This window comes from Microbacterium sp. STRO-2N (assembly GCF_057747775.1).
In genome coordinates, this window is the sequence record NZ_CM173223.1 from 287,403 (window position 1) to 345,073 (window position 57,671).

At 64.8% G+C, this 57,671-nt stretch carries 43 protein-coding genes; 27 read left to right on the top strand and 16 right to left on the bottom strand.

Annotated features, from left to right (window positions below; all coding sequences use genetic code 11):
- Nucleotides 1-114 precede the first annotated feature (114 nt).
- Together AC3ANN_RS01175 and AC3ANN_RS01180 are read left to right on the top strand one after the other, a co-directional pair.
- A complete protein-coding gene (locus AC3ANN_RS01175; RefSeq protein ID WP_488339186.1) occupies nt 115-1,608 on the top strand; it encodes an APC family permease in 1,494 nt (497 codons plus the stop codon).
- 37 nt (nt 1,609-1,645) lie between these two features.
- A complete protein-coding gene (locus AC3ANN_RS01180) occupies nt 1,646-3,100 on the top strand; it encodes an aldehyde dehydrogenase family protein (RefSeq protein ID WP_488339187.1) in 1,455 nt (484 codons plus the stop codon).
- Nucleotides 3,101-3,282: 182 nt separating this feature from the next.
- Here the strand turns inward: AC3ANN_RS01180 and AC3ANN_RS01185 are convergent, their stop codons facing one another.
- Entirely contained in the window at nt 3,283-3,642 is a 360-nt protein-coding gene (locus AC3ANN_RS01185) for a winged helix-turn-helix transcriptional regulator (protein ID WP_488340886.1), read from the bottom strand.
- A 113-nt stretch (nt 3,643-3,755) separates the two neighbouring features.
- Between AC3ANN_RS01185 and AC3ANN_RS01190 the strand changes: the two genes are divergently transcribed.
- Nucleotides 3,756-4,511: a nuclear transport factor 2 family protein gene (locus AC3ANN_RS01190; RefSeq protein ID WP_488339188.1), complete on the top strand. Its 756-nt coding sequence runs from the start codon at nt 3,756-3,758 to the stop codon at nt 4,509-4,511.
- A gap of 295 nt (nt 4,512-4,806) precedes the next feature.
- Here AC3ANN_RS01190 and AC3ANN_RS01195 read toward each other — a convergent pair whose 3' ends face one another.
- Complete coding sequence (locus tag AC3ANN_RS01195; protein WP_488339189.1) at nt 4,807-5,286, bottom strand: Lrp/AsnC family transcriptional regulator; 480 nt, start codon at nt 5,284-5,286, stop codon at nt 4,807-4,809.
- Between the two features lie 103 nt (nt 5,287-5,389).
- Here AC3ANN_RS01195 and AC3ANN_RS01200 point away from each other — a divergent pair, with 103 nt between their 5' ends.
- The 3 genes from AC3ANN_RS01200 (at nt 5,390) to AC3ANN_RS01210 (ending at nt 8,413) form a co-directional block, all read left to right on the top strand.
- Nucleotides 5,390-6,421: a 1-aminocyclopropane-1-carboxylate deaminase/D-cysteine desulfhydrase gene (locus AC3ANN_RS01200; protein ID WP_488339190.1), complete on the top strand. Its 1,032-nt coding sequence runs from the start codon at nt 5,390-5,392 to the stop codon at nt 6,419-6,421.
- Between the two features lie 133 nt (nt 6,422-6,554).
- Nucleotides 6,555-8,018 carry an amino acid permease gene (locus AC3ANN_RS01205; RefSeq protein ID WP_488339191.1) on the top strand — a complete coding sequence of 488 codons (1,464 nt, stop codon included), beginning with the start codon at nt 6,555-6,557 and terminating at the stop codon, nt 8,016-8,018.
- Nucleotides 8,019-8,071: 53 nt separating this feature from the next.
- Entirely contained in the window at nt 8,072-8,413 is a 342-nt protein-coding gene (locus AC3ANN_RS01210) for an ArsR/SmtB family transcription factor (RefSeq protein WP_488340887.1), read from the top strand.
- Nucleotides 8,414-8,476: 63 nt separating this feature from the next.
- Here AC3ANN_RS01210 and AC3ANN_RS01215 read toward each other — a convergent pair whose 3' ends face one another.
- The 6 genes from AC3ANN_RS01215 to AC3ANN_RS01240 form a co-directional block, all read right to left on the bottom strand.
- Nucleotides 8,477-9,151 carry a TetR/AcrR family transcriptional regulator gene (locus tag AC3ANN_RS01215; protein ID WP_488339192.1) on the bottom strand — a complete coding sequence of 225 codons (675 nt, stop codon included), beginning with the start codon at nt 9,149-9,151 and terminating at the stop codon, nt 8,477-8,479.
- An 88-nt stretch (nt 9,152-9,239) separates the two neighbouring features.
- A complete protein-coding gene (locus AC3ANN_RS01220) occupies nt 9,240-9,929 on the bottom strand; it encodes an ABC transporter ATP-binding protein (RefSeq protein WP_488339193.1) in 690 nt (229 codons plus the stop codon).
- Complete coding sequence (locus AC3ANN_RS01225) at nt 9,926-11,620, bottom strand: branched-chain amino acid ABC transporter ATP-binding protein/permease (RefSeq protein ID WP_488339194.1); 1,695 nt, start codon at nt 11,618-11,620, stop codon at nt 9,926-9,928. The genes AC3ANN_RS01220 and AC3ANN_RS01225 overlap by 4 nt, the downstream gene beginning before the upstream one ends.
- A complete protein-coding gene (locus AC3ANN_RS01230) occupies nt 11,617-12,825 on the bottom strand; it encodes an ABC transporter substrate-binding protein (RefSeq protein ID WP_488339195.1) in 1,209 nt (402 codons plus the stop codon). Before AC3ANN_RS01230 ends, AC3ANN_RS01225 begins: the two co-directional genes overlap by 4 nt.
- Entirely contained in the window at nt 12,795-13,655 is an 861-nt protein-coding gene (locus tag AC3ANN_RS01235; protein ID WP_488339196.1) for a branched-chain amino acid ABC transporter permease, read from the bottom strand. The genes AC3ANN_RS01230 and AC3ANN_RS01235 overlap by 31 nt, the downstream gene beginning before the upstream one ends.
- 64 nt (nt 13,656-13,719) lie before the next feature.
- The gene (locus tag AC3ANN_RS01240) at nt 13,720-15,183 is read right to left on the bottom strand and encodes an amidase (protein WP_488339197.1); all 1,464 of its coding nucleotides are present in this window, start codon (nt 15,181-15,183) and stop codon (nt 13,720-13,722) included.
- 395 nt (nt 15,184-15,578) lie between these two features.
- Here AC3ANN_RS01240 and AC3ANN_RS01245 point away from each other — a divergent pair, with 395 nt between their 5' ends.
- Together AC3ANN_RS01245 and AC3ANN_RS01250 are read left to right on the top strand one after the other, a co-directional pair.
- Nucleotides 15,579-16,889: an alpha-galactosidase gene (locus AC3ANN_RS01245; protein WP_488339198.1), complete on the top strand. Its 1,311-nt coding sequence runs from the start codon at nt 15,579-15,581 to the stop codon at nt 16,887-16,889.
- Between the two features lie 118 nt (nt 16,890-17,007).
- A complete protein-coding gene (locus AC3ANN_RS01250; protein WP_488339199.1) occupies nt 17,008-19,401 on the top strand; it encodes a family 43 glycosylhydrolase in 2,394 nt (797 codons plus the stop codon).
- Between the two features lie 251 nt (nt 19,402-19,652).
- On the opposite strand, the gene AC3ANN_RS01255 is transcribed toward AC3ANN_RS01250, so the two are convergent.
- Nucleotides 19,653-20,219 carry a TetR/AcrR family transcriptional regulator gene (locus tag AC3ANN_RS01255; RefSeq protein WP_488339200.1) on the bottom strand — a complete coding sequence of 189 codons (567 nt, stop codon included), beginning with the start codon at nt 20,217-20,219 and terminating at the stop codon, nt 19,653-19,655.
- Nucleotides 20,220-20,347: 128 nt separating this feature from the next.
- On the opposite strand from AC3ANN_RS01255, the gene AC3ANN_RS01260 reads away from it, so the two are divergent.
- The 4 genes from AC3ANN_RS01260 (at nt 20,348) to AC3ANN_RS01275 (ending at nt 25,130) form a co-directional block, all read left to right on the top strand.
- Nucleotides 20,348-21,349 carry an SDR family NAD(P)-dependent oxidoreductase gene (locus tag AC3ANN_RS01260; protein ID WP_488339201.1) on the top strand — a complete coding sequence of 334 codons (1,002 nt, stop codon included), beginning with the start codon at nt 20,348-20,350 and terminating at the stop codon, nt 21,347-21,349.
- A gap of 174 nt (nt 21,350-21,523) precedes the next feature.
- Nucleotides 21,524-23,788, top strand: a complete 2,265-nt coding sequence (locus tag AC3ANN_RS01265; RefSeq protein WP_488339202.1) for a beta-L-arabinofuranosidase domain-containing protein — start codon at nt 21,524-21,526, stop codon at nt 23,786-23,788.
- A 180-nt stretch (nt 23,789-23,968) separates the two neighbouring features.
- Entirely contained in the window at nt 23,969-24,364 is a 396-nt protein-coding gene (locus tag AC3ANN_RS01270) for a hypothetical protein (protein ID WP_488339203.1), read from the top strand.
- A 319-nt stretch (nt 24,365-24,683) separates the two neighbouring features.
- Entirely contained in the window at nt 24,684-25,130 is a 447-nt protein-coding gene (locus AC3ANN_RS01275; protein ID WP_488339204.1) for a hypothetical protein, read from the top strand.
- Nucleotides 25,131-25,253: 123 nt separating this feature from the next.
- Here AC3ANN_RS01275 and AC3ANN_RS01280 read toward each other — a convergent pair whose 3' ends face one another.
- Nucleotides 25,254-26,165: a helix-turn-helix domain-containing protein gene (locus tag AC3ANN_RS01280; protein ID WP_488339205.1), complete on the bottom strand. Its 912-nt coding sequence runs from the start codon at nt 26,163-26,165 to the stop codon at nt 25,254-25,256.
- 96 nt (nt 26,166-26,261) lie between these two features.
- On the opposite strand from AC3ANN_RS01280, the gene AC3ANN_RS01285 reads away from it, so the two are divergent.
- Both AC3ANN_RS01285 and AC3ANN_RS01290 read left to right on the top strand, forming a co-directional pair.
- The gene (locus tag AC3ANN_RS01285; RefSeq protein ID WP_488339206.1) at nt 26,262-29,225 is read left to right on the top strand and encodes a DUF5107 domain-containing protein; all 2,964 of its coding nucleotides are present in this window, start codon (nt 26,262-26,264) and stop codon (nt 29,223-29,225) included.
- Nucleotides 29,222-30,148: an aldose 1-epimerase family protein gene (locus AC3ANN_RS01290; RefSeq protein ID WP_488339207.1), complete on the top strand. Its 927-nt coding sequence runs from the start codon at nt 29,222-29,224 to the stop codon at nt 30,146-30,148. The genes AC3ANN_RS01285 and AC3ANN_RS01290 overlap by 4 nt, the downstream gene beginning before the upstream one ends.
- Before the next feature lie 16 nt (nt 30,149-30,164).
- Here the strand turns inward: AC3ANN_RS01290 and AC3ANN_RS01295 are convergent, their stop codons facing one another.
- The 4 genes from AC3ANN_RS01295 to AC3ANN_RS01310 form a co-directional block, all read right to left on the bottom strand.
- Complete coding sequence (locus AC3ANN_RS01295; protein ID WP_488339208.1) at nt 30,165-31,835, bottom strand: ABC transporter ATP-binding protein; 1,671 nt, start codon at nt 31,833-31,835, stop codon at nt 30,165-30,167.
- A 157-nt stretch (nt 31,836-31,992) separates the two neighbouring features.
- On the bottom strand, nt 31,993-33,009 hold the full coding sequence (locus tag AC3ANN_RS01300; protein ID WP_488339209.1) for a LacI family DNA-binding transcriptional regulator: 1,017 nt from the start codon (nt 33,007-33,009) through the stop codon (nt 31,993-31,995).
- A 92-nt stretch (nt 33,010-33,101) separates the two neighbouring features.
- Nucleotides 33,102-34,652: an alpha-N-arabinofuranosidase gene (locus tag AC3ANN_RS01305; RefSeq protein WP_488340888.1), complete on the bottom strand. Its 1,551-nt coding sequence runs from the start codon at nt 34,650-34,652 to the stop codon at nt 33,102-33,104.
- Nucleotides 34,653-34,672: 20 nt separating this feature from the next.
- Nucleotides 34,673-36,985: a beta-galactosidase gene (locus AC3ANN_RS01310; protein WP_488339210.1), complete on the bottom strand. Its 2,313-nt coding sequence runs from the start codon at nt 36,983-36,985 to the stop codon at nt 34,673-34,675.
- A gap of 190 nt (nt 36,986-37,175) precedes the next feature.
- Between AC3ANN_RS01310 and AC3ANN_RS01315 the strand changes: the two genes are divergently transcribed.
- From AC3ANN_RS01315 to AC3ANN_RS01375, 13 genes are all read left to right on the top strand, one after another.
- Nucleotides 37,176-38,231 (top strand): LacI family DNA-binding transcriptional regulator, encoded by a 1,056-nt coding sequence (locus AC3ANN_RS01315; RefSeq protein ID WP_488339211.1) that lies wholly within the window; start codon nt 37,176-37,178, stop codon nt 38,229-38,231.
- Between the two features lie 55 nt (nt 38,232-38,286).
- Nucleotides 38,287-39,606, top strand: a complete 1,320-nt coding sequence (locus tag AC3ANN_RS01320) for an ABC transporter substrate-binding protein (RefSeq protein WP_488339212.1) — start codon at nt 38,287-38,289, stop codon at nt 39,604-39,606.
- Entirely contained in the window at nt 39,603-40,628 is a 1,026-nt protein-coding gene (locus AC3ANN_RS01325; protein ID WP_488339213.1) for a carbohydrate ABC transporter permease, read from the top strand. Before AC3ANN_RS01320 ends, AC3ANN_RS01325 begins: the two co-directional genes overlap by 4 nt.
- Before the next feature lie 25 nt (nt 40,629-40,653).
- Nucleotides 40,654-41,550 (top strand): carbohydrate ABC transporter permease, encoded by an 897-nt coding sequence (locus AC3ANN_RS01330; RefSeq protein ID WP_488339214.1) that lies wholly within the window; start codon nt 40,654-40,656, stop codon nt 41,548-41,550.
- A gap of 44 nt (nt 41,551-41,594) precedes the next feature.
- Nucleotides 41,595-42,512, top strand: a complete 918-nt coding sequence (locus AC3ANN_RS01335; protein ID WP_488339215.1) for a family 43 glycosylhydrolase — start codon at nt 41,595-41,597, stop codon at nt 42,510-42,512.
- Complete coding sequence (locus AC3ANN_RS01340) at nt 42,506-44,794, top strand: alpha-L-arabinofuranosidase C-terminal domain-containing protein (protein WP_488339216.1); 2,289 nt, start codon at nt 42,506-42,508, stop codon at nt 44,792-44,794. The genes AC3ANN_RS01335 and AC3ANN_RS01340 overlap by 7 nt, the downstream gene beginning before the upstream one ends.
- A gap of 169 nt (nt 44,795-44,963) precedes the next feature.
- Nucleotides 44,964-45,860, top strand: a complete 897-nt coding sequence (locus AC3ANN_RS01345) for an AraC family transcriptional regulator (RefSeq protein WP_488339217.1) — start codon at nt 44,964-44,966, stop codon at nt 45,858-45,860.
- A gap of 389 nt (nt 45,861-46,249) precedes the next feature.
- Nucleotides 46,250-49,645 (top strand): carbohydrate-binding protein, encoded by a 3,396-nt coding sequence (locus AC3ANN_RS01350; RefSeq protein ID WP_488339218.1) that lies wholly within the window; start codon nt 46,250-46,252, stop codon nt 49,643-49,645.
- A gap of 121 nt (nt 49,646-49,766) precedes the next feature.
- A complete protein-coding gene (locus tag AC3ANN_RS01355; RefSeq protein ID WP_488339219.1) occupies nt 49,767-52,046 on the top strand; it encodes an alpha-L-arabinofuranosidase C-terminal domain-containing protein in 2,280 nt (759 codons plus the stop codon).
- 92 nt (nt 52,047-52,138) lie between these two features.
- Nucleotides 52,139-53,254 carry a Gfo/Idh/MocA family protein gene (locus AC3ANN_RS01360; RefSeq protein WP_488339220.1) on the top strand — a complete coding sequence of 372 codons (1,116 nt, stop codon included), beginning with the start codon at nt 52,139-52,141 and terminating at the stop codon, nt 53,252-53,254.
- 41 nt (nt 53,255-53,295) lie between these two features.
- Nucleotides 53,296-54,180, top strand: a complete 885-nt coding sequence (locus AC3ANN_RS01365; RefSeq protein ID WP_488339221.1) for a DUF6807 domain-containing protein — start codon at nt 53,296-53,298, stop codon at nt 54,178-54,180.
- Nucleotides 54,177-54,926, top strand: a complete 750-nt coding sequence (locus tag AC3ANN_RS01370; protein ID WP_488339222.1) for a cupin domain-containing protein — start codon at nt 54,177-54,179, stop codon at nt 54,924-54,926. The genes AC3ANN_RS01365 and AC3ANN_RS01370 overlap by 4 nt, the downstream gene beginning before the upstream one ends.
- Complete coding sequence (locus AC3ANN_RS01375; RefSeq protein ID WP_488339223.1) at nt 54,923-55,858, top strand: aldo/keto reductase; 936 nt, start codon at nt 54,923-54,925, stop codon at nt 55,856-55,858. Before AC3ANN_RS01370 ends, AC3ANN_RS01375 begins: the two co-directional genes overlap by 4 nt.
- Here AC3ANN_RS01375 and AC3ANN_RS01380 read toward each other — a convergent pair.
- Nucleotides 55,770-56,300 (bottom strand): aspartate 1-decarboxylase, encoded by a 531-nt coding sequence (locus tag AC3ANN_RS01380; RefSeq protein ID WP_488339224.1) that lies wholly within the window; start codon nt 56,298-56,300, stop codon nt 55,770-55,772. The two genes, AC3ANN_RS01375 and AC3ANN_RS01380, sit on opposite strands and share 89 nt — an antisense overlap.
- A 244-nt stretch (nt 56,301-56,544) precedes the next feature.
- A complete protein-coding gene (locus AC3ANN_RS01385; protein ID WP_488339225.1) occupies nt 56,545-57,630 on the bottom strand; it encodes an ROK family transcriptional regulator in 1,086 nt (361 codons plus the stop codon).
- Between the last annotated feature and the right edge of the window lie 41 nt (nt 57,631-57,671).

Genomic DNA, 57,671 nt, shown 5'->3' on the forward strand with positions numbered 1-57,671 from the left:
GATCGCGATTCTGGCATTGCCGCCAATTGCCGGTGATCCGACGATAGTACGACGCGCTTGCCCGAGCGCCCAGTGTGCTGGCCGCCGAGGCCGCCTCGATGAAGAGAGCCGATCATGACACACCCCGCTGCTCGAACTCCCGACACCGGAGAGCATCACGCGACAACACTCAAGCGCGGCTCTCTCGGCGTACCAGCGATCGTCTTCTTCGTCGTGGCGACTGCAGCACCGTTGGCCGCCGTGCTCGGTGCCGGCCCAGTCGTCTTCATCTTCTCGGGCGTCGGCGCACCGGCCATGTACGTGATTGCCGCCGTCGTCCTGCTTCTGTTCGGGATCGGCTTCGCGGCCATGAGCCGATTCGCGACGAGCGCGGGCGGCTTCGCCGCGTTCGCGAGCAAGGGGATGGGTCGATACGCGGGCTACCTGATGGCGGGCGTGGCTGTGCTCGCCTATGCGGGGATGCTGATCGGTCTCTTCGGTCAGTTCGCGGTTTTTGCGGCAGATCTGTTCTCCGCCTTCTTCGGGTGGGACGTTCCGTGGCAGGTGATCGCCTTCGCCGGCGTCGTGCTCGTCGGAGTCTTCGGTTACCTCGACATCCAGATCTCCGCCTCCGTGCTGGGAGTACTGATGATCCTCGAGGTACTGGTCCTCGTGATCTTCGACAGCGTGGTGATCGCCACTGGCGGGGCGGACGGCATCAACTTCGACGCATTCAGCCCCGCGAACTCATTCACGCCGGGCATGGGTGTTGGTCTGCTGTTCGCCTTTGCTTGCTTCGTTGGCTTCGAAGCCACGGTCATCTATGGCGAGGAAGCCAAACGGCCCAAGGTCACGATTCCGCGTGCGACGTACGCGTCGATTTTGGTGATCGGCGTGATCTACACCGTGACCATGTGGGCACTCGGCCTCGCATATGGCTCGGGCGAGGTGCAGGCGGCGGCGATGGAGGATCCAGTGGAGTTCGTCTTCGCGGCGAACACGGAGTTCGTCGGCGCGTGGTCGACCACTATCATGCGAATCCTCGTTGTCACGAGTCTCATCGCGGTTCTCCTGGCGTTCCACAACACGCTCAGCCGATACCTCTTCTCGCTCGGCCGGGCTCGGTTCCTTTCCGAGCGGCTGGGGCACACGCATCATCGCTACCACAGCCCGAGCGTTGCGAGCGTCGCTCTGTCGATCATCACGGCACTCGTGCTGCTGACCTTCGTCGTCCTGAACGCAGACCCGTTCACCACCATCTACCTCTGGCTCGTCGGCGTGGGCACGCTCGGCGTCCTGGTCCTGCAAGCCGCCGGCGCGGCCGCAGTCGTCGGCTACTTCGCGCGGAACGCGGGGTCCCGCACTAACGCGTGGACCAACTTCATCGCTCCCGCGCTCGGCGGCCTGGGTCTGCTTATCGCGATCGTGCTCGCAGTTGTTAACTTCCCTCTCCTCACGGGAGTTTCCGAGGGACCCGCGACTCTGCTGCCTTGGCTGCTGGTCATCGCGGCGCTCACCGGCCTCATCATCGGTATCGCGCGGTCGCGGAAGGGGCGGGTCGTCGATCTATCCACTGGTGTGATGACGGTTGTTGACCCGGCAGTTGAAGACAGCATCGCCGAGCGATGATGCCTCGACTCAAAGACCTCGAAAAGAAGGGAAGACGATGACGTTCTTCGAGCCGTCCACGTGGGACGGAAAGTTGTTCAGCGGAGGATGGCGCGGATCTGCGCAGTCCGCCCCCATTCGCGAGCCGGCCACGGGCGGCGAGATCGGACGCTACGGGGTCGCCTCCGTAAAAGATGTGAGTGCCGCCGCCGCGATCGCAGCCGAAGCTCAGCGCACCTGGGAGCTGGTGCCCGCGGACGAGAAGTCCGCGATCATGCGCCGCGCCGGGGACCTCTTCACTGAGCGGGCTTCCGCGCTGCAGGACTGGCTGATGCGCGAGGCGGGCTCAGGAGGCGGGAAGGCAGCCTTCGAAGCTGGGTTGGTCGCGTCCGAATTCTACGTCGCGGCAGCGACCGCGCAAATGCCTTACGGCCAACTTCTGCGAAGCAGCCGTCCACGACTGAGCATGGCACGCCGCCGACCCGTCGGCACCGTCGGCGTTATCTCTCCCTTCAACTTCCCGGGCATTCTTACTGCTCGCTCGGTCGCCCCAGCGCTGGCTCTCGGCAACGCCGTCCTCCTCAAGCCGGATCCGCGCACGAGCATCGCCGGAGGCCTCTTCTTCGCCGCGATCCTTGAAGAAGCAGGGTTGCCCGAAGGGCTGTTCCACGTCCTCCCTGGCGGCGCAGATGTCGGCGGCGCCCTGGTCGATGAGCCGTCGATACGGGTCATTTCGTTCACGGGCTCAACACAGGCCGGGCGGGTCGTCGGCGAGCGTGCTGGGCGCCTCCTAAAGCGCGCCCACCTCGAACTCGGTGGCAATAACGCGCTGGTCGTTCTTGATGATGTGGACGTCAATGCGGCCGCTTCGGCTGGTGCCTGGGGTTCGTTCTTGCACCAGGGACAGATCTGCATGACCACGGGGCGTCACCTTGTGCATGAGCGCGTGTACGACGAGTACGTGGAGCGTCTGGCTGGGAAGGCGAAGAACATCCCTTCCGGCAACCCGCTAGACGGTGCGCCGCTTGGACCGATCATCGACGCCAACCAGCTGGCCAAGGTCGACGGAATCGTACAGGACAGTGTCGCTGCTGGGGCTGTGCTCGTTGCCGGCGGTACCCACCGGGATCTCTTCTACGATGCGACGGTTCTTGCCAATGTGGCGCCTGATCATCGAGCATTCGCCGAAGAGATCTTCGGGCCCGTGGCGCCTGTGACGCGATTCTCGAGCATCGATGAGCTCATCCAGATCGCGACGTCTTCAGACTATGGACTCTCATTGGGAATCCTGTCGAACGATGCATACCGCGCGCTGGAGCTCAGCGAGCGCATTCCGTCGGGCATCGTGCACATCAATGATCAGACGGTGGATGACGAAGCAGTTGCACCGTTCGGCGGCGTGGGCGCTTCAGGTACGGGTGCCCGCTTCGGTGGCCACGAGGCGAACATCGAGGCGTTTACCGAGACCCAGTGGATCACGGTGCAGGCGGATATCGCTCGGTATCCCTTCTGACTAATCACCCTTACCGTGGAGGCCCGTGGCGCATGCCCTACGGGCCTCCACTTCGGTGTGAAAATCGGGAACTGGCCAATGTTGCGAGGGCAACGTTCTCGCCGAACGGCGCACCCTCGCGTCGAAACAGGCGCCACTTGACGACCGTGATCGGCGGAGACTTCCCGGGCTCCCGCGCGCGGCTATTGAGGGCGGTCGTAGTCGTCCCTGGCCCTGAGGATGTCGGTCATGTGCTCTTTCGCCCATGTCTCGAGCGCCTGCAGCGGGTCCTGCAGCGAGCGGCCGGCTTGTGTCAGTTCGTAGTCCACGCGCGGAGGGATCTGTGCCGTCACGGTGCGCGAGACGAGACCGTCGCGTTCGAGTCCGCGCAGAGTCTGGGTCAGCATCTTCTGCGAGATACCGTCGATGCGCTCCCGCAGTTCGCCGTAACGCAGCGGGCCGGCGCTCAGGGAGCCGACGACGAGGACAGTCCACCGATCCCCGATGCGATCGAGCACTCGTCTCGTGGGGCAGTTGCGGTCATATGGGTCCCACTTCGGCATCGACACACCAAACTCCTCGTTACGCACCGGAAAGTGCCTACTTCCCCTACGGAATGTGACTCTCCTATCGTAAGTTAGCCCGACTGTACACCCGACCTGAAGGAGAGAGACTCATGTCCGCGAAAGAAGCCGTCCTGACCGCCGCAACGGCACTGTTCCTCGAGAAGAACGCCAACGCGGTCGACAACTACTTCGGCCCGGCGTACATCCAGCACTCGACCCTCGCGGCCGACGGCCTCGACGGCTTGCGCGCACTCCAAGGCAACCTTCCGCCCGACTTCGGCTACGAGCTCGTCCGCACGATCGCCGAGGGTGACCTTGTTGTGCTCCACGGCATCTACGCCGGCTTCGGTCCGGCTCCGCTCGTGGCGTTCGACGTCTTCCGCGCCGAGGGCGATCGCGTCGTCGAACATTGGGACTCGCTCGTGCCCGTAGTCACCGACACTGTGAGCGGCCGCACCCAGACAGACGGCGAGGACGAGATCGATGACCTCGACAAGACCGCCGCAAACAAGGCGCTCGTAGCCGAGTTCGCCGAGAAGGTGCTCATTGGCGCCGACTACAGCGTGCTGACCGACTACATCTCGACCGAGTCTTACGCCCAGCACAACCCTGAGGCTGCAGATGGCCTCGAGGGCTTCGGCGCGGCGGCTGCCGCGTGGGGTGCGGACGGCAAGCTGCTCGCATACAAGAACCTGCACCAGATCGTGGCCGAGGGCAACTTCGTCTTCACGCGTGCCGAGGGCGACTTCGGCGTGCCGGTGATCTATAACGACCTTTGGCGCGTCCAGGACGGCAAGATCGTCGAGCACTGGGATGTCATTGCGCCGATCCCAGCAGAGCTCCCGCACACCAACGGAGTGTTCTAGAGCAATATGACCGGGCGCCTCTCCTGTGATCTTCGCGACAGGGGAGGCGCCGGCCGGTACCCGGACTCAGGCCGTTCGTTCTAAAGAAGTCGCCGCGATCGGGTGGAAGGTCGTCTTCGCTCTGCGGAGTTCCCTGCAATGTCGAGGAGCGCGCTCGTGTTGTCGTGCGGTGAGGTGCTGAGGGGTGCATATCGGTGTTGTGCGCAGATCGCGTATGCAAAGCCGAGCCGGTTAGGGATCCGTGCGCGGCCCGGTTGTCGCCGTTTGATGGCCCCACGTGGAATGTCAGCAGTCGTCATCGTCGCTCGGCACTTGCCAGCTCGCGCAGAATTGGACCCATTCGATGCGGGATGACTTCTGTGGTCGCAATGGACGTACTGCTACGTTGTACTCCCGGCGCCAACTGAATCCGCTGTGTGATTCGGTGTAGGTCCACTGTGTCGCGCGCGACGACGCGAAGCATGACATCCGCGTCGCCGGTCGTCGTGTGCGCCTCGACAACCTCAGGGATCGCACGAATAGCAGAATAGACCGCGTCGATCTCTTGCTGAGCGACAGCCAGCGTAACGAATGCGAGCAGCGGACGTTCCGCAGCTGCGGGTGCCAGGGTGCCGCTCGGCGGCCCGAGTGCTCCGTTCTCCCTCAGTTTCTTCATGCGTGCGTAGACCGTATTGCGTGACACACCGAGCCGGCCGCTGATCTCGATGAGCGTGGCGTCGGGGTGGTCATCTCGTGCAAGCAGTATCCGCGCGTCGACGGTGTCCAGGCTGTGCATGTGTCTGACTGTACACGGAGCTCATGGGTTGCAAGATGGGCAGATGCCAAGCTTGGGCTATAGAAGTTGTGCAGATTCGGAGCACAACGTAGTGTGCCCTGCCATGAGTACAGCGATTCAGCCAGCGGATCTCCCGCGTCTCGACCTTCGAGGGTTCACCTCACCCGTACAGTTCCTCCCTCGCCTCACGGATGAGCTAGGAGTGGAGATCTGGTGCAAGCGTGATGACATCGGTTCGGTCGGGCTCGCGGGCAACAAGGTGCGCAAGCTCGAGGCTGAACTCGCACAGGCGCGGGCGATGGGCGCCACGCAGATCGTGACCGAAGGTTCGCGGCACTCGAACGCAACCCGGGCCGCTGCCGCGGCTGCGGCAGCACTGGGAATGAAATGCACCCTAGTTCTCTGTCACGACGAGCCGAAAGAGCCGGTCGGGAACCTCCTGCTCGATGCGCTCTTCGGAGCCGACCTCCGCCTCGTCGGCGACATCTCTTGGATTGAGCTCGCCGAGGTCACATCGCGTGTTGTGCAGGAGCTCGAGGACGGCGGCGAACGCGTGTACCGTCTTCCCATTGGCTCGGCGACGGGCCGTGGCGCGGCAAGCTTCGCCTATGCCTTCGCTGAGGCTGAACGGCAAATGGAAGCGCAAGGCGCCACCCTCCGTACGATCGTCCACGCGAGTTCCGCCGGAAGCACGCATGCAGGACTCGCGCTTGGCCGTGCGATCCGCGGGAGCTCCGCGCGAATCGTCGGCGTCGTGGTAGCGGGCGAGGTGTACGACGATGTCCCGGGCAACTACCTGCGGCTCGCCAACGAAGCCGCCGATCTCATCGCGCCCTCGCTGCGCATCACGGGATCGGACCTCGAAATCACTGAGAAGTACCTCGGGGAGGGCTACGGTAAGCCAGCCTCAGGGGTAAGCGAGGCAATTGACCTCATGGCACGCCTTGAAGGCATCGTGGTCGACCCCGTATACACCGCCAAAGCAGTGGCCGCCATCATCGACATGGCCCGAAACGGCGCAGTCGACGGACCGGTGCTGTTCTGGCACACAGGCGGTTACCACGCGATGTTCGATCCGAGCTACGCAGCATCGGTCTGGTCCGACCTCCCGCGTCTGCGGGCTATCAACCTCTAGCTCATCCCCTCAGTCACTGGCAAGAACTGCATCCAGCGCAGAGCGATCCGGTGAGCGACGGTTCGACCACCCGCACGCACCACTGCCGACGCCGTCACCTCGCAGCCGCCCATTCAAAGGAGAATGACCAGAAATGAACACCCACGCATCCGGTCTTCGCCGTGGCCTCAGCGCCCGGCATATCCAGATGATCGCCCTTGGATCCGCAATCGGCACGGGCCTCTTCTATGGTTCCGCCGGGGCGATCCAAGCCGCCGGACCAGCCGTGCTACTCGCCTACATGCTCGGCGGCGCAGTGGTCTTCGTGGTCATGCGGTCGCTGGGGGAGATGGCGGTCCGCCATCCGGTCGCTGGATCCTTCGGGCAGTATGCGTCGCGTTACGTGAGCCCCTTCGCCGGATTCCTTACCGGGTGGACATTCACGTTCGAGATGTTCGTTGTCGCCCTCGCCGACGTCACAGCGTTCAGCATTTACATGGGCTTCTGGTTCCCCGACGTCGAACGCTGGGTATGGATCCTCGCGGTGGTCTTCTTCATCACCGCGGCCAACCTTCTTAGTGTGAAGGTCTTCGGCGAGCTCGAGTTCTGGTTCGCCCTCATCAAGGTGTTGGCGATCATCGCGATGATCGTCGGCGGCATTGCGATCATCCTGTTCGGCCTCGGCAATCAGCACGACAACGCGGCTGGGCTGCAGAACCTTGTCGATCACGGTGGGTTCATGCCCAATGGAGTGTGGGGCGTCCTTCTTTCACTCACCATCGTCATGTTCGCGTTCGGCGGTACGGAGATCATTGGGATCACCGCCGGAGAAGCTCAGAATCCCAAGAAGGTGCTTCCTCGGGCGGTCAACACCGTTCCCGTCCGCATCCTGCTCTTTTACGTGCTCGCGCTGACCGTGATCATGTCAATCCAGCCGTGGGACACCATCGATGGTGAAACCAGCCCATTCGTGTCGATCTTCCAGAACCTGGGACTTGAGGGCGCCGCGCACATCCTGAACGTTGTGGTCATCACCGCAGCACTGTCAGCGATCAATGCTGACTTCTTCGGCGCAGCTCGCATGCTGCATGGTCTGGCAGAGCAGGGGCAGGCCCCTCGCACGTTTCTGAAGTCGACGCGCTCAGGTGTGCCGTTCATGACGGTCGTTGCGATGACATGCTCGTTGCTGGTCGGCGTGCTCCTGAACGTATGGTTCCACGACCAAATCTTCTTCCTCATCGCCGCGCTTGCGACCTTCGCAGTCGTTGTGGTGTGGTTGATGATCCTCATTTCGCACGCCCGCATGAAGCGCGAGATCGTGAAGGACGAGCTCCTCCCGAGCGAATTCCCCGTGCCGTTGTGGCCGACGGCCAACTACATCGCAATGGGCGTGATCGGCTTCGTCATCGTGATGATCGGAATCGTGCCGGAAACGAGACCAGCCCTCATCGTTGGTGCCATCTGGATCCTCGCCGTAGTCGCGTACTACGCGGTCTTCGTCCGTGGCCGGGGGCGAACCCGAATGGAACTGGTGGATGAAACGTCGATGATCGCGACAGTGAAACCGGCCACCGCAAGGTCGATCGAGAACGGCCCGTCGCTTCGAGCGCGCGGCTGAGCGGAGGCCGACAGCGCCCGACGATGCAAGTGGCGCCCGCAATGCGTGACGATATGCCTAGCCGAGATAAATCAAGCGATGCAGAGCTGGCAACAGTGGCCCCAGGCGACACGGACGAGCGTCTTGACGCGCTCGTCCGTGCCATCGCGGACGCGGAACGGCGAGCGCTCCTGGATGTCCTCATTGACGCGGCGCCCCCCGGCCTGTCGATTACGCAGTTGGCAAGCGCGACCGGAGTGTCCCGGTTCTGCGCATCCCGCCACCTGAGAGTTTTGCGCGAAGCGGGTGTCCTGACATTGACCAGGGACGGATACCAGAAGCTGCACTTCATCGACTTCGCGGTGTTCCTAGACCTTGAGGACTGGACGCTAAGATTCTCGAACCGATCAGATTGATCAAGAGGCGGCGCAGGTCATCAGCGCCAGCAGTCAAGGCTCTCGTCGGCGATGTCAGGCAGCCTACGATGTCCCGCCCGGGGAGCGGCTTTGCATCGCGGCGAGGTAGACGTCCAACTGATGCTCAAGCACCTCCCGCAGATCGACCTTGCGGAGCTCATCCTGCAATGCCGCCGCGGAGGGGAAGTTCTCCGGGGTGGCGCCTTCATACTCCTGGATCCACATGGGCATTCGGCCCTCCACGCGCTCTGCGACGTTCCGGCCAGCGTGAGCGGTCGTGACGGCGAGGATGAAATCCGCGAACGCACGGTACTCCAGCACCGCTTCATGGCCGGACCAGCCGCCACGCAGCACAGCTCCGAGTATCGCGTCGACGACCGCCAGTTCGTTGCCGCCGCCGGTGTGCGAGATCATCGTGAGAGCGGTAGCGGCGGGATGGGCGTCACCCATGCTCCACGTTCTCTCGGCGATATCGCGGAGAGTGGCGAGCCAGTCGCCAGAGGGCTTGAATCCTTCAAAGGCCTCACGAATGAGTTCCTCCGTGATGGCCAGAAGAAGTTCTTCGCGATTTCGGAAGTGTCTGAACACCGCCGGCGGAGTAGCCCCGAGTGCGGCGCCGAGTTGAGTGAACGTAAGACCGGCTGATTCATCCCGATCCAGCAGGTCGAGCGCCGTTGCGACAATCAGTGAGCGAGTCAGCGTGTTTCTCGGAAGCCTGCGCTTACGTTGCTCCGGCATCGGCCCCCTCAGTGCGCCACCGCGCACACTTAGTGTATGTGGGTACGCGCGTCACCAGCGGCGTTGTCCGGTCGTTCGCGCGGGGGTCTCACGAGACGATCAACAGATCCTCTAGTAGCGATGGGTCCGCGCGCAGCTGTGAACTGGATCGGTCGAGAACGATTTCGCCCTTGCTCATTCCCAGGATCCGGTCGCAGTAGACCATGGGCAGCTCCGGGCTCTGGTCGACAATCAATGTGCTCACGCCGGCCTCCGCGAGGGTGCGCAACGCTCCCAGGACGTCGCGCACAAGTGATGGCTGCAGCCCCTGAGAGAGCTCATCAACAATGATGAGCCGCGTTCCGAACACGATGGCGCGGGCGATTGCGACCTGCTGCTTCTGGCCGCCGGACAGGTCGCCCGCCTTCACCCTCGAGCGCTCACGTACAACGGGGAATAACTCGGCTACGTCAACGTTGGGCTTGTAGCCTTGACGGCGTGCGAGGCGCAAGTTCTCCTCCACGGTGAGGGACGGCAGGACGCCGCGGTCATCGGGCACGAACGAAAGCCCTGCGCGCGCGGCCTGCTCAGGACGCGATACCGAAGTGCCATCGATCTCCCGCGCCCCTGACAGGAGCGGCAGTTGCCCCGCGATGGTCTTGAGGAGGGTCGACTTTCCCATGCCGTTGCGGCCCAGCAAAGCAACGACGGTGGCCGGCTCGAGCTTCAAGTCGAGGTCGCGGAGCACCCTCGTGCTGCCATAGCCGGAAGACACTTGGTTCAGGTGCAGGCGGTTCATGTTCTCCCCAAGTACGCCGATTGGACATCCTCGTTGGCCGCGACTTCGTCCAGCGAGCCTTCGGTGAGGATGGCGCCGTCAGCCAGCACCACGACTCGGTCCGCAAGCTCTCGCACGATCTCCATGTCGTGCTCGACGACAATGAGAGTGCTGCCACCATGCCTGGCTGACTCACGCAGTAATCCGGCGAGCTTCATGGACTCGTCATGAGATAAACCCGCCGCTGGTTCATCGAGCAAGATGACGCGGGGGCTCCACGCAAGCACCGAGGCCAGTTCGAGCGCCCGCAGGTCCGCGAGAGGCAGGCTCGAGGCCGGTCGACTGTCATCAGCCTCAAATCGCTGAAGCCGAACGGGAAGCGCAGACGGATGGGCTGATTCGGCGCGGGCGAGGGTGATGTTGCTCGCCGGCGACAGCTCCGCGAACACACTCGGGATCTGGAAGACCTTGCCCATGCCTGCCCGGGCTCTCCGGTGAACCGGCCACCTTGTGGCGTCCTCGCCGCCGATATACACCGACCCGGAGTCGGCATCGACATCTCCGGCGACGACGTTGAGGAAGGTGGTCTTGCCGGCGCCGTTAGGGCCGATGATGCACACGCTCTCGCCCGAACGCGCCGCGAAGCTCACGCCCCGCACGATGGGTGTGGCACCAAAGGTCTTGCGTACGTCGTTCGTCTGAACGCTGTGGTCCCCCGTTGCTGTCCCCGTCTCCCTGGGTTCCACGGTGGGTAACCATGCGCCCTGCAGCGCCTGCAGGTGAGAGGGGACGCCGAGGATTCGCTGGGCAAGACCAACGAGTCCGGAGGGCGCGAACCGCACCACCAGCAGGAAGAGCACTCCGAGCGCGAGGAGGTACCCGCTGCCGAGCACGTCGCCGAGGTACTGGGATCCCATCGTGATCAGGATTGCGCCCAAGAACGCTCCGATGATCGTGCCCCGACCGCCGACAGCCAGCCATACGAGCACCTGCGCGGAAAGGGCGATCCCTGTCGTGGCCGGAGTGACGAGGCCCATCACGGGTGCCGCCAGCACGCCGGCGAGTGCTGCGATCGCGGCGCTCAGTGCGAAGGCGAGCATCATGGTTCGGCGCACCGGGACCCCGAGGTGAGCTGCGCGCTGACTGTTGAGAAAGACCGTGAGGAACCGACGGCCCCACTTCCCGCGGAGTACGACCGACCATACGATGGCGACAGTCAGAACAACCATGATCAATGTCACGTAGTAGTCGGCTATCAGGCCACGCGAAGAGACGAAGAGTCCGTTGCTGCCGTTCGTCACGGGGATCCATGATCGGCTGATTTGTTCGAGAAGCAGGGTCAGCGCGAGGGTGAGTATCGCCATCGTGGAAACGGTCGCCCGTGCCTGCAGCCCGACCATGCTCACGGCTAGCGCAAGGAGGATCGCCAGCACAACCGCGATCACGCCCCCGACACCTGCGGGTGCACCGAACCGTTCGGCGATGGCGACACCGTAAGCTCCCAGGCCGAAGAAGGCGGCGTGGCCGATGCTGACTACGCCCGCCCTTCCCCATGCCATGTCCAACCCAAACGCGAATAGCCCGTATGCGAGCCCGAGTGAGAGCAGCGCGAGCGCGAACGGCTGCAGCGCGAACGGGGCGAGACCCAGTCCGGCCGCCGCGACAGCAGCGAAGCCGATGTTGCGCGTTGTCACTCTCGCGGACCGCGTCATCCGCAATCCCTCGGCCGTTCGTCCGCGACAGCGCCGAGATCCTTGACGATGGTGTACTCCCCGTCCGGCCCAACTTCGATGGCCAACATGTTCTGCGACCAGTAATGCGAATCGGGGTTGAAGCTGCCCTCCCCGAGGACGCCCGTGAACTTTAGCTTCCCCATTTCTGCACTGATTGCGTCAGGGTCGTAGGATCCCGCTTCATTCACAGCCTCGGCGATGAACAGGGCGGCTGCATAAGAGCTCGCCGCCACGGCAGGGATCGGCCCTTCGAAGTCGTATGCCTCGCGGTAAGCCTTCACGAACGCGGCGTTCTCCTCGGTGTCGAGCTGGTCCGTGTAGGGCAGGACAGTGAGATCGCCCTCGATGATCCCTCCTATGGACGAGAAGAACTCCTGCTGGTGGGTTGTGCCGGTGAAGCCTCTGTTGTCGAGGGCGCCGAACTGTTCGGCCTGCTGAGCGAAGGCGACAGCATCGCCACCCACCACCGCATCGAGGACCCAGTCAGCGTCTGCGCTCTGGATCTTCGAGATGACCGGCTGCCAATCCGTTGTGCCGAGGGGGGAGTACTCCTCGAGCACGAACTCGCCACCAGCGTCCGCGAGTGCTTCCCGGGCGGCGTCTGCATACTGGTGCGGGAAGGAGTAGTCATTTCCCACAAACGCGACGCGGGGACCCCATGTCGCGACCATCTCGCTCACGAGGTCGTTGAGAAGCATCGGTTCCGTCACGCCAAACGGCCAGTAATGCGCGCTGCAGAACGGAATGGTGCCCATGATCGAGCTTGAGAATGGCACGTTGCCATCTCGGGCCACCGCGGCCACGGCGGCCCCGGAGTCTCCCGCGATCGTTCCGAACAGGTAATCGACCTGATCCTCTCGGATCAATCGCTGCGCCACCTGAGTCGAGGTAGCGGCGCTGCTCATATCGTCGAGCACCTCCCATTCGACGTCCTTGCCGAGGACGCCACCGTTGTCGTTGACATAATTGAGACCCAGCTCGAATCCCTGGACCATCGATTTCCCCTCCAGCGATGTCACGCCAGTCAGGGGCGCGACGACACCGATCGAGAATGCTACGTCGGGACTGTCCGCACTGCTTTGTGTGAACGATCCGCCGCATCCGGCGAGAACGAGCATGCCGGCGGCGGATGCCGTCAGAGCGGCGGATATTCTCATCCGCTCGTGCGTGATGTTGCGTGCCATTTGCGTAACCTCCAACTGATTCCTTGCGGCCGAATTGCGATGAGGACAAGAAGAGCGAGATAGAAGACGATGCCCGCTGCCGTTTCAGGCAGGAACGTCCGAAGGGTGACGTCCAAGATGGCGACCACCAGTGCTCCGGCGATCGGTCCGACCATGGAGCCCGGGCGCCCCAGCATCACAGCGAAGAAGATCGGAGCGAGAAGGCTCACCCCACCGGCCGGAGTGGCTCCGATCATCGGACTGTAGAGTGCGCCCGCCAGGACGGCGAGTGCTGTACCGGCGGCGAATGCTCCGGTGATCATGAGGCGCGGAGGAATACCCATCGATGCCGCCATCGCGCGGTTGTCAATCGACGCGCGCAGCCGAAGCCCGAGCGGCGTCAGGTAGACGACCGCAACGCACACGCCGACCACGGCGAGGCAGGAGAGGGCAGCTACGATGCGATAGGTCGGATACGGCGCCCCGAGAACGGGCACCGTGCCACCGATCGGAGCCTCAACGGACACAGCGCCAGGACCAAAGATGGCCTCGATCACTTGGCGAATCACGATCGCGACCCCCCACATCGCCAGCAGGGTCGCCAACATGCCCCTCTCATAGAGCCGAGAGAGCAACAGACGTTCGCTGAGTGCTCCGAGTATGGTGCCGACGACCACCGCGGCGATCACCGCTACGACGAACGGCACGTGCGGTGTCAGTGCGACCATCACGTACGCACCGACCACTGCGAAATCACCATGAGCGACGTTCACCACTTTGAGCTGCCCGAAGATCAGACCAAGTCCCCAAGCGAGGAGCGCGTAAAGGGCGAAGGTGCTCAGCACGGACATCGCGAACACACCTACGGCGCCCATATGCACCCCCTGCTGAAGAGGCGGGTCAGGACCTGGACCATCATGCGCTCCGCAAGTAGGCCGGGGTCACGGGCGTGAACATTGGCCGATGTGCCTCAAGGACCTCCCCGGCGCTGAACAAGAGGTCCTCCCGAAAGCGCCGAGTGAGCAACTGAACGCCAATGGGCATCCCGTTGACCCATGTGACCGGCACGGAAAGCGCCGGGAACCCGAGGAACGCCGGGGGCATGAGCGGCCATTGAGCTCGCAAGACCTCCTCCGCGCGATCAGTGCCGGCCACGTCGGCATCGATTTCGAACGTCTGCTCCGCCGAGACCGGAAGCAGCAACACGCTGAAGTCGCGGAGGAACGTGTCGAGTTCCCGCATCAGCGTTCCCCGCCGCGCGTACGCGCGCTGGTAAGCGATGAGGCTTCGATCCTTATGGATCGAGTCGATGAACGCGAAGTGGTTGCGGGCTGACTCGCGGATCGCGCCGTCTCCGTACTCCTCGATCAGCGGAACCAGGTCGTAGAAGTCAAGCCCCCACGCGACCAGCCACCAGAGCCGCCATGCCTCCTCGAAGAGGGGGAGTTGCACCTCCTGTACCTGATAGCCGGCGTGACGGAGCGACTGTGCAGCTGCAGTGATGGTTGCATCGACCGCAGGGTCGAGGGGGGAGACTCCGATGTCGCGGACAACGCCCACCCGTCTAAATCCCAGCGAGACTGGAGCCACAGGCTCGGGAACGGATTGCGGATCCCGATAATGCCCCGTTGCCATGGCGGCGAACCCGAGTCGGGCGTCCGCAATGGTGCGCGCGATCGGCCCGTCGACGGACATCAGTTGAGCCCCCAGGGTCATGTCGTTGTCTCCTGGGCCCGCCCACCGGGGGATGCGGCCAGGTGTGGGGCGGAGGCCCACGACTCCGCACGCAGCCGCCGGATAACGGATGGAGCCACCCAAGTCATTGCCTTGGGCGAGTGCCCCCATGCCCGTAGCCACCGCTGCGGCGGCCCCACCACTTGATCCGCCCGGGGTCCTGTCCGCGTTCCACGGGTTCAGCGTGCGGCCGTGGAGATCGTTATCTGTGAACCAGCGGATCGAGAATGCCGGTGTGTTAGTCCGACCCAGAAGGACTGCGCCCGCGGAGCGAAGGTTCTCGATGTGCGGCGCATCGGTTGTAGCTACGCGATTCTGGAACGCCGCGACGCCATCCGTCGTTGGCAGGCCGGCCTGGTCAGTATTGATCTTGGTCGTCACGGGCACGCCGTGAAGCGGACCCAGATCCTCGCCAGCGCGCTGCTGCGCGTCCAGCGCTCTGGCTGTCCGAAGCGCGGCGTCTGCCTGAACGGAAGCGAGAGCGTTTACAGCTTGACCCACCTCGTCGACCCGATGCAACGTTGACTCGACTGCCTCGACAGCGCTGATCAGACCATTCCTGACAGCATCAGCCGTCTCGGACGCGGTCCAACTCCAGATCGGGTCCGCCACCGAATCTCCACTCCGCCAGTGTGGATCGGTCACGGACCGCAACCCCCACAGGCTTTCATCGTCATTGATTTCCGTAGTGTGAGTCGACGGGGTCGCTCACGAAAGCCGATCGTATAGTTAATGCCGTTAACTTCACAACCCTCGTGGCGACCACCAGTGAATCGAGATCGTTGGACCGGAACCGCGCTTCTCGCCACGGGTCGCCCATGCGGTCGATGTAGTGCCGCAGATTGCGCCTATCGGGTGCATTGGATGCGTCGCCGCCCGATCGCAGCGGGCGATAGCAACATCCAACGTCTCGATGCTCCCACCGTGAGCCTGTGGTGGATCTTCGGCGAATCCTCCATAGGTGCCCAACGATTCGACATGGCTTATCACCCTCATCACATCGGAGACTCGGTTCCACAGTCGGGGCGAACGGAGCATCAGTGACTACGACGATTGACGTGCTCGCGGCCACTCCACCGATGGGTTGGAACAGCTGGGATTGCTTCGGAACCACCGTGACCGAGGCGGAAGTACTCGCCAACGCCGAGGTTCTCCGCGACAGGCTGTCCGGCGCCGGCTGGAATACGGTTGTTGTGGACATCGCCTGGTACGACCCGCATGCGAAAGCCCACGGCTACAACGCTGGGTCTCCGATCGAGCTGGACGGGTACGGTCGACAGTTGCCCGCACCTGCCCGTTTCCCGTCAGCCACCGACGGCGCCGGATTCGCGAGACTTGCCGCACGGCTCCACTCGATGGGTCTACGGTTCGGGGTACATATCATGCGAGGCATCCCGCGACGAGCCGTCGATCTGAACCTTCCGATCCTCGGTACCGAGTGGACTGCCCGCGACGTCGCCGACCCCGAGCACGTGTGCGCCTGGAATCCGGACAACCTAGGCCTTAAGCAGGACCATCCGGGCGCGCAGGCGTATTACGACTCTCAGGTGGATCAGTTCGCCGACTGGGGCGTCGACTACATCAAGGCCGACGATATGCTCGCGCCCTACGCTACGCGGGATATTGAGGCATACCAGCGAGCGATCCTGCGGAGTGGTCGCCCGATGATTCTTTCCCTGTCACCCGGGACGCAACTGTCGCCTCGATTGCTGCCTCACCTTCGGGCGAACGCGCAACTGTGGCGCATCTCCGACGATCTCTGGGACCGTTGGGAGGATGTTCACGCCCAGTTCGCCAGGCTCGCGCACTGGGCCCGGCACCAACAGACGGGCGGTTGGGCGGACGCTGACATGCTGCCCGTCGGCCGAATCGGGGTGCGTGCGGAACGCGGCGAGCCTCGCGACTCGCGACTCACGCCCAACGAGCAGCAGACGATGCTCACACTTTGGGCGATGGGACGGTCACCGCTCATGGTCGGAGCAGACCTTCCCCACACCGACGAAGCCACACTGGCTCGTCTAGCCAACCCAACGCTGGGGGCCGTGCTGGCGAGCACCACGTCCAACGCTGAACTCCTGCGCGAACCCGCCGACGGCGGAGAGCTCATCGTGTGGGGATGTGATCAGCAGGCCGGGAACCGTCGCTACGTCGCCGTCTTCTGGACCGGCAACGACCCGTACCAGGTGAGCCTGCCCTTTGACTCACTCGTCGGGCTCGACGAGCGCGGGCCGCGCTGGCGGGTCCGAGACCTGTGGGCTGCCAATCCTGAGAGCTGGGACGCCGAGCACCAACTCGTCGTCACCATACCGCCGCACGGGGTGCGCTGGCTCGAGCTCACCCCGGTGGAGTGAGTGTCAGCATCGCTGATTTGTCTAGGGAGTTCGTCCAATCGAGCATGGCTGGCGGCACCCCCTGGCCCCGATGATGACCGTGTGTCGATATTCACATCGGAGTGAACAGGAGAACCACATGCCTAGCGATACCACCAACCGTCCGCGAACAATCGCCCTACTCAGTATCCTCGCGATCCTTGCTGCGCTGGTCTGCGTGAACGGGGTGGCACCCCGGGCCGCCGCCGCTGATGTCACAGTCACGGTTGATCACAACGCAGTCACCACGACGAGAGGCACACCGGAGCAGACTTACTACTCCGGTGCATGGTCGAGCAACACTCGTATCCACTGGGCGACGACCGGATCGTTCTTCGAGATCCCCTTCACCGGACACACCCTGAATCTGTACGGCAGTACGAGAACGGACCACGGCACAGGTACCGTCTTCGTCGACGACATCCAGGTCGGGCAGGTCACCTACCAAGGGCCGAACAACAACACTGTCCGACTCTTGTTCACCAAGGCCGGTCTCACAGACGGCCCGCACACGGTGCGGGTGGAAGCCAACGGCTGGGTCGACCACGGGTGGGCCACGTTCACCACCGGTACGGCGACCGGTCCCATCGTCGACGACCTGTCCCGGCTTTACAACTCCGTCACCGCGAAAGTCGCTGCGGACTTCACCACCTCATCGTGGCCGGCATTCTCCACCGCCCGGACCGCTGCCGGTACTGCGGTGGTCAGCAACAGCGGAACCCCGGCGAGCCGGGAACAACTTCGCGTCGACCTGCAGACGGCGCTCGCCGCCCTCGTCGAGATCGACGGCCTACGCGACATGATCGCTGACTACCAGACCCGAGCGTCCTCGCAGTACACGTCCGCCAGCTGGAGCCCGTTCCAGACGGCCATCACCCAGGCTCAGGCTGCCATCGGCAACGGTTCCGCCACCAAGGCGAACATCGCCACTGCGAAGAACGCCTTGCAGAACGCCGCCGCGGCACTGGTGACCACGTCCCCCGGCACCTATCAGCCAATTACAAACGACACATGGTGGCACGACACCAACGGCAACCCCATCTACTCGCAGGGTGGCGGCGTATTCAAGTTCGGTGATACGTACTACTGGTATGGAGTCCGGTATTCCGGCGCTGCACTTTACAAAGCGAACCCGACGAAGACCTACGGCAACGACGTCGACTTCGTGTCCATCCCCGTGTACTCGTCAAGAGATCTCGTGAACTGGAAATTCGAGAAGGATGTCGTTACTGGGTCAACCAAGCTCGCGGTGCCCAGCGGCAAGGGCCAGTACTTCGCGATGATGGACGAGATGAGCGATGCCACGTGGGTCGGGCGGCTCGGCGTCGCCTACAACGAGAACACCGGAAAATACGTCATCGTCGTGCAGGCAGTTCAGCCGTTCGACCCGACCGGAACTCAGGCCGGAGCAGTCCTGTTTCTGCAAGGCGACTCGCCGGTCGACGACTTTGAGTACGGCAACCTGCAGGAGCAGATCGTCAACTCGCCCACCAAGGCGACTGGAGACCAGACCGTGTTCACAGACGAGGACGGTGTCGACTACCTGATCTTCTCCAACAGCTCGGGCCGCAACCGTGGGTTCGTGTCCAGGCTCGCGCCGGCCGACTCGCTCTCGGCCGAGCCCGGTGTGCAAATCGGGTATGTTCCCGGGTCCGGACGCGAAGGCAACGCCATGTTCCGGATGGGTAACCGCTACTTCATGGCGGCCTCGGACCTTCACGGGTGGAACACTTCGGTGACCCACATCATCCAGTCGACTAGCTCGGCCATCCAGGGCACGTACTCAGCGGAGTCCGTCATGGTGGGCACCGAGATGGATTACAGCCACGTTACCCAGAGCGGGTTCTTTATCACCGTGAAGGGAACCACGAAGACCACCACAATCTACGCAGGTGATCGGTGGGCGGACTTCGCTTGGAACGGCATCGGCTACAACCAGTGGGTGCCCCTGACGAACAACAACGGAACCCCTGAGTTCAACTCCCTCAGCCAGTGGGAGCTGAATGCGACCACTGGCGAGTGGCGCGTTGGTCCGGCCAACAACTACGCGCTTAACCCCGACTTCGCGGCTGACCGTATTGCGGTGTCCACGCTCACCGGTTGGACGAACCAGCCTGACGCCGGGTCCGCGAGCACCTTCGTGAGCAATGTATCGCCCGGTGCGGACGGTACGCGGTGGGGGCTGAGGCTAAACGCCGCGACCGCATACTCCGGTGCTGTCGAGCAAGTGGTGAACCTCCCAGCCGGGACGTACACGTTCGCGCTAAAAGCGAGCACGACGTTCGGGGTTGAGTACGCACGCGCCGTGATTGTCGAACCCAACGGCGACCGGAACGTGCTCAACCTCAACACCGGTGCAAGCGGCTGGCAGAACCTCTCACTGGCGGGCATCCAGACTGCAGCCGGCAACGCGACCATCCGTATCGAAGCAAAGAGCACGACAGGGAATCAGCCCGTCACGGTCGACCTTCTCTCGCTCGTGAGAACGGGCTGAGATGCCTCTATCTGGAGCATCCCTGCGTCGGTGCGACCTCGCCTCCCCGGGGCGTGATCGACCGACGCAGGGACGTTGCTGATGTCGTTCCGGGAATGGAAGGGAGTTTGGAGTGAACCTCGGATCATCCTCGTGGGGAGGTGCCCGCTGATTCGACGAGGTTCGATGATGGGCGGGTGGCATGGAGCTGGCTCGTCGCACCGGGAGAAATCGCCATCGTCGTGATGATCTATCGGCACTCCTCGCGAACCTCACGGAGTTGTTCTGCGAGCCACCTCAGCAGGGTCCACGGCTATTCCGTGCAGGAGTAGGTCCACGATGTGCTGGGCCCCGGACTCGTCCAGAGGGCGGCCAAGCAGAGCCGCGTACGCTACCGACGCGAGGAGTTGGTCTCCGAGGGCCGCGGCATCCACGTCCGCGCGGACGGAACCGGCGACGCGGGCGTGGTTGATCGTGTCGATGATCCACCGCATGGTTCGACGTGTGAAGCGTTCATTCAGCGCGGCGCCCAGATCGGGATCTGTCGCAGACACGGCGATCAGTGCGCGAACCAGCGCAATGTTCTCGGGACGGGCTAGATGCACTCCGGCGACCGTGAGCCATGCACGCAGATCCGTGCCGAGGTCGCCCGTTCGAACGGGGTCCGACGGTGCGATCGGGAGGTCCCCTTGCAGGAGCGATTCGCCGAGGATCGCTGCCTTAGTCGGCCACCAGCGGTAGATAGTTTGCTTCGATACCGCCGCTTCCGCGGCAAGACCCTCGATCGTGACCGCTTCGTAGCCCCCATTCCAGACCGATCGACGCATCGCAGCGAGCACCGACTGGCGCGCTAGCTCACTTCGAGGGCGGGGCACCATCTGAGAGTAGCGGGGTATAGTGTGACGCATAAGTGGACGCACCGGTGCGAAACCCTCCCGCCGGGATCTGCGACGAACAAGGAGACACCATGGCTCTCACTGCACAATCCTCCATCGGCGACTGGCTGGCCGACCCCGTGGGGGGTGACCTTGTCCGTGCGCTGTTGGCACAATCCGGTGCGTCCCCGGAAGCGCTGGCACCCGTGCTGGGCCTCCCCCTGCAACAGCTCGTCGCGATGAGCCAGGGAGCGATGCCCCAATCCGTGGTGGATGACCTGGTGCGAGCTGCCAACGGCGGAGAGATCCCCGAGGAGACCAGTGCCGCCGGGTGGACCGAGCGGCCTACTCCTGGTCGCTTCGCGGGTGAGACCATCATCGTCACAGGCGCCGCATCCGGCATCGGCAAGGCCACGGCGTCACGCATCGCGCGCGAGGGCGGACGGGTGATCGCCTGTGACGTCGCCGTGGACAAGCTCGAAGCCTTCCGCTCCGAGCTTCCGGAGGCCGATATCGTCACCGTGGCAGGCGACTTGACACAACAAGCGGCTATCGACCGTGTCATTGCGGCCGCGGGGACTCAGATCGACGGCCTCGCGAACGTCGCCGGCATCAACGACGATTTCTCGCCTGCCGGCGAAACCCCCGATGCCGTATGGGACCGTGTCATCGCCGTCAACCTCACTGCGCCTTTCAAGCTCATGCGCGCGGTACTGCCGCGTATGGAAGCAGCCGGATACGGCGCGATCCTCAACGTGTCGAGTGAGGCAGGACTGCGCGGCAACGCATCAGGCAACGCCTACACCGCGAGCAAGCACGGAGTCATCGGCGTCACAAAGTCCGCCGCCTTCATGTACGGGCCGAAGGGCATCCGGGTGAACGCCATCGCCCCTGGCGGAGTCGCGACCGGCATTCCGATGCCTGCGAACACCTCGGAGTATGGCCTGAGCCGTCTGGCCCCGTTCCACCAGACGATCCCGACCGTCGCCACCGCCGAGCACCTCGCGGCGGCAATCTGCTTCCTGCTCTCAGATGACTCCGTCAACATCAACGGAGCGATCCTCACCTCTGACGGGGGATGGTCGGTGCAGTAGGAACTACGTGCGATCCGGCGTGCTGGCGCAGCCATGCCATGGTGCGCGGCTATCGCCATATCAGCGCCGGCGGTCAGAAGCAGACGCGCGCTCCGGGCGTCTAGGCACGTCGAGACATGCGTAGACCCCGGAGGTTGCGTACAGAGAATCCGTATTAGGAGGGGTGATTCAAAGATGCGACAGCCCGAAATCGGTGATGTGCTGCTCCTCGACAGCATCTTCCGCGACGCGCAGTGCGCTGCGCTGAGCTATCTGCTGGCCCTCGACGTAGACCGGCTGCTCACGCCGTACATCCGAGAGGCCGGCCTCGAACCAGCGACGGCGTCGTACCCCGGCTGGGAGCAGGATGGGCTCGATGGACACACAGCGGGACACGCGCTGTCAGGGCTCGCGCGTCTCGGCGCCGCGACCGGCGATCCGCGGATGCGCGAGCGAGCCGCGCACATGGTCACCGTGCTACACCGATGTCAGGACGCTGGCAGCGACGGATACATCGGTGGAACCCCCGGCGGACGTCAGGCATGGACCGACGTATCAGCTGGCAGAATCCAGGCCGGCGCGTTCGAACTGAACGGCAAGTGGGTGCCGCTCTACAACCTCGACAAGCTCCTGACCGGCCTCCTCGACGTCGCCGACCTGATGGGCAACTCCGAGGCGCTGATCGTCGCGGAACGCCTCGCGCGGTGGTGGCTTCGCATAACCGCCGAGCTCACGACCGCACAGTTCGGACTGATTCTGCGGACCGAGTACGGTGCCTTCGCCCGCGGGCTGGTCGAACTCACCGCGCGAACCGGGGATCCGGTCTTCCTCAAGGCAGCGGCCAGGTTCACCGACGATCCTGTCCTGATCGAGTTGGCCGCCGGTAGGGCGAGCGTGTTGGACGGTCTGCACGCGAATACCCAAATACCGAAGATCATCGGCGCGGCGCGGCTGCTATCGGTGAGTCACGACATCGCCATGGACGAGATTGTCGAGACGTTCTGGGCGGATGTCGTGGACAACCGCAGCACCCCCATCGGTGGACACGGAGAGAGCGAACACTTCCATCCGTCATCGGACTTCACCGGCGCGCTCGAGTCACGGCAAGGTCCGGAGACCTGCAACACATACAACATGATCCGGCTGGCCGCGCTTCGAAGCGGCGGCATCGACGACGCCGCGATCGATTTCGTCGAACGAGGCCTGCTGAATCATCTCGTGACGAGCGTGGAGACCACTGTGCCCGGCTTCGCGTACTTCACACCGCTGCGACCGGACCATTATCGGGTCGTCTCCGACGTCGAAACTTCATTCTGGTGCTGTGTAGGAACAGGCTTAGAAGCCCATGCCGAGTACGGGCGATGGATCTGCAGGGTGGATGCCGAAGAACGCCGCATCGAGATCGACATGTATATCGCCTCGAGGATCCTCGCCTGGCCGGGACTCGTGCTCGAGCTGAACACCCAGTGGCCCCGTTCGGATGTCGCGCGCCTCGTGGTTCGAGTCGACTCGCCCCAGATGGCTACGATCTGCCTGCGGCTTCCGCATTGGTCATCGGGTGCCTACGTGGACGCGGGAACGAGGCCTGTGCACGCCGATACGTCGACTCGGCGCGCACGCATCACCGGCATGTGGTCCGACGGTGATGCAATCGTTGTCCGGTTGCCTGCCGATCTGCGGGCGGAGCGATTGGGCGACGGCTCGGACTGGGTGAGCCTCTTCCACGGTGCCGCCGTTCTCGTCGGCATCGGGGAACCCATTCACGCAACCGAGCTGGTTGCCGATTCGAGTCGCATGAGCCACGTTGCTCGCGGAGCACTCACACCCCTCGCAGCGACCCCGATCCTCGACGAGGGCCGACTGGAACCCGAGTTTCACGGCGGAGGTGCCGAGATCGTCGCCGCGGACGGGAGGAATGTACGGCTACTGCCGTTCTATCAGGTCGGCCAGCGGCGATACACGCTGTGCTTCCCGATCACACGTGGCGACGTCGCCGCTCGACGTGCCGAGCTGGCAGAAATCGATGCAATCGCCGCCGGCGACGAGGCCAGAACCATCGACCTGGTGCGTCCTGGTGAGCAGCAGAGCGAAGTCGAACATGACGCGCACATCGCACAATCCGAACTCGGCTACTCGGACGAGCAACGATGGCGTGAAACCGACCGCGAGCTCTCGTACGCCGTGAGTGACTTCGATGGCACTGGTGAGATTCTGAGGATTCGAATCGCGCCGGCCCACGACACCGATCGACACGCTGTGGTCGCGGTCTCGGACATCGTGATCGGAGAGATCCAGAGCCGGCCCGGCGATGCAACGCGTACTTTCGACCTGCCGGTGCGGATGAGCTCGCTAGTGGAGGGAACTGGTTCAACGGCTCGCGTGACCATTCGCTGCCAGGGCGCGGCGTCGTCACCACGCCTAAGTGAGATCCGTCTCCTGCGCGGCGTGAACCCTTCGTAAGTGGACGCACATCGAGATCGAGAGCTCCAAGGAACCCTGCAGCTCAGGAGAACTGGCAAAGCACCTCACCCCTCGACGCGAGCGGCGTCATTGGCCTCCTCAACCCGATGCAGCACGTCGACCTTCTCAACCCGGAGTTGGATCCGGTGACTTTCGTGCGATCGAGCGAATACGAGTACTTTGTCGGCCACCGGACCCGCTGGTACGACGTGCGCCGGCCGGTACACCATCGATCTGACGGAGCGCTTCCTCGACCTCTTGCGTGCGACCAGAGCTGCCGGGCTGGTCGTGCTGTTGTCGAGCTGGGAGTACCAGCAGTGCGCCGCGCTGGCGAGATCATCACGCTGGTTCGACGCCATCGCGTCGGTCCCCATGGCAGAGCGCTACTGGTTCCTTGCTCGTGCGTGGGACCGACTCCTCGAGGAGGTTACGCGACGTGGGCTGCGAGAAGAGATCGCGTTGCTGGAATTGCACAACGAGTTTGATTCCTCGATGCTCCCGCCGATCGAGGCCGCGATGCCCGCGGTCACGTGGCTGAGCCGACGGCATCCCGACGTGCCGATCACGGTGAGTTAGGCTGTCCCGCCACACCTCTCCATGTGGGAACTGCCCGAGGAGCTGGGCGCCCTGCAGATGCACGTCTACTGCTATGGCGTGCTTTCCGCCATGGAGCATGAGTTGCGTCTGCGCGGTGGCAGTGATGACGTCCCCGGGGCCAGAACTGCGAGCTCTGCTGAGGGCTGACGCCCCGGAGTTGGCGTCCGCGCCACGCGCGCAGTGATGTAAGTACCGGGCAACGGTTGTGAGCCAACGGCAGCTCTACACGTACGACTGGGTTGACCCGCGGCGTTGGGATTCGTGGCTCGGTGAGCGGATGGGGGAGTACCGGCTGCTCATGGCGCGCGAGATCGAGTCACGGATCGCCGCCATCGCACGTTGGGCTGCGCATCAAGGTGTACCCGTCATCATCGGTGAAGGGTGGATCGGGTACACGCCGTTGGAAAGCATGTTCGAAGAGGGAGCCGAATCACTTGCCCTGGCCGAACACGCTGTCCGGTTGGCTCTCGAACATCGGGTGACGGAGATGGTGCTCGGCTCGAACTTCGCGCCTCACCACGCGGCGTGGGCGCTGGTGGACTGGCAGCGTCGAATGAACGAACTGATCCGTTCGTTCAATCAACCATTACGGAGTTGTGAAGACGCCGGGCTGTGTCTGCAGTGTCGGGCATGCGGCAATGGCGGCCGCCGTTCGACAGCGCCGGTGGTGCCGAGAACCATGGCGACGCTGTCCATCAAGCCGACGCAACGCGGCATCACAGGGCGAACAAGGCGGCGGATATGACGCCTTGTTGCGCGCTCAGAGTGCCTCCGCCGCTACTGTCTGATGCGTCCCCACCGAATGCCGCTCGCATCGGAAGGCGTCGAGCACGTCGCCTTCGATAACCCCGGCACGTGGCATCCGCGATCAGCCCTTGTGCTGGGCGCGGTAGGCCGTCGGACTCAGACTGTGCACTCTCCGGAAGTGCCGCGAGAAGTAAAGCGGGTCCGAGTAGCCCACCGCGGCCGCGATCTCTGTGACGGTCATGGAGGTCGTGTCGAGGAGCGCGCGTGCGCGGCCCATTCTGAGCGATGTGTGGAACGCGCCGGGGCCGCCGCCCGTGGCGTGGCGGAAAAGTGTGCTGAGGTGCGACGGCGAAAGTCCGACCATACTCGCGAGTTCGGAAACCCGGATGTTCCCGTCGACACGGGCTTCCAGGTAGCGCATGGCCCGTTCGAGCGGGGAACCGTCGGCGGGCAGAATGCTGTCTGCCGCCAATCGCGTCAGGAGAAGCCACGCAATTCCGGATGCTGTCAGCAGGTGTGCGGGCGAAACTCTTCGCTCGAGAAGTCCGACGAGCTCGTCGAAGAGGGCGACGGCGCGCTCGACCGACCGCAGCCTCGTCATCGGCTGCGCGCTGCCGAGGAGCGAACCAGTGAGCTCCGCGGCGTCCGTGCCGCGAACATGCATCCACCAGATCGTCCATGGTTGGTCGGCGGACGCCTGATATTCATGAGGCTGGCCGGCCGGAATCATCATGCAGGAAGACGGCGTCAGTGCGTACGTGGTACCGGCGAGCCGAACGGTTCCGGAACCCGCGACGCACAGAATCACGATAGCTTCACGAGCGCCCTGTGTCCGCACGCGACGGTGGCCGCTCGCAACAGGAAAGTATCCTGCGTCACTGACAACGAGCCGTCTGGTCCCTGGCCGTTCGAGGGCCGCTTCCACTTGCGGTCTCGGGACAACACAGAGGCGCTGATTCTCAAAGCCATCGATGCGATAGCGCGGATCAGATGCAATCCCTGTTTCGTCCATGATGTTCCCTCGTCTGACCATACCGCGAGGCGATGGCGTCCTTTAGCGTCGACGGGTAAAACCTCACCAGAATGCCCGAGGCCTGGATCGGCCGCGCAACCTCAAAGGAGATCGGCGATGAGCGCTGAACGGAGCGGGGCCGGCGCCGATAACGTCGAGCTCGACCTGCATGAGAAGCTGGTCCTGCCCGAGGCGCCGGCGGACCTTCGCGCCCCACTGGCTCGGGGGGCAGCCGTGGCATGGCGTGCGCCTCTCACGATCCGCACGTTTGAAGCGGGGGCGCCCAGCGCTTACCCAATGTTCCTGGATCAGCGGGTCTACCAGGGATCCAGCGGCAAGGTGTATCCGATGCCCTTCACCGAGAACGTCTCGGATGAAGCGACGTTGCGTGATTGGGAGGCCGTCCACCTCGAGAATGAGTATGTCCGGCTCGTCGTGCTTCCTGAGCTGGGTGGCCGCATCCACATCGGCTATGACAAGACCACGGGTTACGACTTCTTCTACCGCAACAACGTGATCAAGCCCGCCTTGGTAGGTCTGGCGGGGCCTTGGATCAGTGGTGGTGTCGAGTTCAATTGGCCTCAGCACCATCGTCCCGCAACGTACCTGCCGGTTGAGACAACCATCGAGCATGGCGTGGATGGCTCGGTGACCGTCTGGTGCCACGACCACGATCCGTTCGCCCGGATGTCGGCCCAGCATGGCGTGCGCCTGCGCGCGGGCAGCTCAGTCGTGGAACTGGCGGTGCGCCTTCACAACCGAACGGACGAGCGGCAGACATTCCTTTGGTGGGCGAATGCGGCTGCGCGGGTGCACGACGACTACCAATCGTTCTTCCCAGAGGACGTTCGATTCGTCGCCGACCATGCCCGCCGCGCATTGACCGCGTTCCCGGCGGCGGACCGCACGTATTACGGCGTCGATTATCCGACGTTGGCCGAGGAGGATCCAGGAGCGGACCGCATCGACTGGTACAAGAACATCCCAGTACCGACCTCGTACATGGTCGTGGATTCGCAGCAGGACTTCTTCGGCGGGTACGACCATTCAGTCGGCGCGGGGTTCGTGCACTGGGCCGAGCGTCGCATCTCCCCAGGCAAGAAGCAATGGACGTGGGGCGACGCGCCGTTCGGCCACGCCTGGGATGCGCAGCTCACCGATAGCGACGGACCGTATGTCGAGCTGATGGCGGGTGTCTTTACAGACAACCAGCCCGACTTCAGCTGGATCCTCCCGGGCGAGACGAAGGTCTTCACACAGTACTGGTACCCGATCCCCGCGATCGGTCCTGCACATCAGGCGACTCCGGATGCCGCGGTCCACGTCGACCGCGACCGCGAACTGGTGGCGACGTTCGCTGTCACTCGCCCACAACTGGGAGCGGTGATGCGGATCTTTAGCGGTGCTGAGCTGATCGCCTCTGTCACGGACGACGTGATGCCCGGCGTCCCCGCCCGGATCGCGGTATCCGTCGCCGTCGACGATCCGGCCGTCGAACTGGTCAGTGCCTCGGGGCAGCGTCTTGTTCGCTGGACCCCCACCGCCCTAAGCGACGACGAACCTTGGGTCGCCGAAGAGCCCGCTGCGCCCGGCGATATGGCCTCGGTCGAAGAGTTGTATCTCACCGGCGTTCATCTGAGCCAGTACCGCCACCCCACCCGCTCGCCGCTCGCGTACTGGGACGAGGCGCTCGAGCGCGACCCGGGCGATGTCCGGACGAACCTCGCGCTCGCGGACCGAGATTACCGCGCGGGTCACTACGCGAAGGCAATCACTCGGATCGAACTCGCCCTACAGCGTCTCACACGGAGGAACGCCAACCCCGTCGACGCCGAAGCTTACTACCTGCTGGGCTTGGTCCAGCGGCGACTCGGTCGCACTACAGACGCCGAGGCCGCGTTCGGCAAGGCGGGATGGGACGGCACGTGGGCGGTCGCAGCCGGATTTGCGCTCGCGCAATCGCTTACGTATCGCGGACGGAACCGGGCTGCCCTGCGTGTACTCGACAGTCTCGACGTCGTCGGTCACGACACACGCCGCATCGCATTGCGCGCCATACTCCTTCGCCGCGTCGACGCTCACGCCGAGGCGGAATCGCTCCTCGCGCGGGCACTCGAGCAAGACCCCCTCGACGCCATGCTGCGCGTGCTCGCCGGGCGGCCCATCGCCCACGACGCCGGCATGCTCATCGACGTCGCACTGGATCTCCGCAACGCCGGCGAATCGGCCGAGGCTTTGCGAACGCTGGCATCTGCTCTGACCGCGCCGGTCTCAGGAAGTGGGAACATGCGCCCAATCGCTCACTACCTCGCCGCCGCGATCCTTACTGGCCTCGGACGACGCCACGAGGCATGCCTGCAGAGGGCCGCGGCGCGGGCCACAGACCTCACCTGGGCGTTCCCGTACGGCTTGGACGCCCTCGACGCGCTCGAATCGGCGATCGCGGAGGATCCGACGGATGCTGTCGCTCATTCACTGCTGGGAATGCTGCTGTACGCGCACGGACGCCGACCCGAGGCGCGAGCACATTGGACGCGCGCAATCGACCTCGGACGAGTGGACACCGTGCTCTTCCGCAACGCGGCGGTCGCCGCGTACAACATCGGTCACGACGATGGGGAAGCGTGGAACCTCTACGAACGGGCCGTCGCAGCGGAGCCGTTCAACGCCCGTGTGCGGTACGAGCAGGACCAGCTTGCCAAGCGCCTCGGACACTCCACCCACGAACGACTTGCCCGGCTACAGTCAGCCGAGGATCTCGTCCTCACCCGTGACGACTTCACGATCGAGTACGTGCGCCTCCTCACGTCGACTGGCGCAACCCGGCGGGCGCATGAGATCTTGACCACCCGTGTCTTCCACCCGTGGGAAGGAGGGGAGGGCCAGGCGATCGCCGCGTGGGACGCGGTCCGGGTGGCGTGTGGACTTCCCATCACGGATCCGCCGTCGACGCTGGGAGAGGCGCGCGCCGAGTACACACCCCCGGTCGCCCGGCACGATGACGGTGTGACCGACTACTTCGCGACCAGCCTCCCCGAGCTCCTGCTGTTCGCGCAGGAGCGCGGCGAACACCGAACGTGACGGGCTGGATCTCCGGAGCGCAGCTCGAGCTGCATAGCGGTGACTACGTCGCCCGGATCTCGAGCGTCGGCGCGTCCTTGCGGCAGCTGCGGTTCCGGGAGCGGGATCTCATCGTCCCGTTCGACCCGGATGAACTGCGGCCAGCGATGCGCGGCGCGGTTCTCGCACCGTGGCCCAATCGCACCGCCGACGGGCGATATGAGTTCGGGGGAACAGTCCACCAGTTGCCGGTGAACGAAGTAGAGTTTGGCAACGCGTCGCATGGGCTCGTGGCTTGGACGGGCTTCGATGTCATTCGCTACGGCGCGACATCGGCGCAGCTCACGGCCACCATCGAGCCGCAGCCAGGGTATCCGTGGCGGCTCCGCGTGGACGTGCACTTCGACGTCAAGAGCGACGGCCTTCATCAGCAGATCATCGCGACCAACTTCACCGGGGAGGCCGCCCCGTTCGGTGCCGGCGGTCACCCGTATCTCGTTGCGGGGCCGCCCGGCGAGCGCGCCGTCGACGAATGGGCGTTGCATTTACCGGCAAGGCGGGTGATGCTCACCTCTTCGGATCGCCTCCTCCCGGCGGCGCTCGCCGACGTCACGGACGAGGGTTGCGACTTCCAAACATCACGGATTCTCGGTCGAACAGTCTTGAACAACGCGTTCACGGGACTGGTGCGCGACGAACATGGCCGAGCCCGTGTGAGACTCGTCGACTCCGCGCGAGTCGGCGCTGAAGTCGAGCTGGACGAGACCTGCCCATGGGTTCAGCTGTACACGGCCGACGCGGCGCGCGGGGCCGCCTATCGCCATGCCCTCGCCGTCGAGCCGATGTCATGCCCGCCCGACGCGCTGAACTCCAAGATCGACCTTCGCGTGATCCCCGCGGGGGGATCGACATGCGTTCGGTGGGTCATCCGGGCCGTCGTCTAACGACGCGACCTGTTCCTCAACGGTACTGAACCGCCCACAGTTGCCGGTATCGACCGCGGCTCTGGAGCAGCTCGTCGTGCGTGCCTGCCTCGACGATGCGTCCGCGGTCGAGCACGATGATTCGGTCGGCGTGCATGATCGTCGAGAGTCGGTGGGCGACCACGAGGGTTGTCCGGCCGTGCATCAGCTGTTCGAGAGCTTCCTGCACCTTCCGCTCGGATTCCGAGTCCAGCGCGCTGGTCGCTTCATCCAGCAGGAGGACGCGAGGGTCGCGGATCAGCGCGCGGGCGATCGAGAGCCGCTGGCGCTGACCTCCCGAGAGCCGGGCGCCGCGCTCGCCCACGACGGTGTCCCAACCCGCGGGCAGGGCTTCGACGATCTCGAGGGCATTCGCACGCACCAGCGCGTCACGCACGACTTCGTCGGGCACACCGCCGAGGCCATACGTGACGTTCTCGCGTATCGTTCCTTCGAACAGGATCGACTCCTGCGGGACGACCGACACGCGCCGCCTGACGGCGCGCAAGTCGAGCGTCTGCATGTCGCGGCCGTCGAGCAGGATCGTGCCCGACGTCGGCCGCACGAATCCAAGGACGGTGTTCATGAGCGTCGACTTGCCCGAGCCCGATGCGCCCACGAATGCTACGGTCTCTCCCGGCGAGACGACGAGGTCAATGGCGTCCAGGGCTGGGGAGTCCGACCCGGGGTAGACGACAGTGACGGCGCGCAGCTCGAAGCGCCCCGAGACGCCGTCAACACCGTGCTTACCCTCGTTGACCTCGAGATCGGGCTCCTGAAGCACTTCCGCAATCGAACGCGACGATTCGCGCCCCTTGGCGATAATGGGCATGAAGCTCAGCACCGTCATGACGGTGCCGGTCAGTGTTGTGAAGTAGGTGCCGAGCAGCACGACCTGTCCGGCAGTAATCGGCACGAGCCCTGAGACCGACAGAGCCCCTGCGCCGAGGAGGCAGCCGATCGCGAGAAGCTGCATCGTGATCCAGCTCAGGGCCCCGAAATGCCCATTCACCATATCGAGGTCGAGACCGCGGTCGCGGACGCCCTCGGCGACACGGGCGACCCGATCGAACGAGACGTCTTCGAGACCATGCGCACGCGTCACAGGCATGAGCGTCGTCATCTCGCCAACGCGTCGTGAAAGCTGCTCCATCTGCCGCCGGAACTGCTCATTGCGGCGGTGCGACCGTCGGCGCGTGAGCAGCCAGACCCCGATGCCGCACGGGATCGCGAGCGCGTAGACGGGTAGGAACTGGGGGACGGTGAGAGCGGTCATGACCACCGCGCCGCAGAGTACCACGATCGCCGACCCCAGCGGGTTACCGATCTGCCCGAACATCAGCTCGATGTTCTCGACGTCGCGCACGATCTTGCTCTGCATGACGGCAGCGCTCGTACGCGCGTAGTAGCCGATAGATATCGTCTGCAGCCGCGCTGTCACCGCATTGCGCAGAGTCACCCCGAGCGCACGAATCATCCCCATGTAGAGCCGCGTGAACAGGACATGCATCGGATAGACCTGCAGCAGCAAAATCGCGCCGATGATCGCGAGCACACAAAGCGATGTGAGCGGGCCTCCGGCGACGACGACGTCGACCGCCATCGAGACGATGACGGGGAGGAGCCAAAGAGGACTGTCCTTGACGATGAAGATCGACGCGATCCCCACCGCTCGCACGCGATACGGCTTCAGCGCGCGCAAGAGAGAACCGAGCGGACGCTGCGGGTCCAAGGCCAGCTCCGACTCTTGCAGCCTTCGTGCGCCGGCAGGTGGATGGGGTTTCACGGTCGCCTCGCGAATGCGTAGCTTGGGTGAAGCTAAGACGTCAAGCCTGCGAGGGCACCGACGCGGTGCTCCCGCGCACGATGAGCGTCGTCGGCATCCGGATGTTCTCGACGCTCAGTGGGCGCCCCTCGATGAGTGAGATGAGCGCGCGCGACCCAGCCTGGCCCATGTCGTGCAACGGCTGGCGGACGGTCGTGAGCGGGGGATAGGTCTGCGCGGCGCGCGGGATGTCGTCGAAGCCCACGATGGACAGGTCCCGGGGAACGTCGAGCCTCCGCGCCCGTGCGGCATCCATCGCACCGAGGGCGATGAGATCGGCGCCCGCCACGATCGCCGTCGGCGCAACGCGGTCCAGGAGCGATTCCGCAGCGCGGAACCCCGCGTGCTGGCTGAAGCCCGACTCAGTGACGAATCCCTCTTCGACACTGAGGCCCGCAAGCTTCATGGCATCGAGGTAGCCGCGCTGCCGTACGGCCGAACTCTCGAGATCCTCGTCTCCGCGGATGTACCCGATGCGTTCGTGTCCGAGCCCGATGAGGTGCTCCGTCGCGGCGCGCATTCCTTCGTAGTTGTCGACTGTAACGCGGGGGAGCGGCACATCGAGCTGACGAGGATCGATCACGACGACCGGCACATCGAGCGATTCCAGCATCGTGACGGTCGTGGGTTCGAGCAGGGGGGCGATGAGCAGCACCCCGTCGACCAGGTCGCGGGCGAAGAATTGGATGCGCTCCTGCTCGCGGACGGCGTCGACCGACACGTTCAGGAGCAGTTCGCGCTCATCGTCGACGATCGACTCGGCGATGCCGCGCACGATCTCGTGGCTATACTCCGAGACGAGGTCGAGCGAGATGATGCCGATCAAGCCAGTGCGCCCCGAGCGCAGTGATCGCGCCGAGACGTTGACTTGGTATCCGAGCCGGGCCGCGACCTCGAGCACGCGCTCGCGGGTCGCCTCCGAGGCTCCCGGCCGTCCGTTGACGACGTTCGACACCGTCATCGACGAGACACCGGCCTCGGCGGCGACCTGCGCGATCGTCACACGTTCGAGTGCCATGGAGCGACTATGCCAGACGGCGGGGCGTGCCGCGGAATGGCTGCGTCCCGCTCGCGCGGCGTGCCCGGCGGAGCGGGGCGCGCGCGGGGGACTCATGACACCACCAAGAGAGACACCGTCACGAACGAGTACGCCGGGATGAAGATGTGCAGGATGCCGTCCACGACGACTACTCGCTCGTGAGCGCGCGGTGCGACAGCCTCGGCGGACGACGGATCATTGTGCGCATCGAGCGTCTCCGCGGTCAGGATGCGGGCAGTGGGCGCAGCGACGACCGCGCCGCGCAGGTCGAGCTCGAGTGTCACGCCGCGTACCGTGTCGCCGTTCGTCGCTGAGATCAGAACGCTGTCGTCGCGGCGGCTTGCCGATGCGCTGAGAGTCGGCACGACTGCCCCCGCTGCGTCGATGACCGGGGTGTCGTCAAGGAGAGAGAGGGAAAGGAATGCGGCGTCCTGATGTCCCTTGTTCATCTCGAACACGTGGTACGTCGGGGTCAGGACCATCGTGTCGCCGTCGGTCAGGATCATCGCCTGAAGGACGTTGACGGTCTGCGCGATGTTGGCCATCGCGAGGCGGTCCGCGTGCCGGTGGAACGCGTCGAAGTGAATGCCCGCGACGATCGCGTCGCGCATCGTGTTCTGTTGAAACAGGAATCCCGGGTTCGTGCCCGGCTCGACGTCGAACCAGGTGCCCCACTCGTCGAGGACCAGACCGATCGTCTTGCCCGGGTCGTAGGCGTCCATAACGGCCGAATGCCCCGCGAGGATCGTTTCGATGCGGAAGGCCTCCCGCAGCGTGCGGTGATACTCGTCGAGCGTGAAGCCCGTCGCACTGCCCTTCTGGTCCCACGACCCCTGCATCGTGTAGTGATGGAATGAGATGGCCTCGAATGGCTGGTTCGGCGCCTTCTCGGGATGCCCCGCCCCGAGGCGGAACCCGAGTGTGCGCATGAGCACGTCCGTCCACACGTAATCGTCGCTCGAGCCGCCGGCCGCGATCCGGTAGACGGCGTTCCCGTTGTGTTCGCGGCTATACGTACCGAAGGTCTTCGCGAGTTGGGCGTACGCCTCAGGTGAGAATCGGCCGCCGCAACCCCAGGGCTCATTCCCGAGTCCCCAGAACGGCACAGACCACGGCTCCTCGCGACCGTTTCCGCGCCTCAGGCGCGCCATCGGACTGTCGTCCGCGCGCGTCAGATACTCGATCCACTCGCTCGCCTCGCGGACAGTCCCGCTGCCGACGTTCGCCGAGATGTACGGTGCGGTGCCGAGCAGTTCGCACAGAGCCATGAACTCGTGCGTGCCGAAGCTGTTGTCCTCGACGACGTCACCCCAGTGACTGTTCACCATCGTGGGACGCTTCTCACGCGGACCGAGGCCGTCGGTCCAGTGGTACTCGTCGGCAAAGCATCCGCCCGGCCAGCGCAGATTCGGGATATCGAGGGCGCGAAGCGCCTCGACGACATCGAGGCGGATGCCGCCCTCGTTGGGGATCGGCGAATCCTCCCCGACGTAGAAGCCGCCGTAGATGCAGCGCCCGAGGTGCTCAGCGAAGTGTCCGTAGATGTGGCGGTTGATGCGGGGACCTGCGACGTCGACGTCGATCACTCCCCGGACACGGGTGGTGACGGCAGTCGCGGGCATCGACGGGGGGGCGGTGAGGGTCACAGAGTGCCTCTCCTTTCGGTTGTAGCGGATTCGATCCACGTGGCGCGCCGCGAGAGGACGACGCGGTCCACGGCGCAGAGAGACGAGCCGGATGCCGCGATCCGCCTAGCTGCATTGGCAGGCAGATGCACGCGGGACGCGGACGAGAGGGGGAGCACGTCGAGCACGACGTCCGAGCCGAGCGTCCACGCGACATCCCCTGTCGCGATGCGCCACGGCGTGCCGTCCCAGAAGCGGTCGGCGGCGAGGGCATCGTCGATGCGGAGCTGGCCGACATCGCCGGCCCAGTCGATCTCGAGCACGGCGTCCGGGTCCGACGCCCACTCCGGAAGCTCGATGGAGAACCGTGTCGCGAGTTCCGCGATCACGTCGTCGGCAGGGGCGGAGGGGCGGTTCTCGAACGAGCCGTACGAGGCCGGGACGGCCGCGGCCGGGCGAACGATCCGCGGCTCGAGTTCGGCAGTCGCGGCGGGCTCGGTTGTGCGCGTCACGACGAGCGGGTGGAAAGCGCCGTCGCGGAACTCCTCGACGTGCGGCCGGTCGTGCATGCTTCGGACCGAGACAAGACCGTCGCGAGTCCACGTGAGCTCGTCGGCACTCAGGAGCAGGCGCTGCGCAGTCGATGCGGCATCCGTCACGATCCACGCCTCGTCCGCACGCGACGCCGGGAGCACGAGGAGGTCGACAATCTCGCCGCTCGGCGTCGAAAGGCGCATCGGCGTCGTCCCCGGCGAGAGAGTGAGGCTTCCCTGCGCGGGCACGCTCCCGTCGACGGCCACACCGGGAGCGACGGCGAGTTCGATCGGAATGCCCGCGTCCTCGGTCGCGACGAGCGTCGGGACGTCGCCGGGAAGCAGTGTCAGCACCGTCGCGGTGAGCCACTCCACGCGCACGCCGCCGATGTCGAGGCCGACGGGCCAGCACGCCAGCGTGCCGGCGGGAATGTCGATCGGGTACGACGGCAGCCTGCGGGTGACCGAATCGAACATCACCTCGAACGCGGCCCCCTCGTAAGTCGCGAGCGGCACATACGGCTGGTGCCACGAGATGAACAGGAATCCGCCGGCGCCGTCGCCGCGGAACGCCCAGCGCAGCGTGGTGGTGTCCTCGACGTCGGCGGCAAGGGCCGGCAGGTGTGACGGCATATTGCCAAGTCGCGCGCCGAACGCCGCGATGAACGCGTGCTGGCGTCGCAGTGCAGCATGACTCGGGGCGAGTCGTCCCGCCTCGTCGATCGGCGCGTGGAAGTCGTAGGACAGGGCAGGCATGTCGTTGGGGTAGCCGGTGGCATGCGATTCCTGCAGCCCCAGGCTGGGATTGGCTCCGCCGACGTACATGTAGTACCCCTGCCACGCCGAGCCGTTGCCGATCTTGCAGTGCGCAACGGCGGCGATGTCCGTCGCCGAGGCGACCGGCCGTCGGTGGTACGCCGTCGCCATCCCTCCGCCGAGCTCGCATGTCGCGGGCGGGAACCACGGCGAAGCATCGCTGGCGTCGGCGGTGATCGCCGCTGCTGTACGCAGATCGGCTCCGATCCCGGGGTCGTCCCACACGTGGGAGAAGAAGTAGTGCTGACGGAAAGTGACGTCCCACGGCTCGCCGGGATCCACCCAGAAGCCATCGCCGTAGCCTCCGAAGAGGGGGAACACCTCCAGATCGGGCAACTGTGCGCCACCCCACGCCGTCGCCGTCCAAAGCGGTGCGCTCAGGCCGCATTCCCGCGCGATGCGCTTGAGCTCGAGGATATGGTCGGGACCGTCGTACAACTCGTTCTCGAGTTGGATGCCGAGCACCGTCCCGGGCTCGCAGCGGCCGTCCAGTGCGCCGGCGAGCTGCATCCACCACGTGTGCACAAGGTCGAGGTACGCAGGGTCGTTCGTCCGGTGCTCGACGGCGCGCTCCTGCACCCAGTCGGGATAGCCGCCGTTGCGCATCTCGCCGTGCGCCCACGGACCGATGCGCAGCACGATGTCAAGTCCCTCGGCCCGGACGAGGTCGACGAATGCAGCGATGTCGTAGCGGCCGTCGAAGCGGGGCTTCCCTTCGTCGGGAACATGATGCAGCCAGGGGACATAACACGCGACGACGGAGATCCCGCCGGCGCGCATCTGCGAGATTCGATCCGCCCAGCGGGAGCGAGGGAGCCGCGTGTAGTGGATCTCGCCCGAGACGGGGATCCACGCTTCTCCTGCTCGACGCAGCCCGTGAGATGTCAGGTCGAGGCCCGCGCGCACGTCGATCTCGTTCGCCATGCCTGGGCGCACGGGCGCCGATTCCCATCCCGCGCTCTTCACAGACAGGCGCGTCATGGCTGCTAGTCGCGTCATCGTGTATCCCGGCCTTCGCTCCGCTCGCGGGCGGCTTCGCCCGTGCGATTCCACCATACTTTAGATCGCAACTTTATAAACAAGTTGACAAAGCTTTACAGAGCACATACTGTCACCGGTTACAGGCAATCGGCCTTGGCCCCGCCGGCCGGCGCCAACGTCAGGAGCAACGATGCACGAGACCGACCAGACGCCGGCCGCACAGCGGCCCACGACGTCGCGGCCCGGCGAGCGTCGGCCCACGATCCGCGACGTCGCCAAGACCGCCGGCGTGTCGTACGGCACCGTGTCGCGCTACCTCAACGGTGGCAAATACGTCGGCCAGGCGAGTGCGCACGCGATCGCCGCCGCGATCGACCGCACCGGGTTCCGCCGCAACCGCCACGCGCAGAGCCTCGCGACGGGGCGGGCGATGACGATCGCCTTCTTGCTCACCGAGCCCCAGGACCGACTGTTCGGCGACCCCAATTACCCGATCCTGCTCCGCGAGGTCTCCTCTGCTCTCGCTCAGCGCGGGCTCACCCTGATCCTCATGACCGCGAGCACTGAAGATCAGCGAGCAAACGTCGCCGACTTCCTCGCAGGCCACGTCGATGGAGTGATCCTCGCGGCGGCACATCTCGGAGATCCGATCATGGGACAACTTGTGGATGCGGGAGTGCCCACCGTCGCGTGCGGGCGACTCGGTAGTGAATCACGGATCCACAGCGTGAGTGCCGACGACCGCGCGGGTGCCCGTACTGCGACGGCCCATCTACTGTCCACCGGCCGCCGCAGGATCGCCGCGATCACCGGGCCACTCGACCAGGCCGGATCGCTTGAGCGTCTTCAGGGCTATTACGAGGCGCTGGATGCAGCCGACATCCCACGCGACCCCTCGCTCGTCGCCGAGGGCGACTGGAGCCACCCCAGCGGCCGCGCTGCCATCACGCGAGTGCTCGAGACAGCCCCCGATCTTGAGGGGCTGTTCGGCGGCAACGACGCCATGGCCGCCGGCGCGATCGCGACGTTCCATGCCCGCGGGTACCGAGTGCCTCACGATGTTGCCGTCGTCGGATTCGATGACACCGGGACAGCGACGACCTGCGACCCGCCGCTTACGACCATGCGCCAGCCTTTCCACGAGATCGGTCGGGAAATGGTGCGACTCCTGTGCGATGACACCCCAGCGGATCCCACGGTGGTCGAATTTCCCACCAGCCTCATCGTGCGCGATTCCGCGCCGTGACCCAATAGGCCCCACCCGAAGAAACACCCAACCTGCACACAAGAAGGGAACAGCGATGTTCAAGGAGAAGTACCAGGGCAAGATTGGCGCCACCGCCGGTCTCGTGGCGGTGAGCGCTCTTCTGCTCAGCGGCTGCGCGGCCGGTTCGGCCGAAGACGGAGTGACCGAGCTCACCGTCATGTACGCGAGCAACGAGTTCACGCCCGAGATGGTCGCTGAGTTCGAGAACGATAACCCGGACATCAAGATCGACCTCATCGAGCCTGATGACGCCCGCCTCAACGCAATGGTCACCGCGGGCGATCCTCCCGATCTGGTGCGTTCGGGCCCATCAGCGAACCTCTTCGCGCGAGGCCTCGCTCTCCCGCTCGACGATTACATCGCTGCCAGTGACGTGATCGAAGAGGACGATCTCCTCGCGGCGAACGACGCGTGGAAGTGGGATGGCACCGTCCGCGGACAGGGTGAACGATTCGGCATTCTCAAGGATTGGAGTCCCGACGTCAGCTTCTGGCAGAACACGCAGTTGCTCGAGAGCGCCGGCCTCGAGCCGTTCAGCACGACCGAGCCCACCACCTGGGACGAGCTCTTGGGTGCCGCGGAGCAGCTCAAGGCCGCCGGGGTCGAGTACGGGCTGGGACTGGAGTGGCAGTGGGGCCTCGGCGGCCTCCTCGCCGCGATGGTTGCCCAGGGCGGCGAGCAGCTATACAACGACGACCTCACCGAGATGAACCTCGAGAACGAGGCCGCGTACCGCTCGCTCCAGTGGCTTGCCGACTACGCATCGAGCGGCGCGGGCGTGACGAGTGAGAACCCCCTGGCCGACGGTTGGGATCTCCCGTCGTTCCAGGCAGGCAAGATGGCCCTCACGCTCGACGGCTACTGGCTCGGCGGCAACCTCATCGGCGACGAAGCTGCCGGCGTGCGCGACTACGTGCAGCTGATCCCCGCCCCTACCTGGGACAAGGGCGGAGAGCGCTACAACCCGGTGGTCGGCGGAATCGGCGGGTACATCCCCGTCGGATCGAAGCACCCGGATGAGGCGTGGCGCGTGATGGAGTACTTCTTTGGCGGAGCACCGGCCGTTGAGCGTTCCAAGAGCGGCTGGGGTCTCCCCGCCCTGGAGTCGCTGTGGGCCAATCTCCCCACCGAACTCCCGTTCCAGGCATCGGCAGCCGAAACTGTGAACGGCGAGCTCGAACACATCGGCATCGCGGAAGACTCGCCGTACCTCGCGGGCACGGTCCTCACCGATGCCCTGAACACCGAGGTGATCGCGCTCTCGAAGGGCGAGATCACAGTGGAGGAGGCGGCGAAGAGCATCCAGGATCAGGTGAACGTCGTGCTCAAGGAGACGAAGGACCAGCTGGGATGACTACCGACCTGAGACCCATCTCAGGAACCGAGGCCGTGGGTGACAGCACCCGCGGCCTCGGCCCCCACCGCGAAAGTCCACCCGCTCAGCCGCGGACCGGGCGCGGCTGGAAGCGATACCGCGGTCGAACCTTCTACGCCTTCGCGTCGCCGTGGATCGCCGGCTTCATCCTGCTGACGTTGGCGCCGATCGTCTACGCCTTAATATTGAGCCTGACAAATTACGACGGCGCCTCGCCAAAGTGGCGTTTCGTCGGCTTCGACAACTACTTCCGCCTATTCTTCGAAGACCCGGCGGCCTGGGAGTCGATGGTGCGCACATTCGCATACGCCTTCGTAGCCGTGCCGCTCAGCGTCGCCGGCGGATTCTTCCTTGCGCTGCTCGTGAACCAGCGGATCCGCGCGCGAGGCGTTGTCCGCGGAATCTTCTTCCTGCCGTCGGTCGTGCCGGTCGTGGCCACGGCGATCATGTGGCGACTGCTCTTCAACCGCGACGTCGGTCTGGTCAACGGAATCATCGAATTCTTCGGCGGTGAAAAAGTAACCTGGCTCGCTGACCCATGGGCATTCTACGTCCTCGTGATCATGACGTTATGGGGCCTCGGCGGCGGGATGATCATCATCCTCGCATCGCTCCAAGACGTGCCCCAGGAACTCGAGGAGGCTGCCCGTCTCGACGGTGCGGGGAGTCTGCGAGTGATGTGGAATATCACGGTCCCGTTCGTGTCCCCCGTGCTGTATTTCCAGGTCATCACCGGCATTATCGGTGCACTGCAGATGTTGGTTCAGCCGATGCTGCTCGCCGAATCGACCAAGGCAACCTCCGTTCTGTCGCTCGTGCCCGAGAGCACCACGCTCTACATGGTCGAGGTCTACAAGGAGTTCTTCTCCAACCACCGACTCGGCTATGGGTCGGCGATGCTCTGGGTGTTCTTCGTGCTGATCCTCCTGCTCACGTTGATCGTGCAGAAGATCAGCAATCGGCTCGTGTTTTACCAGACAGACACCGACGACAAGAGCTGATTCGGATCGATCGGAGGAACGCATCATGACCACCACACAAGCCATCACCCAGGGGCCCCGGGCCCGCCGCCGCTGGCGGCAGCGGGACACGACCGATCAGGGGCAACGGGCCTCGGTGTACACGTACATCCTGCTGATCATCGCGATCACCCTGTTCGTCGTACCGTTCCTCTACATCGTGCTGACCTCGATCGCCAGCACGACTCAGATATCGGAAGGAACTGCGGGGCTATTCGCGCTCGATCCTCAATGGTCGAACTTCTTCGAAGCCGTGACCCTTATCGACTTCCCGAAGTACGCGCTCAACTCGCTGTTCCTGGCGACTTTGACTGCCGTGCTCACCACCGCGAGCAGCGCTGTGGTCGGCTTCGCATTCGCCCGACTGCGTGCCCGCGGACGCAGCCTCCTCTTCGGACTCGTTCTCGCGACGATGATGATTCCCGCCGTCGCGACGTTGATCCCCACTTATGTGATCTTCGCGCGTCTCGGCATGGTCGGCACGTACTGGCCGTGGGTGCTCTGGGGGCTCGCGGGCACCCCGTACTTCATCTTCCTGTTCCGGCAGTTCTTCACGTCGATCCCACTCGAGCTGGAGGACGCGGCGATCATCGACGGCTGCGGATGGTGGCGCACTTTCGTCTTCGTCTTCCTGCCCCTGGCCAGGCCGATGATCCTGACGGCACTGCTGCTCTCGTTCACCTGGAGCTGGGGCGACTTCCTCGCGCCCAAGCTTCTCCTGAGCGCTGACAACACGACCCTCGCGGTAGCCATGTCGGCCGGATACCTCGATCCGATGGGCAACCCGCTCATCAACATCCAAGCGGCGGGCGCATTGCTGTACCTCCTTCCGGTCATCGTGATCTTCGCGCTCTCGCAGAGGTATTTCATGGGCTCATCGCTCGGATCGGCAGTGAAGGGATGAGCGACGGAATGGTGCCAATCAACCCACCGTTGTTCCGGGATCCGATGCACGACGGAGCCACCGACCCGGTGCTGGTCTTCAACCGGGCAGAGCACTCCTGGTGGCTGGTCTATACCGCGCGGAGGGCGGATGCCCCGTCGCTGCCTGGCGTCGAATGGGTGCACGGCTCCAATCTCGGGGTTGCCTCGAGTGACGACCGCGGAGTCACCTGGACCTACCGCGGCGTGATCGAAGGTCTGGATCTGGAATGGGGCCACCACACTTACTGGGCGCCCGAGATCGTCGACGACGGTGAGACCTACCACATGTATGTATCGGTCATCCGCGGAGTGCCGGGTTCGTGGCCGGGTAGCGAGCGCCGGATCCGCCACTATACGAGTCCCGATCTGCTCACCTGGACGTTTGGTTCCGTCCTTGAACTCTCTTCGCGATTCGTGATCGACGCCTGCGTGGTGCGGCTGCCGGAAGGCGGCTACCGGATGTGGTTCAAAGACGAGGCTGACGACTCCGCGACATGGTTCGCGGACAGTCCCGATCTGTATTCGTGGAAGGTGGGCGACCGGGTGATCGCGCATCGCCGACACGAGGGACCGAACGTATTCGCCCTCGGCGGCAAGTGGTGGATGATCGTCGACGAGTGGGAGGGCCAGGGGGTGTTCGTCTCAGAAGACCTCCATGAATGGGCGTCGCACGGCCGCATCCTCGACAGTCCCGGCGTCCGCCGCGACGACGGTGGCCCCGGTCACCACGCCGATGTCGTGACCACGGCCGCCGACACGGCAGTGGTGGTGTACTTCACGCACCCGGGCCGCTCCGCGAACCAGCTCGGCGACGGATACGAGAGCCGACGGTCGTCGATCCAGGCGGCCATTCTGCGGGTGGTGGATGGCATCCTCGTCTGCGATCGGGACGCCTCGTTGCCGACTCCCCTCCTCCCGGCGGACGGACCCTACGGATGGTGAAACTGACGATCCGCGACGATATGGTGTCGCGCCCGATCAGCCCCGACCTGTGGGGAGTCTTCTTCGAAGACATCAACTACGCCGCCGATGGCGGGCTCTATGCGGAGCTCGTGCAGAATCGGTCATTCGCGTACACCAACGCGAAGGTGCCGGACTGGGGACCGCTGACAGCGTGGGAGACGACGGGGGAAGTCTCCATTCAGCGAGACGACCCGCTCTCTTCGGCGTCACCGGAGTATGCGCTCCTCACAGTGGGCGCAACGTTGACGAATCACGGCTTCGACGGCATCCGCCTGGACCAAGGAGCCGAGTACCTGTTTCGGGTGTTCGCCCGGGCCGCCGAGCCAGCCCGGCTCACCGTCACTCTGGGGGACTCCGCCGGGTCAACGACGGCCGAGATCCTTGTCGATGATGACCACTGGGTCAGGTACGAAATCGCCCTGCGCGCGGAAGCCTCCTCCGCGGTCGGTCAGCTCGTTCTGCACGCTGCGGGTGCGCCTATCGCCCTTGACGTCGTGTCCCTGTTCCCGGTGGATGTGTTCCGGGGCAGCGGGAACGGCATGCGGCCCGACCTCGCGGAGGCGATAGAAGATCTGCGCCCTCGGTTCATGCGCTTCCCTGGCGGCTGCGTGGCCCACGGTTCTGGGCTTGCCAACATGTACAGATGGCCTGCGACTCTCGGCGAGCTGCAGGACCGCGTGCCGGACTTCAACGTCTGGGGCTACCATCAGTCGTTCGGGCTCGGTTACCTCGAGTACTTCCGTTTCTGCGAGCAGATCGGTGCAGCGCCTGTGCCGGTGCTCGCCGCTGGCGTCTGCTGTCAGAACTCAGACGGCGGCCAGCACGCGGTGCCCGAGGAGCAGATGGCGGACTACATCGCCGAGGTGCTCGCGCTCGTCGAGTTCGCGAACGGCGACGAGACGACACCGTGGGGTACTCGTCGCGCGGCCCTCGGCCATCCGGAGCCGTTCGGTCTGCGCTACCTCGCGATCGGCAATGAGGACGAGATCACGGCTGAGTTCCGCGATCGATTCGCTCGTATTTTCCTCGCGGTCCGTGAAGCCCATCCGGAGGTCACCGTCATCGGGACAGTGGGTCCTGCGGCTTTCGGTGCGGACTACGAAGATGGATGGCAGTTCGCACGTGAACTGCAGGTGCCGGTCGTCGACGAGCATTCATACAAGGCGCCCAAGTGGTTCTTCGAAAACGTCGACCGATACGACGCGTACGACCGCAGTGGACCGGCCGTCTACCTGGGTGAGTACGGGTCGAAGGGGAACCGCATGCTGAACGCGCTCGCGGAGGCCGCGTACATGACCGGGCTCGAGCGCAACGCTGACATCGTGCGTCTCGCCTCCTACGCGCCGCTCCTTGCCAAGTCAGGACACACGCAGTGGACCCCTGACCTCATCTACTTCGATAACGAGCGGGTCATGCCGAGTCTGAACTACTACGTGCAGCAACTGTTCTCTACGACCGCCGGCGATCGGCACGTGCCCGTCGAGGCCGAGCAGGCCCCAGTCTTCAATCGCCCGCGCCAGGAGTTCGCCACCATCGCTGTCGAGGCCACCGGGTTCCGTGTGGCGTTCAGCGAGCTGTCCCTCAACGGTGTCGCTGCGCCGGATATCGTAGCGGACACGCACGACGGCAGGATTACGCTTCCCGTGCGGGTGGACGAAAGCGACTACGTGGTGCAAGCACGGGCGATCGCACTCGAGCGCACGGCGGGACTGGAGATCGGATTCTCGGTGCATTTCGGGGCCGTCGGTTCACCCGACAGCTGGGAATGGGCATTCGGCACCTGGCTTAACAGGAGTCTTACCCCGCATTACACGGCTGACGGCGACCGCGACGAGTTGATGCCTTCCATCCCCTTCTCAGTTGAGATCGGTCGCGAGTACGACATCGAGATCCGTGTCACCGAGGCCGGGGCGCACATCGAATATCTGCTCGATGGGGTCCTCCTGCAGGAGTACACCGATCCGCGGTTGCCTGAGCAGCGCTTCGTGGCCGGCTGCGTCGTCGACGGCAGCACAGGTCGACATGCGCTGCGGATAGTGAACGCGACCGGCGAGCCGCAGGTCGTGGAACTCTCGAGAGCCACCCACGGGCCTCTGCCGGAGGCACGTGTGATCACGCTCGCCGCAGACCTCCATGCCGGAGCGGCCTTCGAGACTTCACCTGCCATCCCGACCAGGACCGCACTCGCCGCGGGTGCGCCCGTTTCGATAGCGGCCCACTCCCTCACGATCGTCGAGTGGAACTCCCCAACGGTCGCCTGATGAGCGCTGTGCCGATCGTGGAGGGGCTTCACAGGCAGCCCGTTCAACTACTCTCCACGCCGCAGAGCGGCGGCGGGGGGCGCAATACGATGACCTCACGCGTGGTGCCGGCCGACCACGAAGGTTATTCACACGCCGCTGGCCACCTTGGGTGCCGAAGGCGTACCAGATGAGCGTGGGACCACCGCTGCGGTCCGAGGGATTCCCCGGGCAGCGATTGCGGGTGCTCCCGCGACCCCTCGCGGCGTCCGCGTCACGCGCGGCGATCACGTCACGATTGCTCGTGACGGACGCCGGCTACTTCCCGAGGGCCGATCGCCATGGACGAGTCCGCCCCCAGGGGGCCGACGAGCTCATCGTGATCTTGTGCACCGAGGGACGTGGGCACCTCGACGTCGGTGGGAACGGCGTTGCGGTGAGCTCTGGCGACGCGGTCGTGATCCGGCCGCGAACGCCGCACGCCTACCGCGCGGACGCGAGCGATCCGTGGACGATCTGGTGGCTGCACGTCGACGGGCCGGACGCCGACGAGTTCTGCGAGGCGATATGCGGACCTGCCCGTGCCCACGCGAGCATCGCACCGCGCGATCTGCTCGCCGCGACGGACAGCATGAGCGAGATTCTCGCGCGAATGGAGGCGGATGAGACAGCCGCGAGCCTCTACGAAGCCGCCGGGGCCGCGTGGCGCCTACTCGCAGGACTCGCCGCGGACCGATTACGCGGCCCTGCAGTAAGTCGCGACCGCATCCAGATGGCTCTCGACCATGTCCGCCGCCATCCGGAGCAGCCCATCAGAGTCGGTGAACTAGCGCGCGCCGCGAATCTGAGCGTTTCGCACTTCTCCGCGCTGTTCACGGCAGCGACCGGCTCATCCTTCGTCGACTACGTGCGCAGCCATCGCATGGCGCGAGCTCGCGAGCTCCTCCTCACGACGGACGACACGATCGCCGCCATCGCGGGCAAGGTCGGGTACCCGGACCCCTTCTATTTCGCGCGGCAGTTCCGGCGCGTCAACGGCATCACGCCGACCGGCTTCCGTCGCGCCAGCTCGGGGCAGACGCCCTGAGCTGGCGCGTGAGTGCGGCTCAACCACACGGACTGGTAGGGCGCGGCAGCCGAATGCCATTCCGCTGTCGGTGAATCGTCCAGGGGGCTCCGCGAAACGCTCACGGCCGCGCGCTGCCACCTTGATGGGGCTCGCGGAGGCCGTGCTCAGGCGATGGATGCACTACGGGTTGGGCGAGCACGGTCAGGACGCCGACGCGTCTCGCCAGCATCCTCTTGGAGCGACCATCCTGTCTGGGCGCGCCCGTCAGCGCTGCGACGGAGCGCCCCGGCGCCGACCACGCATTCCGCAACCATCTAAGTGCCCTCCGTCCCGCCATCGCCGAGCGCCGTTCCCTGCGGCACGTCATGCCCATTCGAGCGCGTCAGCGATCCCTGCCGCGCGCTTCGTTGAGCGAGACGATCCTCGAAGCCTGCACGGCGTCGACAACGGTGCGTATTCGTGAGCGCGGCGACGAGTCGGGCCGGCCGTGCCCACATTCCGGAGGATCGTCCAGGCACCGGCGAGATTCGCCCATGGCCCTCGGCGGCAGGCAATGGCGAAACTCGCTATGGATCTCGATTCATATGGGATCGATCGGACGACACGACGAGTCGGCAGCGCGACACCCATCTCGCATCGCAGCGGGCGGCGTGCCGGGCAGGAGAGAGAGCAGGGTCACGGTGGAATCTCCGACGAGGGCGCGCACGAGGCGCCTCAGCATCCTCACGACCTTCGCGATCGTCGCGGGGCTGCTCGTTCCGGCGTTGGCTGCGCCGCCCGCGATGGCCGCCGAGACAAGCGTTACTGTGAACCACAAGGCGATCACGACCGAGCGCGGTACCCCAAACCTCACCTACTACTCATGCCCCGCCGGCCAATGGGACCACTACTCGGCTGTGAGCTGGGGCCCGGCTGGATGCTCGCTCGAAATCGCCTTCACGGGCCACACGGTCGAGATGTTCGGCACGACGCGCAGTGGCCATGGGACCGGCACGGTCTACGTCGACGATGTGCAGGTCGGGACCATCAACTACGGAACCGCGACGAATTCGACTGTGCGGCGGATGGCGTCGTATACGGGGCTCGTTGACGGTCCTCACACACTCCGGCTCGTCGTCGCTGGCAACGGCGTCGACCATTCGTCGGCCTTGTTCAAGAGCGGGACTCCCGACACGAGCGACGCGCTCGACTGGCTCTACGGCGCGGTCAAGCACAAGGTCGCCGCCGACTACACGACGGGCTCGTGGCCTGCCTTCGCGGCTGCCCTTGCGACGGCTCAGCAGTTCGTCGAACCCAAGACCGGCACGCCTGCGGAGCGCGAGACCGCGCGTGCGGCGCTGCAGTCGGCATCCGAAGCGCTGGTCATGGTGCGCGGCCTGCGGGATATCCTCGCCAGATACGCGACGCGCGTACCGGCCGACTTCACCGCAGACTCCTGGGCGCCGTTCGCTGCGGCGCTGCCTGCGGCGGCCGACATCGCGGCGGCGAGCGGTGCAACGACGACGCAGGTCGTCGCCGCCAAGAATGCCGTTCAGGATGCCGCATCCTCTCTTGTCCCAGTCTCGGAGGGCAGCTTCCAGTCCATCTCGAACAACACCTTCTGGAACGACATTGACGGCAACCCGATCTACTCGCAGGGTGGCGGCATCTTCCGGTTCGGCGACACCTACTACTGGTACGGGGTGCACTACACGGGCGCAGCGCTCTACCGGGCGAATCCCACCAGGCTCTTCAACAACGACGTGAAGTTCGTCTCCATCCCGGTGTACTCATCGAAAGACCTCGTGAACTGGAAATTCGAGAACGACGTTGCCACGACCCAGACACCGCTGAGCATTCCCGCGTCCAAGGGGACCGGGTTCGCCCGGATGACATCGCTCGCCGACGCCTCATGGCTGGGGCGCACGGGCGTCGCCTACAACGAGAACACCGGCAAGTACGTGCTGCTCATCCAGATGGGACAGGACAAGTATCCCGACCCCGACGGCCAAGGTGGCGTGCTGTTCCTCCAAGGCGACTCACCGACGGACGACTTCGAATACGTCAATCTGCAGAAGCGCATCATCAACTCGCCCACCGACTCGACCGGCGACCAGACAGTCTTCACCGACAACGACGGCACGGACTACCTGATCTTTTCGAACAGCAGCGGTCGCGGCCGCGCATTCGTCTCCAAGCTTGCTGAGTCCGATTCACTCTCGATAGAGCCCGCCGTCCAGATCGGCTACAACGCGCAAGGCCGCGAGGGCAACGCGATGTTCTCCTATGGAGACCGCTACTACATGGCGGCCTCCGCTCTGCACGGGTGGAACACCTCGCCGAACTACGTCATCGCATCACAGACCGACGAGATCCAGGGCGCGTACTCGTCGGAGTTTGTACTGCCGGGCACGGAGATGGACTACAGCCACGTGACACAGACTGGCTTCTTCGTCACCGTGCAGGGCACGAAGAAAGAGACTGTGCTCTATGCGGGCGATCGTTGGGCGGACTTCGCATGGAACGGCCTCGGCTACAACCAATGGCTGCCGATCGACGAACAGGACGGTCAACTGCGCTTCCATTCCGTCAGCGACTGGGAGTTCAACGCCATCACCGGGGAGTGGCGGATCGGGGCAGATAACAACTACGTGCTCAACCCCGAATTCGCGGCCGACCGCATCATCGTCCCCCAACTGACGGGGTGGACAAATCGCATCGACCCGGATTCGATCGGTCACTCGATCATCACGAATGTGAACCCAGGGGCTGGGGGCACGCGGTTCGCCCTGCGCCTCGGCGGCACGGACATGTTCTCGGGTGGCGTCTCTCAGACCGTCGAGGCTCCTGACGGCGCCTACCGCTTCTCGCTCAGCTCGGATACGGCGGGCGGCTTCGAGTACGCCCGCGCCGTGCTTGCGACGGCTGGCGGCGAACGCCACGAACTCGACCTCAACCGCACCACGACCGGGTGGGAGTCCTCAGAGCTGACCGACCTCCCTATCACCGGCGGCTCGGTGACGGTGACCCTGGAGGCGCGTGGCACTGGCGGCCAGACGATACGGCTTGACGGACTAAGTCTTATCCGCCAGACCGTCGACAAGGTTGCGCTTCAGGCTGCGATCAGCGAGTACGCCGGGCTCTCAACCGATGACTACTCCGCCACTAGCTGGTCGGTCTTCTCGGCGGCGCTGACCGCGGCGCAGAGCCAGCTCGGGTCGGCGACGGCCACCCAAGCGGCTGTCGATGACGCAACGGAGGTGCTGATCGCGGCCGCGACGGCACTCGATCACGCTGTGGTCGGTGTGGCGCTCGAACTACCTAGGGCGGTGTATGCCGTGGGTGAGGAACTCGGTGACGTCACGGTGACCGCCAAGCGCGCCGATGGATCATCCGCGATGCTGCCGGCGGAGCACTACACACTTTCGGGATTCACGTCCGCCACCCCCGGACCGATCGTCGTCACAGCCGCAGTGGACCCCGAACTCATCCCGACCGACTCGGCCCCGGTGAGCGCGACGGTCAGAGCGACCGTTGCGACGGCGTGGGGTCCCGACGCCGTGTTTCTCACAGGATCCGAGGTGGCATACGAAGGATCGCTGTGGAGAGCCTCTTGGTGGACGAACAACCAGACCCCGGGAGACCCCTACGGCCCATGGCAACAGATCATCAGTGGGCCGGACGGGACGGCGGTATGGACAGCGAGCCGCATCTTCACGTCCGGAGAGATCGTCATCCACGATGGTGCGCGGTACTCCGCGTCATGGTGGACGCGCAATCAGAAACCCGGAGAGCTCTACGGCCCCTGGCGTCGGTCGGGATGACGGGCACGGATGATCGCCGCGTCAGCAAGTACATGCCGGGTGCGAACGACAAGCGACCTTTCATTGCGCGGCGTTCCTCTGACGGAGTGACGGTCAGGGCTGCGGCGGGAGGAGAGGCTCGATGACGAAGATCCGGATCGATACTCGCGGCCCCCGACGCGAGATCAGCCGCGATCTGTGGGGGATCTTCTTCGAAGACATCAACTACGCCGCAGATGGTGGGCTGTACGCCGAGCTCGTGCAGAACCGATCCTTCTCCTATAGCGAGGCCGACGCGGCCGGATGGAGCGCCCTGACCGCCTGGACGACGACCGGCGCCGTAGAGATTCGTGATGACAGCCCCCTCTCGCCGTCCGCGCCGACCTACGTCCGCCTCGGCTCGCCGAAAGTCGCGAGCAGTATCGTGAACGGAGGATTCGGCGGCATCGTCGTCCGTGCGGGGGAGCGGTACCGGTTCTCCGTGTTCGCGAGGGCGGATCGGATCGTGCCGCTCGATGTGACCCTCCGCTCAGCGGAGGGATCATCGACCGAACACGTCACGCTGGAACCGAGCGGGTGGCGCCGACACGAGGCGATTCTGAGTCCACACTTCGCCTCAATGTCTGCCGAGCTCGTGCTGAGCATTCCCGCGGGCGCGGCCGCCGACGTCGACTTCGTCTCGCTGTTTCCCGTGGATGTTTACGGGGGAAGCGACAACGGGATGCGCATCGACCTCGCCGAAGCGATAGCCGCCCTGAAGCCGCGGTTCATACGGTTCCCTGGCGGCTGCATCTCGCACGGCCTCGGCCTCGAGAACATGTACCGTCGGCCGACCACCATCGGTCCGGTGCACGAGCGCCGGCAAGACCGCAACCTCTGGGGCTATCACCAATCGATGGGGCTCGGCTACTTGGAGTACTTCCGCTTTTGCGAGCAACTCGGCGCTACCCCGCTACCCGTGCTCGCAGCCGGGGTGTGCTGCCAGAACACCATCGGAGGTCCTCAGGCGATCCCTGTCGAGAATTTCGATGCGTACGTGCGCGAGATCCTCGACCTCATAGAGTTCGCGAACGGCGCGGCTGACACGCGCTGGGGCGCCATCCGCGCGTCCCTTGGTCACCCCGAGCCGTTCGGGCTGCGATACCTCGGGATCGGCAACGAAGACCAGATTGACGATACGTTCCGTGATCGATTCACCAGAATCTTCACCGCAGTGCACGCCGCACACCCCGAAGTCGAGGTCGTCGGAACTGCAGGCCCCGCACCGCTGGGGAGCGACTACGAGCTGGGCTGGGCACTGGCGCGCGAACTGAACGTACCGATCGTCGACGAGCACTCATACAAGGCCCCGAGCTGGTTGTTTCAGAACGTGGATCGTTACGACCGGTACAACCGAAGCGAGGCGAGTGTCTACGTGGGAGAGTACGGTTCGCGCGGCAACACGTTCCTAAACGCTCTCGCTGAGGCGGCCTACATGACCGGCCTCGAGCGCAACGGGGACATCGTTCGCCTGGCGTCCTACGCGCCACTTCTCGCGAAGATCGACCATGCGCAGTGGGTCCCCGACCTTATCTACTTCGACAACACGCGCGTCCTGCCGAGTCTGAACTACTACATCCAGCAGATGTTCGCCGATACCGCGGGCACTGCGGTGATTCCGGTCGAGGTGGACGAGGCACCGGTGTTCGTGAGATCGACATCACCCGATGTCGGACTCGCCCTGAGCGCCGAGGGATTCGACGTGAAGTGCGAGCTGATAGCACTCAATGGCGCGAGGGCCGCGGACATCACAGTCGCGAGTGGGGGCGCAGTCCACGTCGTCCCTGTGCAGGCATACGGCGGGGACGCCGTCATCGAGCTGCGGTTCACCGCGACTGGCGGGGATCCTGATCGCGGAAACTTTGCCGTCCACTTCGGCGCCGTGTACACCCCAGACGGCTGGGAGTGGAATTTCGGGACATGGCTGAACCGTACGATCACCCTTCTGCGCAGCACGGACGGGTTCCGCGACGAACAGACAGGTGGTGTCCCGTTCACCGTCGAACTCGGGCGCACTTATGACGTCAAGATTGAGGTCCACGACGCAGGGCGCCAACTCCGGTTATGGGTTGACGGCGAGTTGGTCCAGGAGTTCGAGGACCCGGCGATGCCGGAGCAGCGCTTCGTCGCTACGTGCATCTACGACGACCGGTCGGACCGCGCGCACCTGCGAATCGTCAATGCGACAGGCGCCGAAGTGGAGCTCGACATCGTTGACGCGCTCGGTGGACGGGTGAATACCGGGCGTGTTCGTCAGATCGCGGGCGCGCCTACCGCCGGTCGTCCGTTCGAAACGGCCCCGTTCGTCCCCAAGTTCCTCGGCGAGCGGGATCGCGTTGTCGCGCCCGGGTACTCCTTCTCTGTCATCGAGATTCACACATAACAGGCGGTTCTCGATTCGCTCCGCCGAACCCTCGATTCAGCTCCTCGGCGTCCGCCCGATATCCCACCGACACAAACCAGGAGATCACCCGCATGTCCGGACCACGTCCGCGTTACCGCATCGGCATCGTCGGCACCGGCGGTATCGCGCACGCCCACGCAGCCGCACTGAACAGTCTCGCGGCACGCGTCGAAATCGCCGGTGTCGTAGACCTCGACCATGACCGCGCCACGGCGTTCGCCAATGAGTTCGCCGTCGACCACGTGTACCCGGACACTGCAGCGCTCTTCCGTAGCGAGGACCTCGACCTGGTGTGCGTCTGCACTCCGCCTCAGACGCACACTCCACTTGCCATCGAAGCGATGCGCGCGGGCGTGCCTCCGCTCGTGGAGAAACCGACAGCCCTGAGCCTCGGCGAGGCCGACGACCTCGTCGCCGTTCAATCCCAGACCGGGGTTCCCGTACTCACTGTGTTCCAGCACCGGTTCGGCGTGGCTGCGAGACACCTCGCGGCATTGACGCAAGCGCACGTGCTCGGGCGGCCGCTCGTCGCAACTTGTGAGACGCTGTGGTATCGGCCGGACGCCTACTTCGACGTTCCCTGGCGCGGCCGCTGGGACGTCGAAGGCGGCGGCCCCACGATGGGCCACGGCATCCATCAATTCGATCTACTGCTCTCGATCCTCGGCCCGTGGTCCTCTGTCAGTGCGTTCGCGGCGCGACAGTTGCGCCCGACCGATACCGAGGATGTCTCGATCGCACTCGCGCGCTTCGAGAACGGTGCCCTCGCAACCGTTGTCAACTCGCTCGTTTCACCCCGCGAGACGTCACGGCTGCGGTTCGACTTCGAGTTCGCATCTGTCGAGGTCGAGCATCTCTACGGATACAGCAGCGAGGACTGGACGTTCACACCGGTCCCGGGGCGTGAGTACCTCGAAACTCGCTGGCGCGAGGGCCTCGACTCGGGCTCGACCAGTGGGCACCGCGACCAGCTAGCCGCCATCCTCGATGCTTTCGATGAGGACGTCGCACCCGGCGTCGGCTTGACCGACGCCCGACGCACTCTGGAGTTCGCGGCCGCGACCTACGCCTCAGCTTTCCGCGGCCAGACGGTCGACGCGGGCGAGCTCATCGGCGACGATCCCTTCGTCCGATCGATGAGCGGCGGGATGGCCCCGTGGGCTCCGGTCAGGGATGTCCTCGCATGACCGCTCTCCGCATCTTCCACGAGCTGGGCTCGTCCGTCTCCGTGGGCGACGGCGACATAGAACTGTTCACCTACGTGTACCAACCCGCGACCGCTCAATTGGAGTCGCCGAAGCCGTACCTGCATCCGATCCGGACGCGCCGCGGCGAAGTGGTCAGTCTCTTCCGCCCGCACGACCACGTCTGGCACAAAGGTATCGGCTGGGCGCTACCAGTCGTGAACGACGAGAACTTCTGGGGCGGGCCGACGTACGTGCATGGTCAGTTCTACGTCCAACTTCCGAACAACGGCACACAACAGCACTCGGGCGACGTTTCGCTCCGCTCGGGCGAGCAGGCAACCGTCGCACACGAACTGCGTTGGATCACCCAGTCGCGTGAGACGCTCTTCACCGAACGGCGGACCTTGACGGCGCGAACGCTCAGTGACGACGCGTGGGCTCTGGTGTTCACCACGCGCCTCACGAACGTCGCATCGCGGCCGATTGCAATCGGCTCACCGACGACGCGCGGACGCGAGAACGCCGGCTACGGCGGTCTGTTCTGGCGCGGACCGCGGTCCTTCACCGGTGGCACTTTGGTGGCACCAGGTGCGTCCGGTGCCGGCGAAGACCTGCGCGGTTCGAGGCACGAGTGGATGGCCTTCGCCGGAGTACACGACGACACGGGCGCCACTTCCCTTGTGCTCATCGTCGACGATGCTGCTAATCCTCATCATCCCCCGCAGTGGTTCGCGCGCTCCGAGGAGTTCGCCGCTCTCAACCCCGCGCCGTTCTTCAGCGAAGAAGTAGTCGTCGCTTCCGGTGACACCGTGAGCTTCCGCTACGCAGTCGGGGTCGCGGACGGGGGAGCGGAAGTCGCCAGTCCCCTAGCTGACACCCTTCGCGCGACGTTGGCTGCGGCGGAGGCGCACTTGGAGCGATCATGATTCCGACGTTCCCCGGAGGGACGTCCGTCACGCTGCTAGATGTATACGAGGACGTCGCCACCGACGGCCTTCGCGGAGGTAGCCCGCACATGCACCTCGCGTCGAGCGAGTGCTACGTCGTGATCAGCGGTCGCGGCGCCCTGCACACCGTCGACATGAGCGGGGTGCGCGAGACGGCGCTTCGGGAAGGCTCCGTCGTCTGGTTCACGCCGGGCACTATCCACCGGTCCATTAACCACGGCAATCTGCGGGTTCTCGTGATCATGGGCAACGCCGGTCTGCCGGAAGCGGGCGACGCGGTTATGACGTTCGCGTCCGAGATCGTCGCGGACCCCGCGCTTTATGCCGCTGCCGCCGCGCTGCCGGTGGGCTCGCTGCGGGAACGAATCGACGGCGCAGCCCACCGTCGCGACCAAGCAGTTACGGGGTTCCTCGCGATTCGGGATGCCGCGGTGCGCGGTGACCTCCGCCCGCTGCAGGACTTCTACGCCGCAGCGGCCACGCTCGTGGAAAAGCAGGCGTCCTCATGGGCCGACATCGTCGCGTGCGGGCCACTCCTGCAAGCCCAATGGAGCCGAGAACACGCTCTTGCGATCGCACGTGGTGACCTTGACCACCTGGCCACCGGCGGTGTCAGGGATGCGCCGCAGCCGACCGCAGAAAGACACTTCGGGATGTGCGGTCGTCTGGCGGCGTACGACATCCGAGACCATCAAATTGTTGACGAGACAGGGGCAGACTCATGAAGACCATTGCGCTCACCGGCATCGACCGGCCCGCACCCAACGTTGTACTCGGGCTGATGCGAATTCAGGAACTCGACGACGATACGGTGCGCACGCTCGTGCGGACCGCGCGCGATGTCGGTATCGATTTCTTCGATCACGCAGACCTCTATGGCACCGAACCACACGGCTGCGAGCGGCGCTTTGCCGAGGCGTTGCGACTGAGCGCCGCGGAGCGAGCACAGATCAGTATCCAGACCAAGACGGGCATTGTCTGGCCCGGGCCCTACTTCGATTTCTCGTATGAGCACATCGTGTCGAGAGTGGAGGGCTCACTCCGTGCGCTTAGCACCGACTACATCGACATTCTGCTTCTGCACCGTCCCGACGCGCTCATGGAACCTGACGAGGTGGCGCGCGCCTTCGACGAACTCGAGGCGTCGGGCAAGGTTCGCGCATTCGGTGTGTCGAACCACACGCCGCGTCAGATCGACCTTCTCAAGAAATCCGTGCGTCAGCCGATCGTGGCGAATCAGGTTCAATTGTCGATCACTCATGCTCCCGCAATCGCTCAGGGCATCGCCATGAACATGCAGGGCGAGGATCAGGCACTCACGCTCGATGGTGGCGGCGTGATCGACTACTGCCGACTGCATGACATTGCGATCCAGGCCTGGTCACCGTTCCAGGCGGGGTTCTTCACGGGAGTATTCCTCGGTTCGCCCGACTACCAAGAGCTGAACGCAGTTATCGATCGCCTGGCAGCAATCTACGATGTTCCTGCCGTCGCGATCGCCGTCGCCTGGATCACGCGACACCCCGCCGCGATGCAGGTCGTGCTAGGTACGACGACGCCCGACCGCGTCACCGCCGCGGCGCAGGGCACTGACGTGTCTCTGACGCGCGCAGAGTGGTATGAACTCTTCCGCGCGGCCGGTTATCGCGTGCCGTAAAGGAAGGCTCAGGGCGATGCCGCGCGCCCGCGAGGCGCTCGCGACCAGCGCGTTCGCGCACGATTCGGCGGTCGCCCTCGACGTAGTTGCGTGCGCCACGGCATGCCTCATCCCGGAGGCTAAGCACCCGGATACCCACAGCCGGAGCGCACCGCGACAAGCACCCACGGCCGAGTCCGTTGACCCGCACGGTTGGTGCGGCTAGGTCGATCTGCTGCGGCGGCCGTGGGAGAGACTGCCGCAACGCCACGAGCCGCGCCACAGTCTTCTGCTCCATCGCAGACCTGCGCGGTAATCGATCGTGTTCTCCGCTGATCGCGTATGATTCGAACCTCGCGCCGTTGTTGATGTCGACGGTTTGGACTTGCTCGAACGGAAGGATGTCCCCGCGCTCGAGGAGTTCGGCGTCAATCGTGATCGATCCCTCGAGTGCAAGTCGCATGCTGTGACGGTCGCTCGGTGCAGTTTAGATTTCAATAGCCGCCGCCTCGTGGGAACCCTCTCAATGCGGCCCGTGGTGCTCCACCGGGGTCGCGCCCACGCGGCCGCGTCCAAGTGCAATGTCGTTGCCGGAAGCGTCGGGTACCATCACCAGCGGTCGGGTGCAAGGTGACCCTAGTGCGGAGTTGACGTTGGGCTGCTCTCGGTTCGTAGCCTGAACACCTGCGCCGGCAGACGGGTTCACATCACGAAGCGACTCTCTGAGGAACCCCGGCGACTTCCAATGCGAGCCGATGTGCTTCGAGAGCCGCGCCGGCAAGCGGGGTTACGTGGCTTGTGACGAATTGCGGCGGATCGGTCGTCAAAGTCGCGATTCGGTTGGCGAGTACCGCAGTGAAGTCGGGGAAGTTACTGAGGGGTCCGCCGAATGCGATGGCGCTCGGATTGAGCGCGACCGCCATGTTAGCGACCGCCAGCCCGAGAGTTGAAGCTATCGCCGCGGCCGACGGGGGGAGCGGGTGTTGGCCCAGGAGTTCGATGGCGGTCGGCAGGTCGAACACGTGGCTGCCAGCCTTCCCGAGCCCCAGTCCGGCGAGCTTCTCTGTGATGTCCAGGTCTTCTGACGGATCCGGGCGCAGGTAGCCGATTTCTCCCGACAATCCCCGGCGTCCACGCAGAAGTCGGCCGTCGAAGATTAGGCCGGCACCGAGTCCGTCGCCCAGGTAGACGTAGATGAAGTCGTCGCAGTCCTTGAGCACTCCCGCCCGGTGCTCCCCGATGGTGGCCCAGTTGACGTCATTGTCGATCACCAAGCGTTTGGCCTCTTGGAGATGGAGCTCTGCTCGGGGCTTGAGGTCGGGTGCGGGGAAGACGGATTTGGACAGCACGACGGGGTCGCCGGTGTCAGCGTCGACGGGGTCAGCGATCGACACGGCGACCGCGAGCAGCGGTGCTGAGTATTCCGATGCAGACTGCGCAAGCAATTGGTTCGTGTTGGCGGCCACGTCGTCGAGTCTGTGGCCCGGTGCTGCCTTGACTTCGAGAGTTGACTGAACATTGCCGTGTAGGTCCATTGCCTGCACCGTGATGAAGTGATTGTCGATCACGACCGCGAGGGACCGACCGAACCCTGGGTTGAGTTCGAACAGCGTCGCGACGCCTCCGCGCCTGCCCTCACGTTTACCTACATCTCTAACGACGCCTCGGTCCACAAGTCGTGCGACCGCTGCCGCAACCGCCGGCTTCGACAGGCCAGATGCCTCGGCAACCTCGGCCCGGGACATTGATGCGCCCGACTGGGTCAGTGCAGCGAGCACATGCTGATCGGTCATCGACGCCAGGACCTCAGGGCGCGGTGCGATGAGACGTGTCG

Excerpts from the sequence above, each read along its gene's own strand:
- AC3ANN_RS01380 (WP_488339224.1), bottom strand. The coding sequence starts at position 56,300 with ATGCGACTTGCACTCGAGGGATCGATCACGATTGACGCCGAACTCCTC.
- AC3ANN_RS01195 (WP_488339189.1), bottom strand. The coding sequence starts at position 5,286 with ATGCACAGCCTGGACACCGTCGACGCGCGGATACTGCTTGCACGAGAT.
- AC3ANN_RS01330 (WP_488339214.1), top strand. The coding sequence starts at position 40,654 with ATGACCACCACACAAGCCATCACCCAGGGGCCCCGGGCCCGCCGCCGC.
- AC3ANN_RS01220 (WP_488339193.1), bottom strand. The coding sequence starts at position 9,929 with ATGAACCGCCTGCACCTGAACCAAGTGTCTTCCGGCTATGGCAGCACG.
- AC3ANN_RS01385 (WP_488339225.1), bottom strand. The coding sequence starts at position 57,630 with ATGACCGATCAGCATGTGCTCGCTGCACTGACCCAGTCGGGCGCATCA.
- AC3ANN_RS01200 (WP_488339190.1), top strand. The coding sequence starts at position 5,390 with ATGAGTACAGCGATTCAGCCAGCGGATCTCCCGCGTCTCGACCTTCGA.
- AC3ANN_RS01340 (WP_488339216.1), top strand. The coding sequence starts at position 42,506 with ATGGTGAAACTGACGATCCGCGACGATATGGTGTCGCGCCCGATCAGC.
- AC3ANN_RS01300 (WP_488339209.1), bottom strand. The coding sequence starts at position 33,009 with ATGGCACTCGAACGTGTGACGATCGCGCAGGTCGCCGCCGAGGCCGGT.
- AC3ANN_RS01280 (WP_488339205.1), bottom strand. The coding sequence starts at position 26,165 with ATGGTCAGACGAGGGAACATCATGGACGAAACAGGGATTGCATCTGAT.
- AC3ANN_RS01310 (WP_488339210.1), bottom strand. The coding sequence starts at position 36,985 with ATGACGCGCCTGTCTGTGAAGAGCGCGGGATGGGAATCGGCGCCCGTG.
- AC3ANN_RS01230 (WP_488339195.1), bottom strand. The coding sequence starts at position 12,825 with ATGGCACGCAACATCACGCACGAGCGGATGAGAATATCCGCCGCTCTG.
- AC3ANN_RS01225 (WP_488339194.1), bottom strand. The coding sequence starts at position 11,620 with ATGACGCGGTCCGCGAGAGTGACAACGCGCAACATCGGCTTCGCTGCT.
- AC3ANN_RS01355 (WP_488339219.1), top strand. The coding sequence starts at position 49,767 with ATGACGAAGATCCGGATCGATACTCGCGGCCCCCGACGCGAGATCAGC.
- AC3ANN_RS01265 (WP_488339202.1), top strand. The coding sequence starts at position 21,524 with ATGCGACAGCCCGAAATCGGTGATGTGCTGCTCCTCGACAGCATCTTC.
- AC3ANN_RS01175 (WP_488339186.1), top strand. The coding sequence starts at position 115 with ATGACACACCCCGCTGCTCGAACTCCCGACACCGGAGAGCATCACGCG.
- AC3ANN_RS01185 (WP_488340886.1), bottom strand. The coding sequence starts at position 3,642 with ATGCCGAAGTGGGACCCATATGACCGCAACTGCCCCACGAGACGAGTG.
- AC3ANN_RS01190 (WP_488339188.1), top strand. The coding sequence starts at position 3,756 with ATGTCCGCGAAAGAAGCCGTCCTGACCGCCGCAACGGCACTGTTCCTC.
- AC3ANN_RS01215 (WP_488339192.1), bottom strand. The coding sequence starts at position 9,151 with ATGCCGGAGCAACGTAAGCGCAGGCTTCCGAGAAACACGCTGACTCGC.
- AC3ANN_RS01315 (WP_488339211.1), top strand. The coding sequence starts at position 37,176 with ATGCACGAGACCGACCAGACGCCGGCCGCACAGCGGCCCACGACGTCG.
- AC3ANN_RS01360 (WP_488339220.1), top strand. The coding sequence starts at position 52,139 with ATGTCCGGACCACGTCCGCGTTACCGCATCGGCATCGTCGGCACCGGC.
- AC3ANN_RS01250 (WP_488339199.1), top strand. The coding sequence starts at position 17,008 with ATGCCTAGCGATACCACCAACCGTCCGCGAACAATCGCCCTACTCAGT.
- AC3ANN_RS01320 (WP_488339212.1), top strand. The coding sequence starts at position 38,287 with ATGTTCAAGGAGAAGTACCAGGGCAAGATTGGCGCCACCGCCGGTCTC.
- AC3ANN_RS01275 (WP_488339204.1), top strand. The coding sequence starts at position 24,684 with ATGGCGCGCGAGATCGAGTCACGGATCGCCGCCATCGCACGTTGGGCT.
- AC3ANN_RS01180 (WP_488339187.1), top strand. The coding sequence starts at position 1,646 with ATGACGTTCTTCGAGCCGTCCACGTGGGACGGAAAGTTGTTCAGCGGA.
- AC3ANN_RS01335 (WP_488339215.1), top strand. The coding sequence starts at position 41,595 with ATGCACGACGGAGCCACCGACCCGGTGCTGGTCTTCAACCGGGCAGAG.
- AC3ANN_RS01235 (WP_488339196.1), bottom strand. The coding sequence starts at position 13,655 with ATGTCCGTGCTGAGCACCTTCGCCCTTTACGCGCTCCTCGCTTGGGGA.
- AC3ANN_RS01305 (WP_488340888.1), bottom strand. The coding sequence starts at position 34,652 with ATGCCCGCGACTGCCGTCACCACCCGTGTCCGGGGAGTGATCGACGTC.
- AC3ANN_RS01210 (WP_488340887.1), top strand. The coding sequence starts at position 8,072 with ATGCCTAGCCGAGATAAATCAAGCGATGCAGAGCTGGCAACAGTGGCC.
- AC3ANN_RS01345 (WP_488339217.1), top strand. The coding sequence starts at position 44,964 with ATGAGCGTGGGACCACCGCTGCGGTCCGAGGGATTCCCCGGGCAGCGA.
- AC3ANN_RS01325 (WP_488339213.1), top strand. The coding sequence starts at position 39,603 with ATGACTACCGACCTGAGACCCATCTCAGGAACCGAGGCCGTGGGTGAC.
- AC3ANN_RS01370 (WP_488339222.1), top strand. The coding sequence starts at position 54,177 with ATGATTCCGACGTTCCCCGGAGGGACGTCCGTCACGCTGCTAGATGTA.
- AC3ANN_RS01375 (WP_488339223.1), top strand. The coding sequence starts at position 54,923 with ATGAAGACCATTGCGCTCACCGGCATCGACCGGCCCGCACCCAACGTT.
- AC3ANN_RS01260 (WP_488339201.1), top strand. The coding sequence starts at position 20,348 with ATGGCTCTCACTGCACAATCCTCCATCGGCGACTGGCTGGCCGACCCC.
- AC3ANN_RS01285 (WP_488339206.1), top strand. The coding sequence starts at position 26,262 with ATGAGCGCTGAACGGAGCGGGGCCGGCGCCGATAACGTCGAGCTCGAC.
- AC3ANN_RS01205 (WP_488339191.1), top strand. The coding sequence starts at position 6,555 with ATGAACACCCACGCATCCGGTCTTCGCCGTGGCCTCAGCGCCCGGCAT.